Raw genomic sequence first — 57,671 nt, 5'->3', positions numbered from 1 at the left:
GGATGATGTCTTTCGGGTAACCGACACCGGCAAAGCAGCCATTACTGAACACAGCCCGAAGCCGCCAAAGCTCACCCGCTCGCAGCAGGCCTATCAGGACTGGCTGAGTTACGACGGCTCCATGTCCTTCATCGAGTACGCGAAATGGAAATCGCGTCGGCGCGCCGTGGAGGCTGGACGGATATGAGTAGGTTATTCGGAACCGACTTCATCACGCAGAAGTATCTGCGCCGATTTCCGAACAGCGAGCGCACCCGGTCATGGGCTGGTGTCTTGGTCCACATCGAGACCGAAAACGGCGTTTGGCGCACTGGCGGCTCCGGCTACACCTGGGCTGGAAAGCCGGATGCGTGGATCCTGTCGTTCGAGGACGCGGTCAAGAAGATCGACCACTGCGGACCGGAGAAGATGGGAAAGCTCCTGCGCGCTTCGCTGCCCCCACCCCAGCCGAGGGAGGCAGCCAATGCTGATGCGGTCAATCATCCCGCTCACTACGGTGGCGCCGATAACCCCTATGAAGCCATCAAGGTTATCGAGGCATGGAACCTTGGCTTCAACCTGGGAAACACCGTCAAATACATCTCGCGAGCCGGCAAGAAAGACGCCCTTCCTCAGGAGCTCAAAAAGGCACGCTGGTATCTCGACCGCGAAATCTCGAACTTGGAGAAAGAGGCCCAACGATGAGCGCCTCCGACCTCCAGCCTTTCCGCGTTCACTTCCACGATCCGGACCTCGCACCCATCGACATTGACGCCCTTTGCGCCGCCGACGCTCGTGAGATCGCCATCGAGCGCCGTGGCGTTTCGCCCGGTGCCATCCGAAAAACCAAACTCATCAGGGAGACAAGCTAATGGCCGTATTCCGCCCCGAATTCGAGCGCTCCGACGTGGAGCGCATCTATCGAGCCATAGCCGATAGAGAGCCAACGATGGAGCTGCTCCAGCTCGTCTACGACACATTCGGTGAGACGTGTGATCTACGCCCCCCCGTCAACGAGCTGCGGCTGGCCGGCCTCTGCGAGACTGGAGTGCGCGCCCGTGGCTGACGTCTGGTTCACCATCCACCGCTCCAATCTCCACCAGGCGTTTGCACGCGTGATGGGGGCGATCGAAGTGCGCAACACCATCCCGATACTGTCGCATGTCCTGCTGGAGCCGACCGGCGATAGCATTCTGCTGCGCGGCTCAAACCTCGACCTGCAGATTGACGCGGAATGCGAGGCGATCTCGATCGTCGAGCCTATCCCGTTCACCATCCCGGCAGCGCGGTTTAAGGATATTCTGGCGACACTGCCGGAAAGCGCCGAGATCAGCTTTGGCCCCGGACGGAGCAAGGACAGTATCACGATCTCGACCGGCCATTCCCGGCTGTCGGTTCCGTTCCTGCCTGCGCATGATTTCCCGGTCATCCCAACAAAGGCCGCGCTTAGCTGGACACCGATATCCGGCAAGCCCTTGGCCGATGCCATCGAGAAGGCATCCTTCGCCCTGAATAAGAATGACGATCGCGTCTATCTCACAGGCTATTGCCTGCACGGGGAGAAGGGCGGCGATGGCCTCGTTGTGGCAACGACCGATGGATTGAGCCTCGCCAAGGTCACGGCCGCAACGGGCGGATGCCCTGCATTTCCTGCGGTCGGTGTAACCTTCCCGCACATCATCGTGCCGCCGCGCGCCGCCGACAGCATTCGCAAGCTGCTTGAGGGCGCAGTACAGGGCGCATCGATTGCAGCCACCGACGCGATCCTCGCCGTGCGCTTCGATGGCGTGACGATTACGTCAAAGCTGATCGACGGCAAGTATCCCGAGTATGATCGGGTCATCCCCGCCCCCGCAGGCGCAACCATCGGCGTCAAGCTCGACGCCCTGTCGTCGTCGATCAGACGCGTCTGCGTGATGATCGACGACGCTTCGCGGGATGCCCTCTTCATCCGCACGCTCGACGGACTGGTGAACGTCGACCTGGTCGGCCGGGATGGCGGCGCAGCGCATGATGCGTTCTCTGGCGAGATCGATGCGCCGGAAGACCTTGAGATCAGCCTGAACGGCGAGCAGCTCAAGAAGATGCTGGCGAGCATCGACAGCTCCGACATCGTCATCCACACCACGGCAGACGGCGCTCGCATCATTGTGCGCCCCGTCGGCATTCCTGGCGAGACGTACCTGCTCAGCACCATGAAGCCGCGCTTCTCCGCAGCAGCGGAGCAGGCGGCATGACGACACGCGATATGAAACGCCGCATGCAGGCCTACCGCAAAGGCGTGTCCGACATGCGCGAGCGCGCCATCGCCGCCGCCAGCCAGGCGCTCAACGGCATCGAATGCGAGTGCGGCAGTACCGACCCTGAGACCGGGACGCACGAATGCAGCCTCATGGTCCGGGGCCAAGACTGCCTTTGCAGCGAGCGCGCCGAGGAGGCCGAGGCCATCGTCGAGCGCATCCGGCAGATCACTATCGAGGTCGATCGATGAACTTGGATGTTGCCAAATCGGACTATCAGAAAGTCTGCGAGCTGCTGGACCTCGCCAGCCCGGAATGGTGCGAATCCTATGACACCAAGAACCAGCGTGCCGAGATCTGCACCAAGGATGCGCGGACCGGTGAGGTGATGCCCATCGCTCACATCCTTCCCGATTGCGGCTATGACGATCGCCGGCTGATGATGCGCAGCCCGACCTACATGCGATCGCTCGTCTTCCTGTTGCGCCACGCCTTCACCGAGATCCGCGACCTTCGCCAGCAGCTCGCCGCTCGCCAACCCGAGGCAAAGAAGTTCGCCGCGGAATGCGCCATGAAGTGCGAGGAGCCGGCCTTCCTGAAATTCCTTGAGGAACGCCACGGCCTTGAGCGCCCGCTGACCAAGGATCGCGCCGCCACAAAGGTGCGCTCGATCCTGAGTATTTCATCTCGCAGGCAACTCGATGAGGAACCGGCAGCCGCAGAACGCTGGAAGCACCTGCGACGGGACTTTGATGCATGGAGGCGGAGCTAATGATAGCGCAATCCGACGGCCCGCTCGGTAAAATCTACACGCTCGATGAGGCCTGCGCGTACCTGCGGATGACCGTCCGCGCGGTCACCAAGGTTGCCAAGCGAGATGGCCTATGCACTATCTCGGGTCGAGATCTGCTCTTTAGCGAGAGTGACCTGTTGGCAATTTGGGATGCGATGCGATGCCACTCAAGCTCGTCGAGCGCAAAGGCTCGGACTTCTACTACATCCGGGGCACCGTCCGCGGACAAAGCATATTCGAATCTACTGGCACTCGCGACCGAGAAGTCGCGGAGGCGATCCGCATCCAAACGGAAAGCCGCCTGCTGAACGAAAGCGTTCACGGCAAGAAAGCGCTCATCACATTCGAAGAGGCCGCGCAGTCCTATATTGCGTCAGGAGGCTCCGAGAGGTTTCTCATCAAGGTCTCTCCCGCCACAGGTAAAGTTTCCGGCATCGTCACGTACTTTCGCGGAAAACTGCTGAAAGACTTGACCCAGTCCGACCTGGACGCAGCCGCCCGCATCCTCTTTCCAACAGCATCGGCCGAGACGAGAAACCGGCAGTGCTACACACCATTCATCGCCGTCTGGAACCATGCTGCCGGCAATCAATGGGCGGAAGTGCGTCAGTGGAAGAGGCCGAGAAAGGCCAAAGGCACGAACGTCGTCAAACTCAAGGTGCGCGCAGGCACCAAGCCGACGTCCTATGACCGCGCAGCTGAGTTTGTCGCCGCCATGTCTCCCGCCCCGGCCCAACTGATGACGGCGCTGTTTTACACTGGTATGCGGCCGATCGAGATATTCACTCTGGAGGCTCCAGAGGTGAACGTGCAAGGCCGTTGGATCACCCTAGACAGAAGCAAGACGGGTGAGGCGCGCGGCGTTCCTATCCACGAGTTTCTGGTGCCGCTCTTTGAGGCGCTGGTGGCGCGTGGAGGCATTCTGTTCCGTTCACATAAGGGAGAGCCCTACCCGCCGACAGAGGAATTTGGCGGCCAGCTTTCCAGCGCCATCAAAGGCGCTCGCAACCGCCTCAAAAAAGCCGGCGTCACGATCTTCGACATAGCGCCCTACACCGGGCGCCACACGGTCTCGACACAGCTCGTGGTCAACGGAATACACCCATACATCAAGGATCAGATCCTCGGCCACGCCGCCGACGATATGAGCCGGCACTACACCCACGTGCCGCAGCAGCCATTGATCGAGGCAATCAACACCCTTCCTGTTCCCCAGCTCTGGCGTGAACAGGAATGGTGGAGCGATCCTGTCTATTGGTCGCGGAAGCTGGTGAAGTGGGGAGATCCGGCGAAGCGTCGCGAGCAGAAAGCGGGATAATCGAACCTGTGCAAAATCTGTGCACTGCAATTGCGTAAGTCGAATTTATTCATTATCGCCATTATCTTACAAGGTGTCGCCTCTGGCCTTGGTAAGGGAGAGGCCGAGAGTTCAAATCTCTCTAGCAGCACCAGTTTTCCTTCTATTTTGCCTCAAAACCATGGCGCTATTCGCCACCATTGCACCGCGATGAACACGCACATGTGCATAGCCGCTCAACCCGTCCAGACATGGGCGAACAAAGCCTTGCAATCGTCACATTCAGCTCCTATTTGGCGGAAATCGATATTGCTGACGAACTTTGTGTCGGCGCCCTAAGCGCGTGAGAGACGGACTTCCCTCTTCAAAATCGGTTATCCTGATCCGGAGGTTTTTTCCGGAAATGTCTATTACGAGCGATTGAAAGGGAATCGTCATGGCTACAGGCACAGTAAAGTGGTTCAACAGCACCAAGGGTTTCGGCTTCATCCAGCCTGACGACGGCAGCCCGGACGTGTTCGTTCACATTTCGGCCGTTCAGCGCGCAGGCCTTTCCGGCCTCAACGAAGGTCAGCAGATCAGCTACGAGCTGACGCGCGACCGCAAGACCGGCAAGTCTTCTGCAGACAACCTGCAGGCCAAGTAATTAGGCCAAGTCATTTTCGCGCGTCGTCGCCGGACGCAGATTTGCGGGCAGCGGCAGTGCAGCGAATGGGAAGGTCGGGTTCGCCCGGCCTTTTTTATTGCCCTGTTGTCACCGGCGACTGGATAATTCCACCTCAAACCGGCGACGCATCGAGGTGGAATTATGAAGCGATTTCTCGATGTTACGGCGTCGTCAGACGACCCTGTTTGATATTCCGCGCGGCAACGCTTCAATCCCAAAATGCGGGCGCGATCTCCAAGATCAGCTCGTCGCAATTTAAAGTCCAGTTGCCTCTCAGCGGTTATCGCCAACCGCTGGGCACTCTTGCGTGACCTGCTTGAGACAGGGAACGTTTCCCGCCAGCCTGCGTTACCAATTCAACGGCAACGACGTGGAGGTCTTGAAATGAAAGGCATCGTTCTCTGGCTCATGGGCGTACCCCTGATCGTCATCGTTCTGCTTTACATGTTCGTGTTCTGATGGGTCGCTCAGGAAACCTGAGGAGATCGCTCGATCGAAACGCTCAAGCGGAAGATTTAATTTGTAGTTGCAGACATCGAAAGATGCGCCTTAACGCAACCTTAAGATTCTGTCCCTAGATTTGACATCGCGATGATGGACAATCGCAACGCTTAAATCCCCTTTTGAAACCGGCTCGCGCCGGTTTCTTTTTGTCCAAACGACCGCCGTCAGACCTTGACGGCCTGCTCGACGAAATCCTCGCTCCCGAAGAACTTCAGATAGCGCTGCACCTCGGCCGCGTCGCCGGTCGCCTTGCGGGGGTTGTCCGACAGCTTGACCGCCGGCCGGCCATCAGCGTCGCTGACCTTGCAGACGATCGATATCGGATTGAGGCCCTTGATCTCCGTCGGCGCGCAATCGGCAAAGTCATTGGTGAGGTTCGTTCCCCAACCAAAGCTCATGCGCACGCGTCCCTCGAAATGCCTGTAGGTTTCGATGATCGTTTCGACATCGAGACCATCGGAGAAGATGAGCAGTTTTTCACGCGGGTCGCGCCCCATCTTCTTCCACCAGGCGAGAATTTTCTCGCCGCCTTCGATCGGCGGGGCGCTGTCCGGACGAAAGCCGGTCCAGTCCGCCACCCATGCCGGCGCATCGCGCAGGAACGCGGCCGTGCCGAAGGCATCGGGAAGCACGATCAAGAGATTGCCGCCGTAGAGCTGATTCCAGTCCTGCAGCACCTTATAGGGTGCGGCGGCGAGTTCGGCATCGGTGCGGGCAAGTGCAGCTGCCACCATCGGCAATTCATGCGCGTTGGTGCCGAGCGCCTCCAGGTCCGTATCCATCGCCAGAAGCACGTTGCTGGAGCCGGAGAAGGATGCACCGATGCCTTCCTTCAATGCCTCGACGCACCAGCGCTGCCACAGGAAGCTGTGGCGCCTTCGCGTGCCGAAATCCGAAATCCGCAGGTTGGGATACTGCCTGAGGCGCTCGACCTTCGACCACATCTTCGCCTTGGCACGGGCATAGAGCACATCGAGCGTGAAGGGGCCGAGCCCTTTCATGGCCGAGCGCGAGCGCAGCTCGTTGATGATCGCCAGCGCCGGGATCTCCCACATGGTGGTCTCGGCCCAGCGCCCACGGAAGGTCAGCTCGAACTGGCCGTCGCGTCGCGACAGCTCGTAATCCGGCAGGCGGAATTTTGCGAGCCAGGCGAGGAACTCCGGCGAGAAAATCTGCTTGCGACCGTAGAACGAGTTACCGGCAAGCCAGATCATCTCCTTCTTGGAGAACCGCAACTCGCGCGCATGATCGAGTTGCTCGCGCAGTTCATTTTCGTCGATCTCGTCGGCCAGGCGCACGGTCTTGGTCCGGTTGATCAGCGAGAAGGTCGCGTCTACATCCGGATAGAGCTGCCAGATCATCTGCAGCATCAAAAGCTTGTAGAAATCCGTGTCGAGCAGGCTGCGCACGATCGGGTCGAGCTTCCAGGCATGATTGTAGACGCGCCTGGCGATATCGGTCTTGGTCATCTTAGGAATTGCTCCTCTTACAGCGCAGCGCGTCTTATGAGACGCGCAAAGGTCGCTGTAGCACTTTGAATTGCTGCATGGCTAAAGCATACGCACGCCGGCTTGCCGCATGCGCGTGATCATGGCGGAGAGCGAACCGTTGAGATCGATACCCCTGGAGGCATCAAGCACGACGGAGGTTGAAAACCCCTGGGCCACGGCGTCGAGCGCGGAAAAGGCGACGCAGAAATCGGTCGCCAGGCCGCACAAGGTAACGCTGCCGATACCGCGATCCCTGAGGTAGCCAGTCAGCCCGGTCGGCGTCCGGCGATCATTCTCGAAGAAGGCGGAATAGCTGTCGATGCCGGTGCGAAAGCCCTTGCGGATCACCAGTTCGGCGCGTGTCCATTTCAGCGATGGGTGAAAGTCGGCGCCGGTACTGCCCTGAACACAATGGTCCGGCCAAAGCGTTTGCTCGCCATAGGACATCGTTACCGTCTCGAACGGCGCTTTTCCCGAATGGACGGATGCGAAGCTCGAATGGCCGACCGGATGCCAATCCTGCGTCAGCACCACATGCTCGAACCTCCCGATCAGATCGTTGACCGCAGGCACGATCTCATCGCCGCCGGAAACGGCAAGCGCTCCGCCCGGGCAAAAATCGTTTTGCACGTCGACGACGATCAACGCCTCACCAGCCATCGCTTTCCCCTTGAGCGGACCAATCCCTATCGATCACCAAAATCGATTTAAGTCCAAGATCAATCACAGAATTTGAGCGACGGCAACCCGCTTCGACACCCCACGGCACGATCCTTGACGCACATAGAAAAAGGGCGCTGACCACGGTCGGCGCCCTCTCAAGAACTGCAGCCTGAATTGGATCAGTTGCCGTTGAGGTTGTCGGCGATGGAGAAGCCGGAATTGGCAATGCCGACCGGCTGCGCCACGAAGTTCAGGAACTTCGAGAAGTCCACCGACGGATGACGCGAGGCATAGATCACGTCGCGATTCTTGATCGGGAAGGTCTGGCCGACGATCAGGCTGTCCGGCTTGCTCATGTCGAAGCGGTAGACGATCGGATAGCGCCCCTGGCTGTCCGTCTGCATGCCCTTGCGCAACATCTCGTTGAAGCGCTGCTGGCCGAGAAGGCTCATGACGACATCCGGCTCTTCGTAGCGGAAGATGAAGTAGCCCTTCATGTCGAGCGCATAGTCGGAACCGCCGCCGGCAAGTCCCATGGCTTCCAGCAGGTTGAGGTCGTTGGCGCCGAACTCGACGCGCTGGTTGGCCTTGACGGCGCCAAGGATAGTGAAGCGGCGCGGATCGCGCGCAACGAAGATCTGGTCTCCCGGCTTCACATGGATGTTTTCAGACGGGTTCTCGATGATCGACTTCAGGAGAACCGTGCCGGTCTTCTTGCCGCGCACCAGCGTGACATAGGTCTCGTAGGGCTGCGCCACGGGGCCGCCCGCCTTGGCGATGACCTCGTTGATCGTCTCGTCGACGAGGCTGAGCGGGACGACTGCGGACTTGCCGACAGCGCCCGAAACGGTGACGTTGCGCGAGGCGGTGCTCATGCTCGTGACGATGACATCAGGCTCGACCGCCTTCTGCTTCAGCGCTTCCAGGATTTCCTGGCGCGCCTGTTCCAGCGTCAGGCCGGCAAATCGGACCGAGCCGACATAGGGGATGGCTGCCTTGCCGTCCGGCTGGACGACGAGGTCGATGCTTGTCTGTTTGGAGTCCTGCGTCGAGAACAGACCGTCGCTGCCGGCCTCGAAGATCGATACTTTCAGAGCGTCGCCAACACCGATGACGACCCGGCCCACACCGCCGCCGATACCGAACCGGCGGTTGAGCGTCGACGACACGTAGTCGGAAACAAGGCGTGCGGACTGACCGGTCACATCGACGATATCAAATACGGTGGCGTTCTTTCGACCGATTTCGGCGCCGGATTGGCCGGCATCCGCAACAATGGCCCCGGCCAGCGGCCCCTCGCCCGGAACAGCCTGACATCCCGCAAGCGCGGTAGAAAGCAGAAGGGCAGCTACACGTTTCAACTAAGACACTCCGAATTCGGCACAGCCATGATTCTGTTCATAGTTCTGCACCGCATGATCTCCCGGTCGGGAATCCGCCGGTCTCTGAAAAGCACAATAGCCGTCTCACAACAAGTCACTTGCAGACGAAGACGAGCAAAATAATTGGCCCTGCGCCTTTCCGGTCATACCTCCTACACCTTGACGGGTTTGCGGCCCGATTTGTCTTGGATGAAGGTTCTGGGCATGTATATGTTAGGCCATTGGACTTGAAAGCTAGGTACTTTAAGTTAAAAGCTGACTAATGAGGCGGAACGAATATACGTGGGGATAACCCTGGGGCGGAATGATTGGCAGTTGCGTTTTCCGCTTGGAAGCGCAATCGCAGATGCAACTTTAACGTCAGTTTAGAGCGTTCGATCATATATGGCTGTTGAAATTATTGGGCGTGCATGCCTCGCCCCTGGAGCAGAATCGCCTTCGGCGTTGTTCAAACTTCTTCGTCAGGGCAAGTGCACAGTCACCAGCATCCCGTCCGATCGCTGGGACGTTGCGCGTTTCTGGCACCCGGTCATGGGCACGCAGGGCAAGACCTATTCCTTCGCCGCGGGCGTGCTGGATCAGCTCTATGACTTCGACCCGGCCGTCTTCGGCATGTCGCAGCGCGAAGCCATGTATATGGATCCGCAGCAGCGCGTGCTCTTGCAGCTCGCCTGGCGCGCGCTCGAGGACGCCAATATCTCGACGACGTCGCTGCACGGCGAGAATGTCGGCGTCTACATCGGCGCATCGAGCCTCGACCACGCCAACCTGACGGTTGAGGACCCGGCGGCGGCCGGCCCGTATTTCATGACCGGCAACACCCTGTCGATCGTCTCCAACCGCATTTCGCACATCTTCGGGCTGAGCGGTCCGAGCATGACGGTCGATACGGCTTGTTCGTCCTCGCTCGTCGCGCTCGATCAGGCGATGCGCGCACTGAACGCCGGCGAAATCGACACGGCGATCGTCGGCGGCGTCAATATTCTCGCCCATCCGCTGCCGTTCGTCGGCTTTGCGCAGGCGCGCATGCTGTCGCCTGAAGGGCTCTGCCGCGCCTATGACAACGATGGCGCGGGCTATGTGCGCGCCGAAGGTGGCGTCGTGTTCGTGCTGCGCCGCTCGGACCGGGCGCGCCGCGAAAAAGACCGGAGCTATGCCCGGATCGTTGCGACTGGCGTCAATTCGGCCGGCCGCACGAACGGCATCTCCCTGCCCTCGCGCGAAGCCCAGGCAAATCTGCTGCGGGCGATCTACGAAGGCAACGGCATCGATGCCAATCAGGTGGCTTTCGTCGAGGGCCACGGCACCGGCACCAAGGTCGGCGACCCAGCGGAAGTCTGGTCCATCGGCACGGTCATCGGCGCCAATCGCCGGGCACCGGTTCCGATCGGCTCGATCAAGTCGAACATCGGCCACACGGAGCCTGCCTCCGGCCTTTTCGGCATGATGAAGGCGATCCTGGCGCTCGAAAACAACTACCTGCCGGCGTCGCTGCACTTCGACACGCCGAACGAACATATCGATTTCGATGGCCTGAACGTGCGCGTCACGGCAAGCCCGATCGAACTGCTGCGCGGCAAGCGTGCGCGGCTTGCCGGCATCAACTCCTTCGGCTTCGGCGGCGCCAATGCCCACGTGGTCATCAGCGATCCGGAGCCCGTTTCCGAAGACAAGATCAACAATCCGCCGTCGTCCGGTCACGTCTTCCTTGCAAGCGCCCATACCGCGTCGAGCCTCGAAGCACTGCTGAAGGACTACAAGACGCGTTTTGCCAACGCTTCCAAGGGCGAAATCCGCTCGATGGTCGCAGCGTCGGGCGCCAACCGCACCCATATGCGCTATCGGTTCGCGGCCCGCAGCGATCATCCCGAAGATATCGTCCGTGCGATCGCAAGCCATGTGGAAAAGCCGGGCTCCGATATCGGCGAAGTCGGCGAAGCCGTCACCAGAGATGCCAAGGTCGCCTTCGTCTTTTCGGGCAACGGTTCGCAATGGGCCGGCATGGGCGTCGAAGCGTTCCGTGAGAACCTGCATTTCCGCCAGTGTTTCACATCTGTCAGCGCGCTCTTCAAGTTCCATTCGGACATCTCGCTCATCGAGCTTCTGACCGATCCTGACCTCGACAAGAAGCTGTCCGACACGAAGATCGCCCAGCCGTTGCTTTTTGCCGTCCAGGCAGCTCTTTCCGATTCGCTTGTCGCCATGGGCGTCAAGCCAGTCGCCGTGTTCGGTCATTCGGTCGGCGAGATCGCCGCTGCTTATGCAGCCGGCGCGCTGTCGATGGTCGACGCCGTCTCGATCGTTGCAAAGCGGTCGCTGCACCAGGATCTGCTCGCGGGCCACGGCACGATGGCCGCCGTGATGCTGGGCGAAGACGCCGCGCGCGCCTTCGCCGAGGCGCACGGCCTCGATGAGCTTTGCGTCGCTGCCGTCAACGCCCACAATTCGGTGACGATCTCGGGCCCGGCCCATGAGATTTCCGCCTTCCGCGACGCGGCACGCAAGGCGAAGATCCCTGCTCAGATCCTCGACATCAACTATCCCTTCCACCACCCGATCATCGACCGGGCCAAGGACGCATTCCTGTCGGATATTCCCGATATCGCGCCCCGTCGTGCGGACGTTACCTACCTATCGACGGTTACGGGTGCTGCCCTTGATGGCACGCAACTCGACCCCGACTACTGGTGGAAGAATGTTCGTGAGCCGGTTCGCTTCCAGGCGGCGGCAGAGGCGGCGATCGAGCTCGGCTGCCGGCTCTTCATCGAGATTTCTCCGCGCCCGATCCTGTCCTCTTACGTCAAGGAGACGATCAAGCAGGCGGCGGCACCAGGCATGGTCGTGCCGACGCTGCTTCGAGATGTCGGAGAGACCGGTCAGGATCCGATCTCGGCCGCTATGGCGCGTGCTGTCGCCCACGGCGCAATCGTCGACACCGCGCGCGTATTCGGCAAGCGCAATGCGGCGATTTCGCTGCCGAGCCTGCCGTTCGAGCCGGTCGAATTGCGACCGGCGGCCACGACCGACGCCACGGATCTCTTTGGCCGCACCGCCAAACCCTATCGCCTGATCGGATGGCGCAGCGACCCGAACAGCGGCAGCTGGAAGAACCACATCGATGCGCCCCTCTTCCCGGATCTGGCCGAGCACGTTGTCGATGGCAAGGCTATCCTGCCGGGCAGCGGCTTCATCGAGATTGCCGTCGCAGCGGCACAGCAGTTTTACGGGACAGACGAAGTCGAGATCACCAATCTGGAAATCGTCCGGCCGCTGGAGCTCAGCGACAGCCGCATCATGGAACTGTCGACCATCCTGTCGCCGGAAACCGGCGATATCGAGATCCGCTCGCGCGAGCGCCTGTCCGAAGACGACTGGGCCGTTCATGCGGTCGCCCGGTCCCGCAAGCCGTTGCCGAGTGAAGAACGCGCGTTGCCTTCCTTTGCCGGCATGCAGAAGACGGCAACCGTCGCTCCGGCCAAGGCTTATGATACCGCACGGCAATTCGGCCTCGACTACGGTCCGCGTTTCCAGCTGCTGGCAAAGGCGGTTGCCTATAACGACCGGATCGTCGACGTCGAGCTGAAGAGCCCGGACAAACCGGGACATCCGCTCGTCACCTATGCCCTCAATCCGATCTCGGTCGACGCCACGTTCCACGGCCTCGTCGCGCTTTTTGACCGCTTCACCGGCGACAAGAGCGGCGCACCCTATATTCCGGTGCGCTTCGGTTCCGTGCGCGTCGTCAATGCCGGCAAGCCGATCGCGCGCGCCACGATCGAGATCGAACGTGTCAGCGCCAATTCGATCAAGGCCAAGTTCCATTTCTTCGACAAGTCGGGCGACCCGATCGCTCATTTCGAGGATTGCCGTTTCCGACGCACCTATCTGCGCAAGCACAAGGCGCTGGACGCTCTCTCTTTCCACTACGAAACAGTCCTTTCCGAAACGTTCCTGCCGACAGTTGAGGCCGACGTCCGCACGCCGGTAACCCTCGGCGTCAAGACGGCGGCCGATGCCGGCGTCGACAACACGACGTTGCTGTTCAACGCGGCGATCTACCGCGCCTGCCAGGAGATTGCGCTGAAGCTCGGCAAGGGCCGATCGATCGTGCGCAGCGATAGCCTGCCCGGTGATTTCGCCTTCCAGTGTTTCCTGGCGAGCTGCCTTTACGTGCTTGAGGATGCCGGCCTCTGCGAGCACAAGGATGGAGTCTGGGTCGTCGCCCAGGAATTCAGCCTGCCGAGCGTTCCAGAAATCCTGCGCGAACTCTATGGCGAACGTCCTGATCGTGCCGTCGAGGCGGTGCTGATCAACAACGCCTATGCGGAAGCGCTCGCACGCCTCGACGTCCTGCTGGCGGCCCCAGCCGGTGGCGATGCCGAAATCGTTGCCAATGCCGGCTTCATCAGCGATGCGACGCTCGATCATCAGGCCGTGCATTCTGAAGTAAGCCGCCAGCGTATGGCGCTCGTGCTTGATGCGGTCGAAAGCGCGCTACGGGCGCAGCCGACGGGAACACGTCTGCGCGTTCTCGAGCTTGGCAGCGTGTCTGCCGGGTTCACGCGCCGCATCGCGACGCTTGCAGCCAAACACGGCGCGAGCCTCGGTGTGGTCGAGCCGCGTGACAATGCCCAACGCGGCCTTGAACTCGCCTTCGAAAACGATGCCCATGTGCGCATTCTCAAGAAGGGTGAGCTTGCGACACAGGCGCCGTTCGATCTCGCCATCAGTGCCTCCGACCGGCTCTACGGCCTGATCGAAGACGACATCGATGTACGCACGGCACTCCGCTCGACGCTGCGCCGGACGGGTGGTCTCGTCGCTGGCGTCGGCGCGCCATCCCTTTTCAACGATTTTGCGCTTGGACTGTCGGATGGCTGGTTTGCCCGCAGCCAGGCGGCCGAGTTCCCGATCGGCAACCTCGCCGCCGTTCCTCACTGGCAGAAATGTCTGGCCGACCTCGATCTTCGCGAGATTGACGTCACCGACCGTGAATGCGCGTCCGGCAATGTCATCGTTCTTGAAGCACGCGGCGTGGAAGCGCCGGCGGCTGTCGAGACCGGTGCGAATGCTGCTGCCTCAGCGGCGGGCTCCTACCTTCTGTTGCAGATCGGCGCGCCCAAGACAAAGCAGTCGTCCACCGGCGCCATCCCCGTCGACCTGACGGGTGATGCGGCGACGGATGCGGCCTTGCTTCGCGATGCACTTGAGGCCTTCCGCGATCGCCCCGTTCGCGCCGTCTTCCTTTCGTCGCCTGCGCCGAAGAGCCGGACGGACGATTCTGCCTCGCTGCAAAACCAGGTTCTGGCGTTTAGCGCCGTAGCCGAAGTATTGCGGCGGCATGTCGGCGATACCGATCCAAGTGGCGACGCACGTCCGAGGCTCGTTCTTGTCGCGCCTGGCGGGGCGCCGGTCGCCAGCCGTGTCTCAGGCACGACGGCCGCAAGCTCCGGCACCAATGCCGGCCTTTGGGCTTTCGCCCGGGTGCTGCAGAACGAATATGAGTTCCTGGACGTTCATGCTCTGGATCTGGCCGCAGACGCCTCGACGTCTGACGAGCAGATTGCCGCATCGCTTCCATTGCTCACCGTTTCCGGCAGCAATCGCGAATGGCTGCTGGAAGGACCGAACGGATCGCTTTCGGAAATCCGTGCGGTTCCCGGTCCGACCGACAACGCCCATGGCTCGACGGCCTCCTTCGAGGCCGCCACCATCCGCCAGCGTGTCGCCTCTCAGGTCGGCAGCATCGTTTGGGAAGAAAGCAACGTGCCGTCCGCGGGCCCCGGCGACGTCGTCGTCAAGGTTGCGGCCACCGGCCTCAACTTCCGCGACGTGATGTGGGCGATGGGTCTTCTGCCTGAAGAAGCCCTCGAGGACGGCTTTGCCGGTGCGACGATCGGCATGGAACTGTCCGGTCACGTGGTTGCCGTCGGTCAAGGCGTGGACGACCTTTCGGTCGGCGATGCGGTCATGGCGATCGCGTCTGCGGCCTTCTCCACCCATGCCGTCGTTTCGCGCGCCGGCGTCGCCAGGCTGCCGCAATCGGTCAGCCCGGTTGCCGCGGCCACCGTGCCTGTTGCGTTCCTCACGGCCTACTACGCCATGGTCGAGCTCGGCCGCATCCAGGCCGGTGAAACGATCCTCATCCATGGTGCGGCCGGCGGGGTCGGCCTCGCAGCGCTGCAGGTTGCCAAGCTCAAGGGCGCGAAAGTCATCGCCACGGCCGGCACCCGCGAGAAGCGCCGCTTCCTTTCGATGCTCGGTGCCGATCATGTGTTCGATTCGCGCTCGCTCGGTTTCGTCAACGACGTGCGCGCCGTGACTGATGGAGAGGGCGTCGACCTCGTGCTGAACTCACTCTTCGCCGAGGCGATGGAGCAGAGCCTGGCACTGGTCAAACCGTTCGGCCGCTTCCTCGAACTCGGCAAGCGTGACTACTACGCAGACAGCAAGATCGGCCTCAGGCCGTTCCGCCGCAATGTCAGCTACTTCGGCATCGACGCGGACCAGTTGCTGGTCAACGCGCCGGCCCTGACCAAGCGCATCTTCACCGAGATCGGCGCCCTGTTCGAGGACGGCAAGCTTACGCCGCTGCCGTACCGTGCTTTCGATTTCGACGAGATCGGCAATGCGTTCCGCCTGATGCAGAACGCGGGTCACATCGGCAAGATCGTCGTGCTGCCGCCGGTGGCCGGCAAACACCAGGTCGCGACCCGGCCGCACGGTGGCGTCAAGGTCGACCCCGAAGGCATGCACCTGGTCGTCGGTGGCATCGGTGGCTTCGGCCTGGCCGCCGCCAACTGGCTTGCGGAAAAGGGCGCCAAGACGATCGCGCTCTGCTCGCGGCGCGGCCTTGCCGACGCGGAAACGACGGCGATGATCGAGCTTTGGGCCAAGGCCGGCATTTCGGCCACGGTTCACGCCTGCGATATCACCGATGCAACCGCTGCGGATCTCCTGCTCACCGAATTGCGAGCCATCGCACCGCTACGCTCCATCGTTCATGCAGCGATGGTGCTGGATGACGCGCTGATCAGCAATCTCAATCGCGAGCGCAACCGGCCGGTTATCGACACGAAGGCAAAGGGTGCCGCTGTTCTCGATCAGCTGACCCGCAACGATGCGCTCGACAACTTCATCCTGTTCTCGTCGGCAACGACGCTGGTGGGCAATCCCGGCCAGGCAAACTACGTTGCGGCCAACGGCTACCTCGAAGGTCTTGCCCGCGCCCGGCGCGCGGAAGGTCTTGCCGGTTTGGCGGTCGGTTTCGGCGCGATCGCCGACAAGGGCTATCTCGTGCAGAACACCGACGTCAACGATCTGCTGGCCAAGCGCATCGGCAAGACGGCACTGAAGGCGCAGACGGCGCTGGACATGGTCGAGAGCCATCTCGCCAGCGATCCCGGCACAGTCGACGCCGCCGTCGTGATGATATCGGAGATCGATTGGTCGGCCGCCCGCAACTTGCCGGTCGCGCGCAACGCGCTCTTCGAAGTCATCCTGCGTAGCGCCGATCAGCATTCGTCCGGCGGCGAAGGCACCAAGATGGACCTCGTCGCGATGATCGAGGGCAAGTCGGCGCAGGAAGCCGAGGATATTCTCTTCGAACTGGTCGCAGGCGAAATTGCCGCCATCCTTCGGGTCTCGAAGGATACGGTCACGCGCAGCAAGGTCCTGAAGGAAATCGGCCTCGACAGCCTGATGGCCGTGGAACTCGGCATGAGCTTCCAGCAGAATACCGGTTTCGACATGCCGCTCAGTGGTGTCGCAGACAACACGACGGTTGGCGACGTCGCCCGCAAGCTCTATGACAAGGTCAGCAAGCGCGACCAGGGCGAAGAGAGCGACGGTGCGGACGACAAGTTGGTCACAGAACTGGCGCAACGGCATGTCGGCACGGCAAAGGAAAAAGCACAGAGCCAATGAGCACGAACGGAAATGGTCCCGGCTCATCCAAGATGACCAGCAGCCTCAAGGAGAACCTGCTGGACCGGATGAGAAACACGCATCAATCCTCCGAGCGCAACCGCATGGCGCGTTCGGAGCGGGAGATGCCGCCGCCGGCCCGCCGGCAACAGGCCCGTTTCGAGGACCTGCCGGAGTACAAGCAGGTTCTGACCCAGAAGTTTGCCAGCGAACAGCTGGGGATCGCCAATCCGTTCTACCGCGCGCATCAGACCGCAGCCGGCGCCACCACCGTCATCGACGGGCGCAAGCTGATCAACTTCGCCTCCTATGATTATCTCGGCCTCAACCGGCACGCGGAAGTGCTGGCAAGGGCAAAGGAAACCGTCGACGCCTTCGGGATCTCGGCTTCTGCCAGCCGGCTTGTCGCTGGCGAGCGCCCTGTTCATGTGGAGCTCGAAGAAAAGATCGCGCGCTTCTACGGCGTCGATGCCGCGGTCTGCTTCGTCAGTGGCTATCTCACCAATGTCGCGGCCATCAGCTGCCTGATGGGCCCGAAGGATCTGGTTGTCCACGACGAGTTCATTCACAATAGCGCGCTTGCGGGCATCAAGCTCTCCGGCGCCACGCGCCGGCTGTTCAAGCACAATGACGCGAGCGACCTGGAACACGTGCTGCGCACGGTCTCGGGCGACTATCGTCGTATCCTTGTCATCGTCGAGGGCATCTACTCGATGGACGGCGACATCGCCGACCTGCCGGCCCTCCTGAAGCTCAAGGCCGAATACGGCTTCTGGCTGATGGTCGACGAGGCCCATTCCTTGGGGGTCGTCGGCAAGCATGGTCGTGGTCTTGCCGAGCACTTCGGCGTCGATCCGCATGAGATCGACATCTGGATGGGAACGCTTTCGAAGACGACGTCCAGCTGCGGCGGCTACATTGCCGGCAGCGAGGCGCTTGTTGCCGTGCTCAAGGCCTCTGCCGGCGGCTTCGTCTACAGCGTCGGCCTGGCGCCGGTTCTGGCCGCCTCGGCGGCCGCCAGCCTCGACGTGCTTGCGCGCGAGCCGTCGCGCACTGCCGCCCTCCGGCGCAATGGCGCGCTCTTCCTCAAGCTTGCCAAGGAAGCGGGTCTGGACACCGGCCTCAGCAGCGGCTTTTCGGTTGTGCCGGTGCTGGTCGGGGATTCCCTGCGCGCGGTTCAGCTGTCCAACGATCTGCTTGCGGCCGGCGTCAATGCGCTGCCGATCATCCACCCCGCCGTTCCCGAAGGACTGGCGCGGTTGCGCTTCTTCATCACCAGCGACCATACCGAAGAGCAGATCCGCAAGACGGTGGCCCTGACGGCGGAACGCCTGAAGGACCTGACCGAACGCAACTTCGGCCTCGGCGGCATCGATATCGATCAGATGATGAAGGCGCTCTCGGCGCGCTGAGGATGACGTGCAGGCGCCCTTCACGGGCCGGATGCCGCAGGCGGAAACCAGCATGACCCATGTGATCATCACCGGCGGCTCGAGCGGCATAGGGCTGGCGATCGCATCGATCTATGCGGGTCGTGGCGCGCGCCTTTCGCTGATCGCCCGTTCGGCCGAGATCCTGAAGCGTGCCCAGGATGAACTCTCCTCCAAGTCGGCAACAGCCGGCGACATCCGGATCGAGACGGCGGATGTCGCGCGGGAAGAGGAAATCATCGCCGCCATCCATCGCTGCGAAGCGGCATTCGGGCCCTGCGACATCCTGGTGACCTCTGCCGGCGTCGTCGAGCCGGGCCGGTTCGACGAACTCGGCAGCGCCGCCTTCCGGCGTCAGATGGAAACGAATTTTTCCGGTACCGTCCATGCGGTTCGCGCCGTCTACGCCGGCATGAAGCAGCGTGGGCACGGAAAGATCATGATGATCTCCTCCGGTGCCGGCCTTCTCGGCATCTATGGCTATTCGGCCTATTGCGCCTCGAAGTTCGCACTGCACGGCTTTGCCCAGGCACTCCGCTCCGAGGCGCGCGCGCATGGGATAGACGTCTCGATCTGCTTCCCGCCGGACACCCAGACGCCGCAGTTCCAGCGCGAGCTTGCCTTCCGTCCCCCTGAAGCCGCCGCCGTCATGGGTACGGTCAGCCCCTGGCCGGCGGAAGCAGTTGCCCGCAAGATCGTCTACGGCATCGAGCGCGGACGGTTCGAAGTCTATTTTGGAATGACGCTTTTTCTTCTCGGTCGGTTCGGCCCCACCGTCAGACCACTCCTCAACTGGTGGTTCGACCGCGCAATCGCCCGCAGTAGCGGTGGAGTATCAAAGGGCGGCAGGTGACGGCGCTTGTGCGCGCCGGCGATAGGATCTAAGTGTCAGGCGGATGCCGTGCTGCATGAGGCGGCGCCGGTGTGCAAGAAAGCATGAAGGTTTCCGCTTGGCGTTGCTCCCCTTTCAATTGCACGACTATCCGATAACGCTGACGATCTGTTGTTTCATCTTGTCCTGTGCGGTGATCTTCTTCACCGACCGCTTCGCTCTGCCGAAACGGGAACGCCGGAAAAACCCGTCTCCCTTTGGCCGCAAGCAGGACATCATCGATGTTATTGCCCGCCTGCCGGTCATCGCGCTGGTGTTCGCCGGCTTTTTCGCTGGCTCCTGGCGGCCACTTTATGCCGCCGCCGGCACGATGAGCTTCTTCATCATCTTCACCGGGATTTCTAGGGCCAAGTTCAAGTTCATCCGCGAGCCGCTGATCTTTTCCGACATCGCCCTCGTCGTCGACGTCTTCAAATACAAGACGATCTTCTATGCCAGTTCGCTGAACATCGTGTTCTGGACCGTTGCATTTCTCTATGTCTTCGGCGTTTCCGGGCTCTACCTCTATTTCGAACCGTCTGTTCTGCCCAACAGCGGCAAGGCCTTCTGGATCCTGGTGATGGTGGCAGTCGCCGCAGGCCCATGGCTCCTGCTGTTCTACGGCCCGGTGAACCGACCCACGGCGGCCCTCGTTCAGAGGCTCGTCAAAGTGCTCGACGTCAAAATGAATACGGTGCGCTTCGGCACCTTCGGGTCGGTGATCTTCCGCTTCATCATCTGGCTCGGCGTCAAGCGGGAGAAGATCGTCGCCGAACTCTCACAAATCGTTCGGGCGGCCGTCCAGGACCTGATCGGTGACGACGGTTCGCCGCTCATCGTCGTCTGGCAGTCGGAGTCCTTCATCGACATGCGCCATTTCGGTGTCGACACGCTGAAGATGCCGACACTCGACCGGTTGCGGCGTCAGGCCGCCCAGTGGGGACGCCTCAGCAGCGTCTTCGAAGGCGGCTATACGCTGCGCACCGAGTTTGCCGTCATCAGCGGGCTCGTGCCCGACGATATCCACGTGGATGCAAGCTACCCTTATCTGCGCGCGTCCCACTATTCCGACGTCGTCTGGCCGGGAAAGATGAAACGCGCCGGCTGGCACACCCATTTCATGCATCCTTACGACCGCACGTTCTTCCTGCGCCACAAGGCGATGCCGCAGCTCGGCTTTGCCGAGCTGACGATGCTCGATGGATTCGACCACGTGCCGGCGCGCGACGGGCCTTACGTCTCCGACGAGAAGCTCGCCGCCAGGGTCATCGATGCCTGCGAGAACCTGCCGGAAGACAAGAGCGGTTTCGTTTTCGTCGCCTCGATGGCAAACCACGGACCTTGGGAACCGGGTCGCGTTGGCGATCTTGCCAACCCGGTGGACATCTATCTGGCGATCCTTGAGCAATCCGACGCAGCACTGAAGCAGCTGACCGATCGGCTCGACAGGCTCGACCGGCCTGTCTGGTTCGTCTTTTATGGCGATCATGCGCCGCTGCTGAAATCGTTCGCAGACCCCTTCCCCGACCCACGCACGGATTATCTCATCGTGCCTTTTTCCAAGGCGAAATCGACGCATCATCGACCGGTCGAACCACGGGATGTCGCTGCCTGGGATCTGATCGAGGCGCTGCTCAACCACGCCAACCTCAAGAAGGACACGCTGCGTTAGCGGCGGCGAGACGATGGAAAACGCAGCGTTGAACACCCGTGTGTCAGCCGATCGGCCAAGCCGACGGGTCTTCCTGTTCCTGCAAGGCCCGTCATCGCCGATCTTCCGCAAGATCGCCGATCGGCTTGAGAGCTACGGCCACACCTGCCTGCGGATAAACCTCAATGTCGGCGACGAGATCATCTGGCGTCGCAAAGGCGCATCCAACTACCGCGGGAGAGCGGAGGATTGGCCGGACTATCTGGCACGCTTCATCGGCCTGCACCAGGTCACCGACATGATCCTGCTTGGCGAAGAGCGCCCCTATCATCAGGCTGCCACTGCGGTCGCCCGGCGGACCGGGGTCGCGATCGCCATCGTCGAGATGGGCTATCTCCGACCCGACTGGCTAACACTCGAGCGCGACGGCATGTCGTCGAACTCCCACTTTCCCGCCGACGCCGCCCATATCGTCGAAGCCGCGAAGACCCTGCCGGAGCCGGATTGGCGCAAGCACTACAGCCAGACCTTTCTCGCCGATGCCAGCTACGACCTTCTCTACAACCTGCCCAACGTCTTCCTGTGGTTCCTCTTTCCGCATTATCGCCGTCACGCGATCTTTCATCCACTTGCCGAATATGCCGGCTGGATCCGCCGCCTTTTCACCGGCAAAAGACGCAGTGCCGAGGCCGAGGAAACGGTCCGCATCCTGCTTTCGGAACGCGTGCCCTTTTTCGTCTATCCGCTGCAGCTCGAAACCGATTTCCAGCTGCGCGCCCACTCGCCGTTCCACAGCCAGAAGGACGCGATCGACGAGGTCATGCACTCGTTTGCAGCCGATGCGGCTAGGGAAACCAGACTGGTCTTCAAGGTTCATCCGCTCGACAACGATCTGATCGCCTGGCGCAAATTCATCGACGACAAGGCAGCGGAACTCGGGCTGACCGGTCGCGTGTTCTATCTCGATGGCGGCAATCTCGATGTGCTGGCAGAGGCCAGCGCCGGCATGGTCACGGTCAACTCGACCGCCGGTCTGCACGCGCTAAAGCAGGGACGCCCGGTCAGGGTGCTGGGCACGGCTGTGTTCGACATTGCCGGTTTGACGGACCAGCAGCCGCTGGAGGATTTCTGGCAAAGGCCGACAGCACCCGACGCCGAGGTGAGCAGCGCCATGTTCCGGCTGCTTGCGGCTTCGATCCAGGTGCGGGGCAATCTCTATTCAAGAACAGGAACCGACGCAGGCGCCCGGGCAATCGCCGAGCGCCTGCACGAGAACACGGTCAACCAGCCCGGCGCGTTCATCGATCCGCCACCGCGCCGGAAGCCGCAGAAAAGACAACGGCCAGCCTCGCGATCGGCATAGGCTGGCCGTAAAAATTCCAAGACGGCTTAACTCAGGCAACGCCGGCGCGAAGCAGATCGTGAATGTGCAGGATGCCGACGGGAAGCCCGTCGTCGTCGACGAGAAACAGCACGGTCACCTTGTGATCCTGCATGAACTCCATTGCACCGCTTGCCAGAACATCTCCCCTGATGACACGGGGGTTACGCGACATGACCGCCTCGACGGTCTGCGCAAGCAGATCGCCCGACATGTGGCGACGGAGGTCGCCGTCGGTGATGACGCCGGTCAGCTTGCCATCCTCGTCGACGATGCCGACGACACCAAAGCCCTTGGAAGACATCTCGATGACGGCTTCGCTCATCGGGCGACCGACGCTCAAGAGCGGCACCTGTTCCCCGGCATGCGCCAGTTCGCGCACGAGACGCAGTTGAGCGCCGAGCTTGCCGCCGGGATGGAAGGTCTTGAAATCTTCGGCGGAGAAACCGCGGCGCTCGAGCAGGGCGATGGCAAGCGCGTCGCCGACCGCAAGCTGCAGCATCGCCGACGTCGTCGGCGCCAGCCCATGCGGACAGGCTTCCTGAACCTTCGGCAGCACGATCGGCACTTCGGAGTTGCGAGCGAGAACGCTGTCGCGGTTGGACGAAATCGAAACGACCGGCACCTTGAAGCGCTTGGCATAGGTGAGCATGTTGGCGAGTTCCGCCGTTTCGCCCGACCAGGACAACAGGATCAGCACGTCCTGCGACGTGACCATGCCGAGATCGCCGTGGCTCGCCTCGGTCGGATGGACAAAATAGGCGGACGTGCCTGTTGATGCCATGGTCGCCGCCATCTTGCGGCCGATATGGCCACTCTTGCCGACGCCGGAAACGACAACGCGCCCCTGGCTTTCGCCAATGAGTTCGATCGCTTCGACCATGCTTTGCGCAAACGCCGTATCGGCACCGAGATGATCGGCCAGCGCCTTGATGCCTGCCATCGCCGTCGTCAGCGTCCTGCCGACCGACTCCAATGCGGCAGAACCGCGTCGCTCATCCGCTGATGCGTGTCTCAAACCCATGATGTTTCCATTCCCGCGAAGACGTTTGCGCCGGTTAGAAGCGGCGTTTCTCAGACCCATTGCAGGCAGATAGGCGCTTTTTCTTGGCAAACCAAGCCAAAGCCATCGAGTTTCGGCAGGAAATCCCACAAAGACGACGGTTTCGTCAGCCGACGCGCTGTTCTTCCGGCGCTTCGAGCGGCATCGACTTGTCGGCCGCAAACTCTTCGAGCGTCATGGAGTCCAGGATCGCGGCAACCGCGTCGCGCACGGTCGTCATCGACACACGGACCTGACAGGTCTCGGGATCATTGCAGTCCTCGCAGACCTCGTAAGCCGTGCGGCTGGCGCAGCGGATCGGCGCAAGCGGACCGTCAAGCGTCCGGATGACATGGCCGATGCGGATTTCCGCCGCCGGGCGCGACAGCGAATAGCCGCCGCCTGGCCCCTTCTTCGAACGCAGCATGCCGGCGTTGCGCAGTTCGAGCAGGATCGTATCCAGGAATTTTTTCGGGATATTGTTGCGCTGGGCGATTTCGGTAATGAAAGCCGTCTCTCCCGGCTCCAGTCGAGCGAGGTCGACAAGAGCCTTCAATCCGTACTTTCCCTTCTTCGTCAGCATTCCGGCAAGCTTTCCCTACGGTTCCCTTGAGAACGGGAATCATCCGCGCAAACGCAATCTTGTTTTGGCATAGCACAAGAATCGTGCGGCAAACACACAATTGTGGCACAGAATCAATGCAAAGCTTGGTCTGGGATTATACTCGGAATAAGGGGGCGGCCGCCCCAGACATTATGCTGCGGCCGCATCGCCATGGCGTTCGGCAGGCACTGCCTGACGCGCGAGCAGATGGCGAATTGCCGCGCGTGCTTCGTCAGCCGACCGGAACCGCTGAGCGTCCAGATCCCAGACATGGTACTTGACTGCCAGGAACTTGAACCGGCCGTCGTCCGGGACGACGACCCCGACGGCTTCGCCGCCATATTCGATAACCTGCTTGCTCATGCAAATAACGCTCCTTCCACACCCGGAGGCGCGGACATTTCAATTTCGGCAAAGGATGAATTTCGAGAGTTCGAGGATCACATTCGGCAGAGGCGAATGAGACGTTTCTTCACTGTTGCACGACAATGGGAACGCGTGCCGAAGAAGGCGGCGGTCGAGACGGTTTCGGACATGTCACACTCCTTTGGCTTGGTCCGGCATCGCAATGCCGGAGCGGTTCATGAACAACTGTGAGGCGGACTCGCCCGCGTCACAGAGCTGCAAACTAGAATAATCTACCAATTCCGTCAATTAAAAACATGATGACGCGAAAAATATTTCTCAACCCATCAAATTTTAGGGGTCCCGGATGCAATATCCGTTCTCCCGATCCGAAACCGGAGACCCTCGCTATCTAGGAAGCGACGAATCAACCTGCAAGGTACGGGGGCGATAAAGACAGCACTTTCTGACAAAAAAGGGGCGGCCCATAGGACCGCCCCTTCACATTTTATAACCTCAGCCCTGATATCAGGCGGCCGGTGCGCCCGGCTGCGTGGTTCCGGTGCCGGTGCGGGTCGCTTCGCGATCCTTCCACCAACGATTGAGGAAGAGCAGGATCGGGCCGCCGATGTAGATCGACGACGTCGTCGCGACGATAACACCGAAGATCATCGGCCAGGCGAAGCTCTTGACGGCATCGCCGCCCCAGATTGCCATCGGCACCAGTGACAGCGCCGTGGCCATCGAGGTGAAGATGCATCGCGCGATCACCTGGTTGATGCTCATGTCGATGAGGTCGGAGAACGGCATCGACTTGTACTTGCGCAGGTTCTCGCGCATGCGGTCGTAGACCACGACCTTGTCGTTGACGGAGTAACCGATCATCGTCAGCAGTGCGGCGATGGCCGTCAGGTTGAAGTCGATGCCGGTGAGCGCGAAGAAGCCGATCGTCTTGGTGATGTCGAGCAGCAGGACCGCGATCGCGCCGACGGCGAAGTGCCATTCGAAGCGGAACCAGATGTAGAACAGGATCGCCACCATCGCGAGACCGACGGCAAGGAAGCCCGAACGCGCGAGTTCCGTGCTGATCGTCGGGCCGACGACTTCCGTCCGCTCGAAGGTCACGTCGGGAATGGTCTGAACGGCTGCATCCTTGATCTTGTTCAGGGCAACCGTCTGCTCCTGCTCACCGCCGGGCTGGCGCTGAACGCGGATCAGGACCGACTTGTCCTGGCCGAATTCCTGAAGGGCGACTTCACCGATGTTGAGCGACTCCAGACCATGGCGCAGCGCCGGCAGATCGAGCTTCTGCTTGGATGTCGCTTCCACCTGGATACCGCCGACGAAGTCGATGCCGTAGTTGAGGCCGGGCGTGAAGAACAACACGACCGAGCTGATCGACAGGAAGGCGGACATGCCGATGGCAACGAAACGGCCCTTCATGAAGGAGAAGGACGGCAGATGCGGAACACGTCCGAAGAGCGAGGGGATCTCGAGCTTCTTCATCTTCCGGCGGATGACGACTTCACGCATCATCAGGCGCACGACGGTCACCGACGTGAACATCGAGATGACGATGCCGAGCATCATGGTCACCGCAAAGCCCTTGACCGGTCCGGAGCCGAACGCAAACAGCAGCACGGTGCCCGAAAGCGTGGTGACGTTGGAGTCGATGATCGTCGCATAGGCTTTGTTGAAGCCGATATCGAGCGCCTTCATGGCGCCGGCGCCGCCCTCGGTTTCTTCTCGAATACGGGCATTGATGAGAATGTTGGCGTCCACCGCCATGCCGATGCCGAGGATGATACCGGCGATGCCGGGAAGCGTAAGGGTCGAGCCGAGCATTGCGAGCACGCCGATCGTCAGAATGGTGTGCAGTACCAAGCCGACGTTAGCGATCATGCCCCATGCGCCGTAGAGCACGACCATGAGGGCAACCACGAGGCCGAAACCGGCAAGGCCGGTGAAGATGCCCATGCGGATGGAATCGCTGCCGAGGTTCGGGCCAACGGAACGCTCTTCGATCACGGTCAACGGTGCGGGCAGTGCGCCCGAGCGCAGCAGTGCCGAAAGAACGGTTGCTTCCTGTGCGGTGAAATTACCGCTGATCTGACCGTTACCGCCGATGATCGGTTCGCGGATGACGGGCGCGGTCAGGACTTTGCCGTCAAGCACGATGGCGAAGGGCCGGCCGACATTGTCACGGGTGATTTCGGCGAACTGCCGGGCGCCGAGCGAATCGAAGGTGAACGAGACAATCGGCTCATTGGTGCGCTGGTCGAAGCCGGCCTTGGAATCGGCCAGACGCTCGCCTGAAATGGCGATGCGGCTTTCGACCGGATATCTGTTGCCGTCGTTGGCACCGGGCAGGATGTCGACGCCACGGGGCGCCGGCTGCGTCACGTCGACGGTCTGATCCAGCATGTGGAAGCTCATCTGGGCGGTCGAGCCCAGGAGTTGGCGGAGCCCGGTCGGATCCTGCAGGCCCGGAAGCTGGACGAGAATACGGTTGGAACCGACGCGCTGGATCAACGGCTCGGCGACGCCGACCGTGTCGACGCGCCGGCGAATGATCTCGAGGCTCTGTTCGACCGCCTTGGTCATCCGGTCGTTGAGGCCGGCTTCGGTCATTGCCAGGCTAATGTTGCCACCGTTCTCGGTGACTTCGATATCCGAGGCCGAACCACCGAAACCGAGCGTGCCGACAGGGGCTGCGAGCTCCTTGAGCTTCGGCAGCGCCTTTTCGAGGTCGGCCGGATCGTCGATCTTGACGGTGACGGCATCGCCGCTGATGCGCGCCGACGAGGCGGGAATGCGCTCGCCGCGAAGCGCCCTGCGCGTATCGTCGAGCAGGGTTTCAAGCCGCGCCTTGCGCAGGCCGGCGGCGTCGACCTCGAGGACGAGGTGAGAGCCGCCCTTCAGGTCGAGGCCGAGGGTAACGGGCTTCACCGGCAGCCAGGCGCCGAATTGCTCGCGTTGTGCCGGCGAGAGAACGTTTGGCAGCGCTGCTATGCATCCGAAGATGATAACGACGACATAGGCGAAAATCGCCCATTTGGATGTACGCATGTTGTGGTTCCAAGAGAGCCTGTACGGGCGAAAGCCGCGTGATCAGGACTTTGTTTCATCAAGGGCATGAACACGATCGCAGCGATCATCGTGCCCGAATATCAGCAATCACCAGAGGCGCGCGGAGGCGCACGGATTTGCGGGCCGCGGTTCGACAAACCATCGGCGAAGGGGGTACGGCCGAAAGCGAGGTCTTCGCCGGACGGCTCGAAAGCAAGAAACTGGACCGACGCAAGCAGCATCGGCACCGCGCCGTCGCCGGTCGCGGATTTGCCATCCTTGCGTTCGGCGGTAAAGCGCAGATCCGAAACCGGGGTGGCGCGCGAAATCTGGCGCGCGGCGGGGTGATCCGAAGGAACGGTGCCAGGCGCGGAGAAATTGCCCGCCTGCTGTTCGGCTGAAAGACGCGAGGAGAAGCCCTGCCCGACGACGATCAGCTGCATGGCGAGCGAGGCACAGAAGAGCCACAGCACGGCGATTAGCCGGCCGGCAAACTTGCCTCTGTTGCCACCACACACTGGGTCCATTCGGGACGCCGCCCCTTCCTCGGCGCTTGGCGCCTGAAAGTTCAATTCAGCCGGAATGCAACAAATCTAGCCGAAGAACATGGCCGGAATCGAGCACGAGGCGCTCTTAACACCATTGCGGGCGCGAAATGTCAAATTTCGCGCCGCTCAAACGGTGACATGATTTGCAGGTTACGCGGTTGCGCCGCTGGTTTTCACCTGATGAATCTCGATCAGCGACGGCCCGCTGCGCGCGACGGCATCCGCAAGTGCCCGCGAAAGGTCAGTGACCGACGTCAGCCTTTCCGCCTCGATGCCATAGGCCTTGGCGGCGAGGATAAAGTCCGGCGCAGACGGCCTCACACCCTCCGGCGTCACACCGGAATCGATCATGTAGGACTCGATCTCCTGATAGCCGTCGTTGTTCCAGACGAGGAAGATCACCCGCGCTTGGACATCGACGGCAGAACCAATCTCGGCAAGCGAAAACTGGAAACCACCATCGCCGACAAGGCAGACGACCGGCCGCGACGGGTCGGCCACGGCAGCACCGACGGCTGCCGGCGGCGCGTAGCCCAATGCCCCGTACCCCGTCGCCGAGTTGAACCAGCTGCGCTGGCGCGGCGCGTCGCAATAAAGGTTGCCGGCGTAGACGGCCTGAGTGGAGTCACCGACGATGGTGCAGTCCGGCAGCGCCTTGTAGACCGCATCGATCACGGCAATCTCGGCCCGCATCTTCGCCGTCAGCTCCTTCAGCGCCGCCTTACGCGCTACCTCGGCGCGGGCCGCTCCATCCTTCGGCGCATGTCCCGGCAGGAAAGCCAGAATGCTCGCCGTCGCCGTCTTGGCGCCGGAGAGGATCGAAAGTGCGGCATGCGGACCGCGGGCCAGCTGTGCTGCATCGATGTCGGTACGGATCAGGTTGCGCAGCACCGGGAACCCGCCATCGGCATACATGTCGTAGTCGGTCTGGCCCATCTCAGTGCCAAGCGCCAGCACGAGATCAGCCTCCTTGAGCAGCGATCGCACCGCCTTGAGGCTGGGGCTTGCCGGAACGCGCAGCGGGCTGCCGGCCAGCATGCCGCGCGCATTCACCGTCGTGACGACGGGCGCGCCGATCTGCTCGGCAAGTGCCCTGACCTCCGCCTCGGCAGTCAGAGCGCCGCCGCCGCAGATGATCACCGGGCGGGTCGCGTCGGCGCAGAGGATCGCGGCGCGTTGTAGCGTCTCGCTGTCGGAGCGCGGACGGGTCGCGGCGGCCGAGCGGATCGTCTTCGGCTCGATCCGTGCCGTCATGACGTCGGTCGGGATCTCGATATGCACCGGCCCTGGCCGGCCGGACAGCAGCACAGAGAAAGCCCGGTCGACGACAAAAGGCAGGTCGTCGGGATTGAGCAAGGTGTGCGAATAGAGCGCCAGCGTCTTGATCATGCCGTGCTGGTCGGGAAGCTCATGCAGCAGCCCGCGACCGTGCCCAAGCGAATCGCGACGATTGACGCCTGAAATTACCAGCATCGGGATCGAATCCTGCCGGGCCTGCGCCATGGCGGTGATGGTGTTGGTCAAGCCCGGTCCGGTGATGACAAGGGCGACGCCCGGCTTGCCGCTGACGCGGGCATAGCCATCGGCCATGAAGCCGGCGCCCTGCTCGTGACGGGGGGTGACGTGGCGGATCTTCGATGCCGCCAGGCCGCGATAGAGCTCGACCGTATGAACGCCCGGAATACCGAACACCACCTCGACGCCATTGGCCTCGAGCAGATCGACCAGGGCTTCGCCTACTGTTTTCGTGGTCATGCGCGGCGCTCCTGACGCAGTGTGGCGCGCTCGGCAAGCACGGTGATGCGACGGCAAGCCTCGTCGATGTCCTTGTCGGGCACGGTCAGGCTGACGCGCAGAAAGTTCTGCGCCTCGTCACCGAAGGAGGATCCCGGCATCACCGCGACCCCCTCTTCCTCCAAAAGCGCCCAGGCGAAGGCTTCGCCGGTCATGCCGGTGGCCGACACGTCGATCAGCGTGAACATGCCAGCCTCCGGTGGCAAGATCAGGATGCCTGGCGCATTGGCGAGGCCCTCGACGATGCGGCGCGAGCGAGACTTGTAGGTCTCGCGCATCCGCCGCGCCGTATCGATGTCATGCGTCAGCGCGTAAGCCGTCATATCGGCAATGAACGGCTGCACGCCGAACAGCATGGTTTCCGACACCGGCAGAAGCCTATTGGTAAACTCCTCCGGCCCGACGGCCCAGCCGCTGCGGAAGCCTGGCGCTGCATGCGACTTGGAGATCGACGACACGACGATAGTGCGCTCGGCCAGATCCGGATTGTCGAACGGAGAGGCAAACACGGCGTCGAACACCAATTCCTCGTAGACCTCGTCGCAGACGATCCAGAGATCGTGGCGGCGCGCGACCTCGCCGATCTCGGCGATTTCAGCCGCGGTCAGTACGGCCCCGGTCGGATTGTGCGGCGTGTTGAGCAGCAGCACCCGGCATTCCGGCGTGATCGCCTTCTCGATATCGGCGGCCTGCATGTGAAAACCAAACTCCGGCTTCAGCGGCACCAGCACGTGATGGGCGCCCGTCGACTGGATGACGCCCTCATAGGTGGCGTAGAGCGGATCGCCGACGAGAACGGCATCGCCGGCCTCGACCAGGCCCAGCATGACGCCGAAGAGCGCCGTCTGCGTGCCCGGGAAGCACATGACGTTTTCGGTGGTGACATCGGCGCGGCGACGGCGGTACTTCTCGACGAGCGCCGCCACGACCGCATGCTCGCCGCGGCCGTTGGAATAACGATAGCGACCGGCATTCATGGCACGCTGGCATTCATCGAGCAGAGCGCGGTCCGGCGGCACGTCCGGCTCGCCGATCGTCAGCTCGATGATATCGGCACCACTCGCCTTCAGTTGCCGCGCACGGATGTGCAGCGACCATTTTCCCGAACCGAGGTCGGCGAGGCGTTCGGTGATCGATGCATAGCGCATGGTGTTTTCTCCCGTTTTCATTGTTTGTCACTGCCAATCGAGGTGCCGAGCAGCGCCTCGACCGAGGCCATGGCGATGGCGACCAGTTCGCCTTCCCGAAACAGATCTCCCGCCAGGCACCCTTCGATCCACAGGCCGTCGACGAGGCCGTTGATCGCGATCGCGTAGGCGCGGCAGGTTTCCGCGTCGGCCGGTTTGTTCTTCACCGCCAAGAAATCGGCAAGCAGGTCCTGCAGCGTGTTGCGAAAGGTCAGGTAGCCGTCCCGGTGGATTTCGGCGAGGATCGGGTCGACGCGGACCTGGCTGATGAAAGCCGCCCAGAGCGAGATGCTGCGGCTGTCGGCGACCGGCTCGGTCAGGTTGATGGCGATGAAGTCCCTCAGCCGCGTTTCCGGGTCGCCTTCGACATGGGCGGCCTTGTCGGTCAGCGACGCGATCACCGCACGGTAGGCCTCGGCGACCATCTGGTCCTTCGATTCGAAATAGTGCCGGACCAGCCCAGCCGTCACCCCGGCGCGGATAGCGATCTGGCGCACTGTCGCACCCTTCAGGCCGAATTCGGCGATGCAATCGAGCGTCGCTTCGATCAGCTCCTGGCGGCGTTCTCCTTCAGGGGCCCGGTGAAACGCGCGACGATTCATGCCGTCATCCGTGCCATCATCCGCGCACGGGGGTCGGCGAACGGGTTCGTCAAATCCTTCGAGCGGAACGGATGCATGGGAGCTCCTTCAGGGAAAATCGGGCACGCGGCGGGCGATAAAAAAACGACGATACGTGTTATTATACGCTTGAACAATAGCGGCACAAGTGCAACCATGCCTGCCAACAAAGACCGTGACAAGCCAAAGATGCTGCACGGAAAGACGACAGGGGAACTGTTTCATGCCTTCACGGAAAGCTCGCAGAGCCATTGGATCGGCGCGTCGATGACGGATGCGGCCCAGGCAATCGCGGTCACTGACCTGCACAAGCGTTTCGGGCCATTGGAAGTGCTGAAGGGAGTTTCGCTCACAGCGAAACAGGGCGACGTCATCGCCATCATCGGCGGCAGCGGCTCCGGCAAGTCCACCTTCCTGCGCTGTATCAACATGCTGGAACTGCCGTCCGCCGGCACTGTCAGCGTACACGGCGAAAAGATCCGGATGAAACCGGACGGCCGCGGCGGACTTGTCCCGGAAGACCGAAAACAGGTCCAGCGCATCCGCAGCCAGCTCGGCATGGTCTTCCAGAGCTTCAATCTCTGGCAACACATGACAATCCTCGAAAACGTCATCGAGGCGCCGATCCATGTGCTCGGCAAACCGAAGGCCGAGGTGATCGCCACCGCCGAATCGCTGCTCAAGCGCGTCGGGCTCTATGAAAAACGCGATGCCTATCCGGCTTTCCTGTCGGGCGGTCAGCAGCAGCGTGCCGCCATCGCCCGCGCGCTCGCCATCCAGCCGCTGGTCATGCTCTTCGACGAACCGACCTCGGCGCTCGATCCTGAACTGGTCGGCGAAGTGCTCTCGGTGATCGGCGATCTCGCTCGCGAGAAGCGCACGATGATCCTCGTCACCCACGAGATGAAGTTCGCGCGCGACGTCGCCAATCACATCATCTTTCTGCACAACGGCGTCATCGAGGAACAGGGCTCGCCTGAGGCCATCTTCGGCGCGCCTAGATCCGAAAGGCTCAAGAAGTTCATCAGCTCCATTCACTGAATTCAACAATGCTCAACAACCAAAAAAGGGGAACAGCATGAAGAAGACATTGAAAGTCCTGGCGGTTGCGGCCGCCATCGCCGTCAGTGGCGGCATCGCCGCTTCGGCGGAAGCATTGAAGGTCGGCGTCGCCGCCGAGCCTTACCCGCCCTTCACTGCGCCGGATGCGAACGGCAACTGGGAAGGCTGGGAAGTCGAGTTCATGAAGGCCGTCTGTGCCGAGGCGAAGCTCGAATGCGTGCTGACCCCCGTCGCCTGGGACGGCATCATCCCGGCGCTGACCTCGAAGAAGATCGACATGATCATGAGTTCGATGTCGATCACCGACGAGCGGCTGAAGACGATCGACTTCTCCGACAAGTACTACAACACACCGACCGGCGTCATCGGCACCAAGGGCGTCGACTTCAAGCCGACGCCTGAAGGCCTTGCTGGCAAGACGATCGGTGTCCAGGTCTCGACCGTGCACCAGGCCTATGCCGCCAAGCATTTCGCCTCGGCCGGCATCGAGGTCAAGGAATACCAGACGCAGGACGAGGCCAACAACGATCTGGCCGCCGGACGCGTGGACGCGGTCCAGGCGGACGCGATCGCGCTCAAGGCCTTCCTTGCGACGGACCAGGGCAAGGAGTGCTGCGACTACAAGGGTGATGTGGCCGAGGACGTGGCCGTGATCGGCCCGGGCGTCGGCGTCGGCCTGCGCAAGGGCGAGACCGAACTCAAGGACAAGCTCAACACCGCGATCAAGGCGATCCGCGACAACGGCACCTACGACACGTTCTCGAAGACGTACTTCGACTTCGACATCTACGGCAAATAAGGCGCAACCGGCCGGCAGCCCTCGGGCTGCCGGCCGGTGCCTTCGGAGGTCGAAGACGCATGGCATCGGATTCTATCGTCAACTGGAGCCTGCTCGCACTGTCCGCACCCGGTTGGGGCGGCGTGCTGCTGCAGGGTTTCTTCAACTCGATCCAGATCGCCGTCGGCGGTTTTGCGCTCGGCATGGCGCTCGGCGTCGGCGGCGCCTTCGGCAAACTCTATGGCGGTCCGATCCTGCGTGACCTGCTCGAATGCTACACCACGGTCGTCAGGGCCGTGCCCGAGCTGGTGCTCATCCTTCTGCTCTACTACGCCGGCACCGATCTGTTGAACCAGTTGCTGGCGCTGTTCGGCATCGGCCCGGTCGACATCAGCGGCCTGATGGCCGGCATCTTCGTCATCGGCGTGGTTCAGGGCGCCTATTCGACCGAGGTGCTTCGCGGCGCGATCAAGGCGGTTCCGGCCGGGCAGATCGAAGCCGCCCGCGCCTATGGCATGTCGCCCCTGAAGGTGCTGCGGCGTGTCACCTTGCCGGCCATGCTGCCCTACGCCATCCCGGGCCTTTCCAATCTGTGGCTGATCGCCACCAAGGACACGGCGCTTCTGGCCGTCGTCGGCTTCAGCGAACTGACGCTCGTCACGCGCCAGGCGGCGGGCACGACCAAGGCCTATCTGTTGTTCTTCCTTGCGGCCGGCGCGCTCTATCTGGCGCTGACGCTCATCTCCAACATCTTCATCGGCATGCTGGAACGACATGCGAGGCGCGGTTTCGCGGAGCAGCGATGACGGATCAAACCACCCACGCCATCGCCTTCACGCCCGAGGACCTGCCGACCGCGCGCAGTTTCTTCCAGCCGCATCGCATCGTGATGATGCTGGTCTTTGCCGCGTTCGTCGTCACCGTCGCCGTCTTCATGCGCTGGGACTGGTTGCCGCGCTACCTGCCGCGTCTCGGCTGGGGCATTCTCATCAGCCTGGTGATGCTGTTCAGCACATCGATCCTCGGCTTCCTGCTCGCCGTACCGATCGGCCTGGCGCAGGTGACCGGCCCGTGGTTCTTCAAGTTGCCGGCAAAGGTGTTCTGCACCGTCATTCGCGGCACGCCGCTGCTCCTCCAGCTTTGGCTTCTCTATTACGGGCTCGGCTCGCTGTTCCCGCAGTTTCCTGCCATCCGCCAATCCTTTCTCTGGCCGTATCTGCGCGAAGCATGGCCCTATGGCGTCGCGGCGCTGACGATATCCTTCGCAGCCTACGAGGGCGAAGTGATGCGCGGCGCTTTTGCAGGCGTTCCCGCCGGCGAACTGGAAGCTGCCAAGGCCTATGGCATGAGCCGCTGGACGATGTTCCGCCGCATCTGGCTGCCGCGCGCCATCCACCGTGCCCTGCCGACGCTCAATGGCGAGGCAGTGCTGCAGCTGAAATCAACGCCGCTGGTGGCGACGATCACCGTCGTTGACGTCTACGCGGTGATTTCGAAGGTCCGCCAGGAAACGTTCCTGACCTACGAGCCGCTGCTGCTGCTCGCGCTCATCTACATGTGCCTCACCGGCATTCTGGTGGTGGCCTTCCGCACGTTCGAGAATCGCATACCAACCCGTGGTGCATGACATGAAGCTTTCCTCCTCCATCGACAACGCCATGCCGGACCTCGTCGCCATCCGGCACGATCTGCATGCCCACCCCGAACTCGGCCTGGAGGAGACGCGCACCTCCGCCTTCATCGCCCGGCACCTCGCCGAACTCGGCTACGAGGTGACGACGGGGCTTGCCAAGACCGGCGTCGTCGGGACGTTGCGCAATGGCAGCGGGTTACGTTCGATCGGCATTCGCGCCGATATCGATGCGCTTCCGATCCTTGAGGAAACCGGCCTCGGCTACGCCAGCAAGACACCGGGGCTGATGCATGCCTGCGGCCACGACGGCCACACGACGATGCTGCTCGGCGCGGCGCCCTTGCCGAACGCCGCAATTTCGATGGCACCATTCACCTGATCTTCCAGCCGGCCGAGGAGAATTTCGGCGGCGCCAAGATCATGATGGACGAAGGGCTGTTTGAAAAATTCCCCTGCGACGCGGTCTTTGCGCTTCACAACGAACCGGGCCTGCCCTTCGGGCAGTTCGCTTTGCGCGAAGGGCCGATCATGGCGGCGGTCGACGAAGCGCGGATCACCGTGCACGGACGCGGCGGCCATGGTGCCGAACCGCAGGACACCGCCGACCCGATCGTCTGCGGCGCTTCGATCATCATGGCGCTGCAGTCGATCGTCTCGCGCAACATTCACCCGATGGATCCGTCCGTCGTCACCGTCGGCGCCTTCCATGCCGGCTCCGCCAGCAACATCATCCCGGAGCGCGCCGAGATCGTCGTCGGCATCCGGTCCTTCGACCCCGCCGTGCGCGACGAGCTGGAGCGCCGTATCCGCATGATCGCAGAGGCGCAAGCCGCAAGCTTCGGCATGCGCGCAACGGTCGACTATCTGCGCAGCTACGACGCGACCATCAACCACAAGGCAGAGACGGATTTTGTCCGCGATCTTGCCGTCCGCTTTGCCGGTGCCGACAAGGTGATCGATCTCGCCCGCCCGTTCATGGGCAGCGAGGACTTCGCCTACATGCTGCAGGAGCGGCCGGGGACTTACTTCTTCCTCGGCTCGAAAGTGAGCGGCGAGGAGAAGCCGCTCCATCATCCCGCCTACAACTTCAACGACGATCTTCTGCCCGTCGGCGCCGCCTTCTGGACGGAGCTTGCGGAAGCCTATCTGCCGACGCGCTGAAAACGGCGACACAACACCAAGCGCCCCCATGTGCTCGTGCCATCGATGACCGGCGCGCCCGCTCCCTTTTGCCGCAAGCGCGACATTGCCGCAGTGTGACAACGTGGCGGCCGGCCCATCATTGACCTTTGGCAATTTTGGCTCAGATTCAATCACATGCTGAAATTCGGGTGCAACCACAGGATTGGCCCGGCCCGAAAGGCACCGCGTAACGCCTTAGGTCGGAAACGATCCGAGGCCGAAAGTGCGCAGCAGACCAGAGAGCTGCAGTGAGCCTTGCGCGTCCAAATGGACACGCGGCGCTGCACGTCTGAAAGGATTGTGCCGTGTTTGAAAATTTCGATGCGACGATACTTGCCCGCATCCAGTTCGCCTTCACCGTCTCGTTCCACATCATCTTCCCCGCCTTTTCGATCGGGCTTGCGAGCTACCTTGCGGTGCTCGAAGCGTTGTGGCTGTGGAAGAAGGACGAGGTCTATCTCGAGCTCTTCAATTTCTGGAAGACGATCTTTGCCGTCGCCTTCGGCATGGGCGTCGTCTCCGGCATCGTCATGTCCTACCAGTTCGGCACCAACTGGAGCGTCTTTTCCGACAAGGCAGGGCCGATCATCGGGCCGCTGATGGGCTACGAGGTGTTGACCGCCTTCTTCCTCGAGGCGGGGTTCCTGGGCGTCATGCTCTTCGGCCTCAACCGCGTCGGCCCGAAACTGCATTTTCTGGCGACTGCCATGGTCGCGATCGGCACGCTGATCTCGGCCACCTGGATCCTTTCGGCAAATTCGTGGATGCAGACGCCGAGGGGCTTCGAGATCAATGCGGTCGGCCAGTTTGTGCCGGTCGATTGGTGGGCTATCGTCTTCAACCCGTCCTTTCCCTATCGCCTGGTGCACATGGTGCTTGCCGCCTATCTGACGACCGCCTTCGTCGTCGGCGCCTGCGGCGCCTGGCACCTCATCCGCAAGACGGCGCCGCGCCGGGCGCGAAAGATGTTCTCGATGGCGATGTGGATGGCGGCGATCGTTGCGCCGATCCAGATCTTTGCCGGCGACATGCACGGCCTCAACACGCTGGAACATCAACCGGCCAAGGTGATGGCGATGGAAGGCCACTACCAGAGCCACCCGGACGGCGCGCCGCTCATCCTCTTCGGCATTCCCAATTCCGCCGAAAAGCGCGTCGACTACGCCATCGACGTGCCGAAGCTGTCGAGCCTCATCCTCAAGCACGATCTCAATGCGCCGCTTGCCGGCCTCGACACCATTCCCGACGAACTGCATCCGCCTGTTGGTATCATCTTCTGGTCGTTCCGCGTCATGGTCGGCCTCGGCTTCGCCATGCTCGGTATCGGGCTGTGGAGCCTGTGGTGTCGGTATCGCGGCACGCTTGACAGCAATGCCTGGCTACACCGTGCAGCAGTCCTCATGGGCCCGGCCGGCTTCGTCGCCGTGCTTGCCGGTTGGATCACCACGGAGGTCGGCCGCCAGCCCTATACGGTCTACGGCCATCTGCTGACGGCAGACTCGGTCGCACCGATTGCGGCCCCTGCCGTCGGCGCTTCGCTGCTGGCCTTCATCATCGTCTACTTCTTCGTTTTCGGCGCAGGCACTTTCTACATCCTGCGGCTGATGGCGCGGCTGCCGCGTGATCCGACGCCGGATCTCGACGAGGGGCCGATCCGCACGGCCGGTGCCGCCCTCGCCAACCCCCATGGAGGTCATCATGGACATTGATCTGCCGCTGATTTGGGCCGGCATCATCGCGTTTGCGGTGCTCGCCTATGTCATCCTCGACGGGTTCGACCTCGGTGTCGGCATCCTTTTCCCGTTCTTTCCGCAAAAGCATGATCGCGACGTGATGATGAACTCGGTCGCACCCGTCTGGGACGGCAACGAGACCTGGCTCGTGCTGGGCGGTGGCGGCCTGATGGCGGTGTTCCCGCTCGCCTACGCCACCATCCTGCCGGCACTTTACGCGCCCATCATCGCCATGGTCATCGGCCTTATCTTCCGTGGCGTTGCCTTCGAATATCGCTGGCGCACCAAGCGGGCCGAGTATCTCTGGAACTGGGCCTTTGCCGGCGGCTCGATGCTCGCCGCATTTGCCCAAGGCATCACGCTGGGGGCGCTGGTTCAGGGTATTCCGGTTGAGAACCGGGCCTATACCGGCGGCTGGTGGGACTGGTTGACGCCATTCTCGATCATGACCGGCATCGCCGTCGTCGTCGGCTATGCACTGCTCGGCGCCACCTGGCTTGTCATGAAGACCCATGGGGATCTGGCGGAGCGGGCTCGCAGCCTTGCCCTCAAATGCTCGTTCGGCACAATCGCCGCCATGGGCATCGTCAGCCTGTGGACGCCCTTCCTCGAACCGCTCTATCTGCAGCGCTGGTTCGGCTGGCCGACGGCAATCTTCAGCATCATCGTGCCACTGCTGGTGCTCGGTTGCCTCTATCTTCTGATAACCGGCATCAGGACCCGTCATGACACCCGGCCGTTCCTTGCCGCGCTGGGGCTGTTCGTGCTCGGCTATGCCGGCATCGGCATCAGCTTCTTTCCCTATATCGTGCCGCCATCGCTGACGATCTGGGATGCGGCGGCACCTGACGCCAGCCTGTCGTTCCTGCTTGCCGGCGCGCTGGTGCTGGTGCCGATCATCCTTGCCTATACCGGCTACGCCTATTGGGTCTTCCGCGGCAAGATCGACCCGGAGGAGGGCTACCATTGAAAAGCGAAACGGGAACCGGTCGCAAGCTTCTGTGGTTTGTCGGCCTCTGGTGTGCGGGCGTGGTGACCGTCACCGTCGTCGGCCTGATAATCAAGCTGATGATCGGCACCTGATCATGATGGTTCGGTGACAGGGCATAAAGCCTCGCTCAAGCTTGGCGGGTTAGCTTTTCCCAACACGTCAGCAGGCGATCGCCGCGGACGGAGACAGGACCGCACCCTCCTCCCTCGCCAAGCGATCGCCTGCTGAGGTGACCACCAACCCGGTGGCACCTGGTGATTACGGTCCCGGTGTCACCTCGTGATCACCGTTCCGCTGACACTGGGACCGTGCGACCCTGTTGCCTCTTCTCAGATCCCCCGCCGTTTGTTAGCAGTGCGCCGCAAGAGCGCCGCGTGCCCCTGCGGGCGCAAGGCATCCCTGCCGCAACCGGACGAGACAGATGCAAAAGACCCCAGCCGAATGCACTGATATGGCCGATGTGCGCGCCGAGATCGATCGGCTCGATCAGGCGCTGATGGCGCTTTTCGCCGAGCGCTGGGGCTATATCGACCGCGCCGCAGAGATCAAGCGGCCGCTGAAGCTGAAGGCCGATATCCCGGCGCGGGTCATGGAAGTGCGCGAGAATGCCCGCAAGAATGCCGAGAGCCAGAACCTGGACCCGGATTTCTACGAGGAGATCTGGGCACGGCTGATCAACCACGCGATCGCGCATGAACAAAAGATACTGGGCGAAACGAGCGACGATCAAACGCCCTGATCGAGGGCCTCAGACCAATCGCATCTGCGGGCGTGGCAGGTCGTAGCTGTTCTTGCGTGAAAGATGCTCTTCCCAGGCGAAGGCGCTCTCTACGATCTGGTCAAGACTTGCATGGGCCGGCACCCATCCAAGCTTCAGCCGTGCGAGCGCGGGATCGGCAACGATGCGAGCGATATCGCCCGGTCGCCGCGGCCCATGCTTAACCGCAATGTCACGGCCAGAGATGCGCCTGATGGTGTCGATGACCTGCAACACCGAAAAACCCTCGCCGTAGCCGCAATTGCTGATCAACGGCTCGCCACCGGCCCTGAGATAGGCAAGCGCACGCATGTGGGCTTCGACGAGGTCGGCCACGTGGATGTAATCGCGGATGCCGGTGCCGTCGGGCGTGGAATAATCCGTGCCGTAGATATCGACCTTCGGCCGCTTGCCGAGCGCGGCTTCACAGGCGACCTTGATCAGATGGGTTGCGCCGGTCGTCGACTGACCTGTCCTACCCAGGGGATCGGCGCCGGCGACGTTGAAATAGCGCAGCGCCACATAGCTGAAATCGTGGGCTGCAGCGGCATCCCGCAGGATCAATTCGGCCATCAGCTTCGATAGCCCATAGGGGCTTTCGGGGTGGAGGGCTGTCGTCTCGCGCACGGGTTCCGCGCCGTCCTGGCTGCCATAGACGGCCGCCGTCGACGAGAAAACGAAACCGCCGATCCCCGCTTTCACGCCGGCCTCTATCAGCGTACGCGTGTTGCCGGTGTTGTTTTCGTAATAGGCAAGCGGGTTGGCAACCGATTCAGGAACGATCGCCGAACCGGCGAAATGCACGACCGCATCGATGCTGTTCTCGTCGAAGATGCGTGCCAGCAATACCTTGTCGCCGACATCGCCACGGTAGAAACGCGCCTCTGATGGCACGGCCCAGCGGAAACCGGTCGACAGTCGATCGAGCACGACCACATCCTCGTGGGCGTCGAGCAACGCCCACGTCATGTGGCTGCCGATATAGCCGGCACCGCCCGTTACCAACACAGCCATTTACTGCTTCCCGTTCCCTGGAACATAGGAGACAGCAAAACCCACAGATGCTTTCGGAATAGGTAAGGGCCGCACGTCTGCGCGGCCGCGGGACCACAATTCCTTGGTGTAGAGTTAAGAAATAGTCACGCCGAAAGGTCGGCGGGGCACTTACAGCGCCGCGCGTCAAATCTGACGCGCTAAGGACGCTGTAACATTCTAAACTTGCTGCATAATTTTTGCCTTAAATCTATCCTGATTTAAGGAATTATGCAGGAGCGCACGCCGACCTAAGCGATGGCGACCGTTACCGACCGAGAATGTAATTTTGCAGGCGGTGTGCCGCTTCCGCGACCTGCGCCGGATCACGCAGGAAGCAGGCGCGCATGAACAAGGAGCCGCCATCGCCGAATGCGGTTCCCGGCGCAAGGCCAACGCCTGTCTTGTCGACGATGTCGATCGCCGCAGCGCGCGAATCCGTGACGCCGTCGATCTTGAGGAACGTATAGATCGCACCGTCCGGCTTCAGCGTTTCGACCCGATTGGTGGCGATCAGCGCGTCGCACAAGAGGTCACGGCTCTGTGCGGCCTTGGCAATGTTGGCGTCGACGAAAGCATCGCCCTCTTCCAACGCCACGACGGCGCCGCGCTGCATGAACTGCGCCACGCCTGAGGTTGCATATTGCACCAGGTTTTCAAGCACCTGGCCGATTGCCGGCGGGGCGACGATCCAGCCGACGCGCCAACCGGTCATCGACCAGTTCTTGGAGAAGGAGTTGACGAAGATGATGCGCTCGTCGTCGTCCATCACATCAAGGAAAGAAGGCGCCCGGCCGCCTGCGTAGTGATAAAGCGCATAGATCTCGTCGGCGACGATCCAGAGGCCGTGCTTGCGCGCCAGCGCCAGAATGGCGCGAAGATCGTCATGGCTGGCGGTCCAGCCGGTCGGGTTGGACGGCGTGTTGATGAAGAGAGCCTTGGTCTTCGGACCGATTGCCGCTTCGAGCCGCTCGTGATCGAGCTGCCACGTGCCGTTTTCGAAGCGGAGCTCAACGGAGACGGGCTTGACGCCCGACAGCTCGGCAGCCGCGGCAAAATTCGGCCAAGCCGGGGTCAAAAGCACCATCTCGTCGCCCGGCGAGGTGATCGCCTCGATCGAAAGCTTGATTGCCTGCATGCCGGAGCCGGTGACATAGAAATGCTCCGGTGACAGGGTCTTCTGGAACCGGCGCTGGTAATAGCGCGACAGCGCTTCGCGCAGTGGCGGGATGCCGCGCTGCCAGGTGTAGAAGGTTTCTCCGGCGAGCAACGCTTCGCTGGCGGCCTCGGAAATGAAGGTCGGGGTCGAAAGATCGCCTTCGCCGACCCAGAGCGGGATCAGACCGTCGCGCCCACGGGCATAGTTCACGACCTCGACGATGCCGCTTTCCGGCGCCGAGAGTGCACGGGGACTGAGGGTGGTGATGATGGTCATCGACGGGCTCCTGGATCACGTTTTTGATTTGGTCGGGTTGGCTCGACCCAAATCAAAAACGTGATCGATTTTCATGAGTTAGAGCGGGATGCGGGCGGAAAACCGCCCACACTTTTCCTGATCCCGCTCCGGATCGCCCGTCGCTTCTAGCCGCTTTCGCAGCGGCGATCACGCGACTTTATCTGACCGGTTTATTGATTTCTGTGATGTTTCGCGGGCTTCGGTCGACGACGCCGGAGCCCGCGGGAAGAGGAAACTCAGGCGCGCTGCTTCAAGAGATCGCGGATTTCCGAAAGCAGCCGGACATCTTCCGGCGGCGGAGCGGCCGGCTCGGATTCCTTCTGCTTTTCGACCGATGCACGCACGCGGTTTACCGCTTTGATCATCAGGAAGATGATCCAAGCGAGGATCAGAAAGTTGATGAGGACAGTGATGAAGTTGCCATAGGCGAAGACGGCGCCCTGTTCACGGGCAGCGGCAAGAGACGTCGCCGTCACGTTGGCCGAGAGCGGCAGGAAGTAGTTGGAGAAGTCGAAACCGCCACCGGTGAGCGCACCGACAACGGGCATCACCAGGTCTTCGACGATCGACGTGACGATCTTGCTGAAAGCGGCGCCGATGATCACACCCACCGCGAGATCCATCACGTTCCCGCGGGCAACAAACTCTTTGAACTCATTCAGCATACGTCTCTCCGTATTATCCCCGTTGAAAGCGACCGCTGGCGCTGTCCCGCGCTGCAACCGTTTACGGAAACTAAACCAAAGCGGGCAGGGGGGAAACCATTCTTTGCCTTTGATCAAATCGTATGCAAGCGAGTTGCCCGATTGCGATCGCCCGCTGACGACACCGGCGGGCCGCGCGCTTTCTTCAACGCCGCCTTGAACTTAAGACTGATGCCGAGGCAATTCTCAACCTCTTGCAGTTGGCCTATGCTTGCCCCCGGAGGAATGAGGCATGCTCTCGGGTTCGGTCATCTTCGCCTCGGCCTTCGCCTATCTGCTGCTGCTTTTCGCAGTCGCAAGCTACGGCGACCGGCGGGCCAGGAAAAAAAGCACTGCGGTCAACGGCAGGCCGCTGGTCTATGCGCTGAGCCTTGCGATCTATTGCACGTCCTGGACCTATTTCGGCGGCATCGGCCTTGCGGCCGAGCGTGGCCTCGAGTTCACCGGCATCTATATCGGCCCGATCCTGATGTTCACGCTTGGCATGCCGCTGATCCGCAAGATCATCCGGCTTGCCAAGACCGAGAAGCTGACATCGGTCGCCGACTTCATCGCCGCCCGCCATGGCAAGAACCCGGCGGTGGCGGCGATCGTTGCGCTGATTTCGCTGGTGGGCGCCGTGCCCTATATTGCGCTGCAGCTGAAGGCGATCTCGAGCTCGGTCGCGGCGATGATCAACACCAGCGACTATGGCATCGGCGCCGGGCAAAGCTTCATCGACCTGCCGCTCCTCGTCACCCTGTTCCTCGCCTGCTTCGCCATCGTCTTCGGCACCCGCCATACGGATGCAACCGAACACCAGGACGGCCTGATCCTCGCGATCGCGATGGAATCGGTGGTCAAGCTGGTGGCGCTGATCACCGCCGGCCTCTACATCGTATTCGTGATTTTCGACGGGCCGACGCATCTGTGGACCCTCGCCCAGCAAAGCCCGGCGGTCGAAAAGGCGCTCTCCTACGAAACGCCGATCGCGCGCTGGATCCTGCTGATCGTCACCTCGGCCTTTGCGATCATCATGCTGCCGCGGCAGTTTCATGTCACTGTCGTCGAGAACCGCACCGAAGGCGAGTTGCGCACCGCCGGCATTCTCTTTCCGCTCTACCTCGTCGCCATCAACCTTTTCGTTCTGCCGATCGCCATTGCCGGCATCCTGACCTTCTCGGGATCCGGCGACGCCGACCTCTACCTGCTGACGCTGCCGCTCGCCAACGGCCTGCCGCTATTGACGCTGATTACCTTCATCGGCGGTTTTTCGGCAGCGACGGCCATGGTCATCGTTGCCTCCGTGGCGCTGTCGATCATGATTTCCAACGACATCGTCATGCCAGTCTTCCTGCGCCGCAATCTCGGCCAGCGCGGCGGGCTGCAGGAAAATCTCGCGGGCACACTGCTCAATATTCGCCGCACGGCGATCTTCGTCGTGCTTTTGCTCGGCTATGCCTATTACCGTTCGGCCGATATCAGCGCCGGCCTCGCCTCGCTCGGGCTTCTCTCCTTCGTTGCCATTTCGCAGATGGCACCTTCTCTGCTCGGCGGCCTGGTCTGGCGTCAGGCCAATGCCCGCGGCGCCATCTGCGGCATGGTCTCGGGCTTCTTCGTCTGGGCCTATCTCCTGTTCCTGCCGAGCCTCGGCGGACCGGATAATTCGCATGTCGCAACGACGGTCCTCAGTTTCCTGCTACCCTTCACCGAGGTCTTTTCCGGCACTGACGCCGATCCTCTGGTCAACGCCACCGCGCTCAGCCTGCTCGTCAATCTGACCATGTACGTGCTCGCCTCGCTGACCCGGGCACCCAAGCCGCTCGAACGTTTTCAGGCGGGGGTCTTCATCACCCGGCGCTCGCGCAGCGAGAGGGCGTTTCGCGGCCGAAAGACCAAGATCACCGTCCGCGACCTCAAGGCGACGATCGCCCGCTATATGGGCGACGAGCGCATGCAGCGTTCGTTCCATACCTATGAGCGCCAGTCCGGCCGCTGGCACGACGACAATGCGCCCGCCGACATGGCGCTGGTGCATTTTTCCGAGCAGCTGCTCGGCAGCGCCATCGGCTCGTCCTCGGCCCGCCTCGTGTTTTCGCTGGTGTTGCAACGGGTCGACGACACCTCGTCGGATACGGCCTGGCTGCTGGACCAGGCAAGCGAAGCGCTGCAGTACAATCAGGACATGCTGCAGACCGCGCTTTCGCAGATGGACCAGGGCATCGCCGTCTTCGACAACGCCAACAACTTGATCATCTGGAACCGGCGTTTCCGCCAGCTGCTCGACCTGCCGGAAGCCGCCGGCCAGGTGGGTTTCCCGCTTGCCGACATCGTCGCGATCCTCACCAAGCGGGGCGATATCCGCAAGGAGGACGAGAAGCGGCTGATCGCCAACTTCCTGACGCTCGACAAGCCATTCCTGATGGAGCTTGGAAACGGCCAGCAGATCATTGAAGTGCGCACCAACGCAATGCCCGACAAGGGTATCGTCACGACCTACACCGACATCACCCAGCGGGTCGCCGCCGACATGGCGCTGAAGCAGGCAAACGAGACGCTCGAGCTTCGGGTGGCCGAGCGCACCGGCGAACTGACCCGGGTGAACCACGAACTCGCCGAGGCTCGCGCCGCCGCCGAAGAGGCCAATATCGGCAAGACGCGCTTCTTTGCCGCCGCCGGCCACGACATCCTGCAGCCGCTCAACGCCGCCCGGCTCTACTCCTCCTCGCTGGTCGAACGCCTCGGGGAATCGGACAACAGCACGCTGGTGGAAAACATCGATTCCTCGCTGGAATCGGTAGAAGCCATTCTTGGTGCCGTTCTTGACATATCCCGCTTGGACACCGGCGCGATGAAGGCGCGCCTGCAGTCGGTCCCGCTCAACGACCTCTTGCGCCGGGTCGAGACGGATTTCGCGCCGATGGCACGGGCGAAAGACCTCGAGCTGGTGGTGATGCCGACGTCGCTGGTGGTGCGCACGGATCCGAACCTGCTCCGGCGCGTCGTGCAGAACCTGGTCTCGAACGCCGTCAAATACACGCTCCGAGGCAAGGTGCTCGTCGGCGTGCGCCGGCGCGGCAAGATGGCGACGATCGAAGTGCTGGATTCCGGCATCGGCATCCCGTCATCGAAGTTCCGCACCGTCTTCAAGGAGTTTGCGCGCCTCGACGAGGGCGCCCGCACCGCATCCGGGCTCGGCCTCGGGCTTTCGATCGTCGACCGGATTTCGCGGGTGCTTAACCATCCCGTCAGCCTGCAGTCCAAGCCCGGCAAGGGCACCGGTTTCAAGGTCACGGTGCCGCTCGATCCAACGGCGGGAGAACGGGTCGCCGTCCCGCCCGTGCCGACGACCAAGGCCAGCGAGGCGCTCAACGGCCTGCGCGTGCTCTGCATCGACAACGAGCCGCGCATCATCGAAGGCATGCGGGTGCTGCTATCGGGCTGGGGCTGCGTCGTCACGACGGCGGAATCGCTTAACGCCTGCACCGAGATGTCGACGTCCACGCAGGAGCGTCCGCACGCCATCATCGCCGACTACCATCTCGACGACGGCACCGGCATCGAGGCGATCGCGCGCATCCGGGCGCTGTTCGGCGACAACATACCGGCTTTGCTCGTCACCGCCGACCGGTCGCCGGAAGTGCGCGGCGCGGCGGAGCGCGACGGCGTCGGCCTGCAGAACAAGCCGGTGCGGCCAGCCGCCATGCGGGCATGGCTGACCCAGCTCTCGACGGCGGCAAAGACGGCTGCGGAATAGTCGCTAATGCGGTGTCGCGCATAAAGCGCGCTGCGTTCTTTTAGGAACGCTTTTCGAACTCAAAGCGCTGGTTCCGTCGCATGTCGCGATCGCAAAACCGGGTGCCCACTTTTGCGCGGGATGCTCTAGGCCGCCGCCACAGTACCGATCTTCGAAAGCTGGATGACGGCCTGCGTGCGGCTGTCGACGTTGAGCTTCAACAGGATCGCCGAGACATGCGCCTTGATGGTCGCCTCGGAAACCCCGAGCTCATAGGCGATCTGTTTGTTGAGCAGGCCCTCGCCGAGCATGCTCAGAACGCGCGATTGCTGCGGCGTCAAGGTTTGCAGCCGCTGCAGGAGATCGGCGACCTCCGGCTCGTATTCCTGCCCCTGCTCGTAGCCGGCCGGCACGAAGACTTCGCCGGCCATGACTTTCTCGATGCCATCGCGGATTTCCTCGATCCCCGCCGATTTCGACAGGAAGCCGGAGGCGCCGAGATCGAGCGCCCGGTGGATCGTCGCCGGGTCGTCATGTGCGGAAACCACCATGACCGGCAGGCTTGGAAATTCGGCGCGAAGGGCGATCAGGCCCGACAGGCCGCTGACGCCGGGCATGGTGAGGTCGAGCAGCATCAGGTCTGCGTCGGGACAATCGGCGGCGGCCTTGCGCGCGGTAGCGAAGTCGCCGGCTTCGACGATGGCAGGCGCGCCGGCCATGCCGCTCAATGCCTGCCGCATGGCGCCGCGAAAGAGCGGGTGGTCGTCTGCGATGATGATGGTCATGTCCGGCGTCATGTCGCTCCCTCCCAAGAGCTTCGGCTGCAGCCCGCGTCCCCACGCCGGTTGTAGCCGCACAGTCCGTCCGACCCGTCAGGTCTTCTGCGGCGACGTTCCGTCGCTGCTGCCTTCAAGATCCTTCACGATATCCATGAACTTGCGCATCATTCTTTCCATGATGCCCATTGTCCGGTCAATCTCTTCGTCGGTCGGAAGGTCCGGTTTTGCGACGGCCCCACCGGATTTAGCGGCCTTTTCCAACGCTTCCACCCGCTTGGTAAGGAGATCGATCTCCAATTCGAAAGCCGTGCGCTCATCGGCAGCCATGCGGCAAACGAGCTGACCGTCTTTCTCCTGGCAGAGCGAGACCTCGCCGGTCTGGGTGTCGAGCCGGGCAATGCCGGTGTCCGACTTCTGCATGGCGTAGCGACCGGGCGCCGGTTCCTGGGCGCGTGCGCCTGCGGCAAGGCCGAGGCTGCCGCCTATAAGCATGACTGCAATTGCTCTTCTCATGATTTCCTCTCCGTTGCGGACATACGGGCGGAAATCCGCCGGTGAAAGATCTTCAGCAATGGACAATCGCCGATATTTGCGGCAAGGCCACGACAGGATATCACGACGGACAAGCGGGCATCATGAGCTCAATCATATACAAGATCGTTCCGGCCGCACTATGGCAGGAAGCCAAACGCACCGGCCGTTTTGATGGCGCGCCCATCGACCTCGCGGACGGCTTCATCCACTTTTCGACCGGCGAGCAGGCGATCGAAACCGCCGCCCGCCACTTCGAAGGGCAGGAAGGCCTGCTGCTGGTGGCGATCGATGGCGATGCGCTCGGCGAAGAGCTGGTCTATGAGCCGTCACGCGGCGGTGCCCTTTTCCCGCATCTCTACGCACCGCTGTTCCTTTCGGCCGTCCTGTGGGAAAAGCCGCTGCCGCTCGGCGCCGATGGCCTTCACGTCTTCCCGGAACTCGAGGCATGACCAATCCCTTTGCCAATCTTGCCCGCCGCGGCCTTTTCCTCTTCGATCCGGAGGCAGCCCACGGACTGTCGATCAAGGCACTGAAGACCGGCCTCGTGCCGAGCTGTCCGTCCAGACAGGACAAGCGGCTTGCCCAGACCGTTGCCGGTATTGCCTTCCCCAATCCGCTCGGCATGGCAGCTGGATACGACAAGAATGCCGAGGTGCCGGAAGCGCTTTTGAAGATCGGCTTCGGCTTTACCGAAATCGGAACGGTGACGCCGCGTCCGCAATCGGGCAACGACAAGCCGCGCATCTTCCGCCTGGTGGAAGACGAAGCGGTGATCAATCGCCTCGGCTTCAACAATGAGGGCCACGGCGCAGCCCTGGCCCGCCTCAAGGCCTGCTCGCGCGACGCGCTGATCGGCGTCAATATCGGCGCCAACAAGGACAGTGCCGATCGCATCGGCGACTATGTCAGCGGCATCCACACCTTCTACTCCGTCGCCAGATATTTCACCGCCAACATCTCCTCGCCGAACACGCCCGGTCTTCGCGACCTGCAGGCGCGCGAAAGTTTGGCGACGCTGCTTTCGGCCGTGCTTGCCGCGCGCGACGAGGAAGCCTCGCGCAGCAACAGGCGCGTGCCGGTCTTCCTCAAGATCGCTCCCGATCTGACCGAGGAAGGCCTGGATGACATCGCGGCCGAAGTGCTCGCCCAAGATCTCGACGGGCTGATCGTCTCGAACACGACGCTTTCGCGCGATGGCCTCAAAGACCAGGCCCAGGCGAAGGAAGCCGGCGGCCTTTCCGGCAAGCCGCTGTTCGAGAAATCGACGGCCGTTCTTGCCCGGATGCGCAAGCGCGTCGGCCCGGCCCTGCCGATCATCGGTGTCGGCGGCGTCAGTTCGGCCGAAACGGCTGCAGAGAAGATCCGCGCCGGCGCCGACCTGGTCCAGCTCTATTCCTGCATGGTCTATGAAGGTCCGGCGCTGCCCGGCCGGATCGTGCGCGGGCTTTCCGAGCTCTGCGATCGCCAGGGCCTGACATCGATCCGCGACCTTCGTGACAGCCGCCTCGACTACTGGACCGAACGAAAGGTCTGACCGGCCTTTGCCGGAATTCTGGCGAGCAGGAACAGGCCACGCATCAGCAGGAACAGGTTGAGCCCCGCCCATAGGCCGTGATTGCCGAAGGCGGGGACAAGGATCCCCAGGGCGGCTATGTATCCGACCAGGGCTGCCAGCATCATGTTGCGCATGTCGCGCGACCAGGTAGCGCCGATGAAGACCCCATCCATCAGGAAGGCGAGCGCGCCGGTCATCGCCGTCAGGGCCGCCCAGGGCAGATATTCGTAAGCGACCATGCGAACGTCTTGCGCCGTGGTCAAGAGATCGACCATCCCGCGGCCGAAAAGCAGGAGCGCCATCGTCGTCAAGGCGGCGAGACCGAGCGACCATGCCATCGTCAGCTTCAGTGCCCGATCGAAAGCCGGACGGTAATGGGCACCGATCGAACGGCCGATCAGTTGCTCGGCCGCATTGGCAAGCCCGTCGAGATAATAGCCGGCAACGAGAAAAATGGTCATCAGCACCGCGTTCGCCGCCAGCGTCACCGGGCCGAAAGCTGTGCCGATCCGCGTTATCAGCGCGAAGGCCGCGACGAGAACGAAGGACCGGATCATGATGTCGCGGTTGAGCCCGAACAGCGGCCGGAGCCGTTCGCGGTCGAAGATCATCGCCCAGCTCGGCGCGTCCGTCCTGTCGAAGCGGCCATAGACGATGGCAAAGCCGACCAGAGCGCCGATGACCTCGCCGGTCACGGTTGCGATCGCGACACCGGCGACACCCCAGCCCAGGATCAATCCGAGTAGGATCGACAGCACAATGTTGACCCCGTTGATCAAAGCCTGCAGCAACAGCCCGGTCGTGCCCTGGCCGCGCCCGAGCACAAAGCCGAGGATAGCATAATTGGCAAGTGCCGCCGGGGACGAGAGGATGCGACAGAGGAAATAGGTGCGCGTAACAGCTTCCACTTCTGCCGGTGGGTCCATCAGCCAGAGACCACCGGCGAGCAAAAGCGGCGACAGGGCGACAACCGTAACACCGGCCGCAAGCGCGATCACCAGCGAGCGCCAGAACACGGCCTGCTGTTCGCGCCGGTCACCCCGACCATAGGCCTGCGCGACAAGGCCCGTCGTGGCGGCGCGCAGGAAATTGAAGGTGGTGAAGATCAGGTCGAAGATTATCGCCCCGACAGCAAGTCCGGCCAGCAGCGTCGCCTGGCCCATGCGGCCGACCACCGCGGTATCGACGAGGCCGAGCAACGGCGTGGTCAGAAAGCCCAGCGTCATCGGCAGCGCAATCGCCAGGATCAGCCGGTGGGTGACCTCAAAGGGGCCGGCGGTTTCGGTCTGCGCGGCGGGAGAAATGGCGGTCATCGAACGGTCCAGGGGAATGAGTGCGTGACGACCGTTTTAGGGAAAGATCATAGGCGGGCGCAAGAGACTGCGGTTGGTGACAGCAGTCGATACCTCAGCGCCACGATGGCCCCTCACCCTAACTCTCTCTCCGCTTGCGGGGAGAGAGGACGCACACGGGCGACAGATGCCGAATGCCTCGTAGGTTTGCAGGCAAGATTGGAGCTGCCGGCAAGCCCGCGGGAAAACGCAACGTCCCGATGGAAGGCAAAACGGTAGAGCGTCGTCCCTTCTCCCCGCCCGCGGGGAGAAGGTCCGGGGGATGAGGGGCGGCCTCGAACGCGGTGACAGAGAAACGAGCGATCAGCCCGCCAGCACCATGGCCCAATAGGGCCGGTTGCCCGAAGCGGCGTTTTGCGCCACGGCCACGCCGAGACCACGATAGTTGCCAAGCATGTTTTCCAGATGCTTCGGCGATTTGTACCAGGCGTCATAGGCGCGTTCGGCGTCGTCCTGGCCGACAGCGATGTTCTCGGCAGCCGGAAGGACCACGCCCTGGCTCTTCATCCTGTCGTAGAAACTGTCGTTCCAGCCGATCAGGTGCTGCATCTTGCCGACCTTGGCCATTCTCGCCGCCTGGCTCATGGCCGCAGCGGAAGCCGCCTTGTCCGCCACCAGCGGCGACAGGCCCTTGTTCTTGCGCAGGACGTTGACATAGCCGAGGCTCGCCGCGGTCTGGTCGCTGCCGGTGCCAGTTGCCGGCGACAGCACGTTGGATGTGGTGCAGCCGGCGAGAGCGCCAAGCGAAAGCACGGCACCGGCGCGCAGAAAGCCGCGGCGCTCGATGAGGAAAAGCTGATCCTTCATGCTCAACGCCGGTAGCTCATGACACGCAGGATGACGAAGGCGGGAATGACGATCGCAGCGCCCAGCAGCAGATAGTCGCCGACCCGGCCAAGGGCGGAGAAGCCCGTGTGCCAGAGGTCGAGCAGGAAGTTGCGGATGCCGAAATAGATGTCGGCGGGATACCAGCCGAAAACGGTCATGACGAACCCGACCAGGATCGACACCACGACGAGCTTGACGAGGACGCGCAGCGGCGAATCCCCCAAGAATTTGTTCACTCCGTCCGACATCGGCGAAATACTCCTGTTTCCCTTCACATAAGCTGCCATTCGCACCCTCGCAAGTCACCGGAAAAGGCGGGCTTATACCAACCTGCGCTGATATTGACCTATTGCGCCGGAGCGATTTTGGTTTCCGGCAAGGAGAAAACCGGAACCGGACCAAGTGGTCCGGTGAGGATTATCGACGCTATCCGGAGGCCAAAAGCGCCCGGCCCTTCGGGTGGGCCGTCTGTCGGCCAGCGGCAGCGTCGCAATCCTCGACCGATGCCAAGGCATCGCTCTTGCGGTATGCTCCTCGCCGGATGACCGCAGACGGTCCCACGCAATAGGTCAATATCAGCGCAGGTTGGTATTATGCCCGGTTTTCAGATTCCGCTTGTGTTTTGCCCGGTCCGGCGTCAGAAGCGCTGATCGCAACCAACATCTCACATTGATGACGCTCAACCAGCTCTCCTCCGGCGACCTGATCGCCGATCGCCGCGCCGACTACGCAAAAATGCTTGCCGAGGCCGGCGAGCCCGAGAGCGCGGCCGATCTCATGGCCCAGGCGCTCGAGCGTGTCCCGGAATGGGCTGCCGGCTGGTTCCGGCTGGCGGACTATGAGGAAAAATCGGGCCGGAAAGAGGCGGCGATCGACGCGCTGCGCAAAACCTTGCGCCTCAATCCGAAAGACATTTTTGGCGCGGGGCTGAAGCTGGCGCTGCTCGGCGCGACCGAGATGCCGGAACAACCGCCGAGCCTTTATGTCGAGCGGCTTTTCGATGACTACGCCGACCGGTTCGACCAGGCGCTCGTCGAGAAGCTCGATTACAGCGTGCCGGAAAAGCTCGCTGCGCTGATCGAGACGTCAACGGCCGGCGGGCATTTCGAGCATGTCGTCGACCTCGGTTGCGGCACCGGGCTCTTCGGCGAGCGCATCCGCGAGCGGGCGGCATTTCTCGAAGGCTTCGACATTTCCGCCAACATGCTGTCGAAGGCAGAGACGAAAGCCGTCTATGACCGGCTGGCGCGGGCCGACCTATCGCTGCCTCCGGAACAATCTGATGTCTTCGGGAATTTCGCGGCAGCCCGCGCCGATCTCGTCAGTGCCGCGGACGTGCTGATGTATCTCGGCAGCCTCGATGGCGTCGCCGAGATCGTCGGCAAGCTGCTTTCCGATGGAGGCCTGTTTGCCTTCTCGGTGGAGGATGCCGGCACGGACGATGGTTTCGTCCTGCGCCCGTCGCTGCGCTACGCCCATAGCGAGGCTTATATCCGCGAGCTTCTCCAATCCCACGGCTTGGAAATGGTGGCTGTCGAGCGCACGATCATCCGCATGGATGCTGGCCAGCCGATCTCGGGCATCCTGTTTTTGGCCCGCAAGCCTGCATAAAACGCAGGGCTGGTTCGCAAAATTACGTCAGCATTGCTGACATATTTTTCTTGATTGTTTTTGTGCGTTGCAGCATTGCTTGGCGCATCGCAATCGAGGTTTTTGCCATGGCTCTGAGCAGCAGCGTTTTCGGTCTTTGGAACACCAGCCCGACCCGGCACACGCCGATCGAGGACCTGCAGGGCATCTTCTCCGGCAGCCTGATCGCCGCGCTCGGCCTGTATTTCCTGGCAAGCGCCGGGTTGCTCACCGGCAGCACCGCCGGCGTCGCCTTCCTGCTGCATTACGCGACCGGCGTGAACTTCGGCCTCGCGTTCTTCCTGCTCAACCTGCCGTTCTTCTATCTCTCGCTGAAGAGGCTTGGGCCGGCCTTCACGGTCAAGACCTTCATCGCCATCGGCGTGACCTCGTTCCTGACTGACATCCAGTCGCGCCTGTTCCACATCGGCGATATCCACCCGGCCTGGGCGGCGCTGATCGGCGGCCTGCTTCTCGGCTATGGCCTGCTGGCGCTCTATCGCCACCGCGCGAGCCTCGGTGGCGTCGGCATTCTCGGCATCTACCTGCAGGAGCGTTTCGGCGTTCGCGCCGGGCTGGTGCAGCTTGCCATCGACATGGTCGTGCTGGTCGCCGCCTTCGGCGTGACGTCCCCCGCAGTGGTTGCCTGGTCGGTGCTCGGCGCTGTGGTCCTGAACCTGTTCGTGGCCATCAACCACCGCGCCGATCGTTACATCGCCCTGTAGAACATCACTTGCCGATAGCCCCGAATAGACTTCGGGGCTGTGCTTTCGGCCCGCCTCGAAGGTATCAGGCGGCCTTTGCCGGCGCATCGACCGGATGCTGCGAACGCAGGCCGACGGCGACGCGATTCCAGACATTGATGACGCCGATGGCCATGGTGATCTTGGTGATCTCGGCTTCGTCAAAATGCTCTCTCAGCGGCTCGAAGTCCGCGTCGGGCGCACCGGTCTGGGCAAGGTTGGTGAGCGCTTCGGTCCAGGCGAGCACCGCGCGTTCGCGGGCATCATAGATCGGCGATTCGCGCCAGGCGCAGATCAGGTGGATCCATTGCTCGCTCATGCCGGTATGACGCGCCTCCTTCACATGCATATCGATGCAATAGGCGCAGCCGTTGATCTGCGAGGCACGCAACTTGATCAGGTGGATCAGGCGCGGCTCCAGTTCGGATTCCTTGATGATGTAGCTGTCGAAGGCTGCCGCAGCCTTGTAAGCGTCGGGAGCGGCTTTGACGAAGTTCAAACGCGGATGCATGTCTTCTCCTTCAGGTGGTTGGGATCGTTGTTTCAGGCGCCGGCGGTCGACTTGCGTTCGTTGACCGCCAGGAATGTGTTGGTCCGCGCCGAGATGCTGCCGTCATCTATGGCGTTGAGATCGGCGATGATGTCACCAATGGTCACGCGCCGAAGCTCGGCGCGGTAGGCCTGCTCGGCTTTCAGCATCGCGACGTTGATCGTGCACGCCGCCTTCGGCTTGCAGGCATAGGGATGGGGGCCGCGCAACCGGATTTCGTTGCAACGAAACGCCGGCTCCGGCCCTTCGACCGCAAGCACGATATCGAGCAGGCTGATCTTTTCCGGCAGGCGGGCGAGCCGGTAGCCACCCTTCGGGCCGGGAACCGCTTCGAGCAGCCCTGCCCCGGACATGGCCTGGAGATGCTTCAGGAGATAGCTGGTTGAAACCCCGTGAAATTCGGCGAGCGCTGCCGCCGACAGCGTGCTGCCGGGCTGAAGACAGCTCAGCATCGTCATGCTGTGGATCGCCTGCTCGACACCGTCCCCGAGTTTCATTCGCCGCCTCCATATCGTGGATATTCTTTATCCACGATTTACCGAAGAGTCAATCGCCCTGGGATCGCCGAGGCCGCGGGCTTCTCTTTTGCCGGATTTGATCTACCTTTGTTCTCCGTGAACAGGATCGATTCCCCGCGCCCGCAAGGCGACGCGTTGGCCTTGCCCGCCCCCTTCCTTCGCTGGTTCGGCGAGAAGGGCTGGCAGCCGCGCGCCCACCAGCTGGAACTTCTGGCGCGGGCGGAGGCCGGCGAATGCACGCTGCTGATCGCGCCGACCGGGGCCGGCAAGACGCTCGCCGGCTTTCTCCCCTCTCTCGTCGATCTCACCCGGCGCGGAAAAATCCCTCCGGGCTCCGCCTTTACCGGCATTCACACGCTCTACCTCTCGCCGTTGAAAGCCCTTGCCGTCGACATCGAGCGCAATCTGATGAAGCCGGTCGACGAAATGGGCCTGCCGCTTCGCGTTGAAAACCGCACCGGCGACACGCCGCAGGGAAAGCGCCAGCGCCAGAAGCTCAACCCGCCCGACATCCTGCTGACGACGCCGGAGCAATTGGCGCTGCTGCTTGCCAACGGCGAGGCAGAGCGCTTTTTCCGGGATTTGCGCTACGTCGTCTTCGACGAATTGCATTCGCTGGTCACCTCGAAGCGCGGGCACCTGCTGTCGCTCGGCCTTGCCCGGCTGCGCAGACTGGCGCCCAGGCTGCAGACGATCGGGCTGTCGGCGACGGTCGCCGACCCGATGGACCTGCAGCGCTGGCTGGCGCCGCAGTCACCCGATCGAAGCGACCATGCCGGCCTCGTGACCGTTAAGGGTGGGGCCAAGCCTGATATCTCCATCCTGCGCACCGACGAACACGTCCCCTGGGCTGGACATTCGGCACGCTACGCCATCGCCGACGTCTACGCCGCGATCAAGGAGCACGGCACCACCCTGCTCTTCGTCAACACCCGCAGCCAGGCGGAGCTGCTGTTCCAGGAACTCTGGACCATCAATGACGACAACCTGCCGATCGCACTTCACCATGGCTCGCTCGATGTCGCACAGCGGCGCAAGGTCGAGGCGGCTATGTCGGAGAACCGGCTGCGCGCCGTCGTCGCCACCTCGACGCTCGACCTCGGTATCGACTGGGGCGATGTCGACCTCGTCGTGCATGTCGGCGCGCCCAAGGGGGCAAGCCGGCTCGCTCAGCGCATCGGCCGCGCCAACCACCGCATGGACGAGCCTTCGAAGGCGATCCTGGTGCCGGCCAACCGCTTCGAGGTGATGGAGTGCCAGGCGGCGCTCGACGCCAATTACATCGGTGCGCAGGATACGCCGCCGGTCGGCAAGGGCGCGCTCGACGTGCTTGCCCAGCATGTGCTCGGCATGGCTTGTGCCGCACCGTTCGGTCCCCTGTCGCTCTACGAGGAAATCACCAGCGCGTCGCCCTATGCGTCGCTCACCTGGGAAACCTTCGAGCGCGTCGTCGATTTCGTCGCGACCGGCGGTTATGCGCTGAAGACCTACGAGCGCTATGCCCGCATCCGCAAGACCAAGGAGGGGCTCTTTCGTGTTTCCAATCCGCTGGTCGCGCAGCAATACCGCCTCAATGTCGGCACCATCGTCGAATCGCCGATGCTGAACGTGCGCATGGTCAAGCGCAACCAGCGCGGTTCGCTCGGCCGCGGCGGCATGTCGCTCGGCAAGGTCGAGGAATATTTCCTCGAAATGCTGTCGCAGGGCGACACCTTCCTGTTTTCCGGCAAGGTGCTGCGTTTCGAAGGCATCCGCGAAAGCGAATGCCTCGTCAGCCAGGCGCTTTCCTTCGACCCGAAGGTACCAAGCTATGCCGGCGGCAAGTTTCCGCTGTCGACCTACCTCGCCGAACAGGTGCGCAAGATGCTGGCCGACCCGGCCCGGCGGGCGGCACTGCCCGAACAGGTCCGTGACTGGCTGTCGCTGCAGAAGGACGTATCGATGCTGCCGCGCGAGGACGAACTTTTGATCGAGACCTTTCCACGCGGCAGCCGGCACTACATGGTGATCTACGCCTTCGAGGGGCGGCTTGCACACCAGACGCTTGGCATGCTGCTCACCCGCCGGCTCGACCGTGCCGGCCTGAAACCGCTCGGTTTCGTCGCCACCGACTACTCGCTGGCGGTCTGGGCGCTGGACGATCTCGGCGCGACATTCCAACTGCGCCGCAAGGCGCTCGCCGATCTCTTCGACGAGGACATGCTTGGCGACGACCTTGAGGCCTGGCTGAACGAATCCTTTCTGCTGAAGCGGACCTTTCGCAACTGCGCGGTCATTGCCGGGCTGATCGACCAGCGACACCCTGGCAAGGAAAAGACCGGCCGCCAGGTGACCGTATCGGCCGACCTCATTTACGACGTATTGCGCGCGCACGAGCCGGACCACCTGCTGCTGGAGGCCACGCGCAACGATGCGGCAACCGGGCTTTTGGACATCGGCCGTCTTGGGGATATGCTGAAGCGAATCAAGGGCCACATCACCCATCGCCGGCTCGACCGGATCTCGCCGCTTGCCGTTCCCGTCATGCTGGAGATCGGCAAGGAGGCGATCCAGGGCGAGGCGCAGGATTTCCTGCTTTCCGAAGCCGCAGACGACCTGATCAACGAAGCGATGGGCGGCGAGCCGCTATAGAATAGCCCCGTGTTCATGCGAACACG

The 57,671-nt window shown here is 62.3% G+C and carries 48 protein-coding genes and 1 pseudogene (1 of these 49 cut by a window edge); 28 read left to right on the top strand and 21 right to left on the bottom strand.

Annotated elements, in window-relative coordinates; all coding sequences use genetic code 11:
- From ASD52_RS14105 to ASD52_RS14070, 9 genes are all read left to right on the top strand, one after another.
- Positions 1-187 carry the 3' portion of a hypothetical protein gene (locus ASD52_RS14105; protein WP_057224662.1) on the top strand. Its footprint begins 179 nt before the window's first position, so the window shows 187 of its 366 coding nt (coding positions 180-366); the start codon falls outside the window, past its left edge; its stop codon occupies positions 185-187.
- On the top strand, positions 145-684 hold the full coding sequence (locus ASD52_RS39310) for a DUF3310 domain-containing protein (protein ID WP_200954040.1): 540 nt from the start codon (positions 145-147) through the stop codon (positions 682-684). The genes ASD52_RS14105 and ASD52_RS39310 overlap by 43 nt, the downstream gene beginning before the upstream one ends.
- Positions 681-851, top strand: coding sequence for a hypothetical protein (locus tag ASD52_RS39305; protein ID WP_200954038.1), 171 nt, complete (start codon positions 681-683; stop codon positions 849-851). Before ASD52_RS39310 ends, ASD52_RS39305 begins: the two co-directional genes overlap by 4 nt.
- Positions 851-1,045 carry a hypothetical protein gene (locus ASD52_RS14095; protein ID WP_057224660.1) on the top strand — a complete coding sequence of 65 codons (195 nt, stop codon included), beginning with the start codon at positions 851-853 and terminating at the stop codon, positions 1,043-1,045. The genes ASD52_RS39305 and ASD52_RS14095 overlap by 1 nt, the downstream gene beginning before the upstream one ends.
- The gene (gene dnaN / locus ASD52_RS14090) at positions 1,038-2,216 is read left to right on the top strand and encodes a DNA polymerase III subunit beta (RefSeq protein ID WP_057224658.1); all 1,179 of its coding nucleotides are present in this window, start codon (positions 1,038-1,040) and stop codon (positions 2,214-2,216) included. Before ASD52_RS14095 ends, dnaN begins: the two co-directional genes overlap by 8 nt.
- Positions 2,213-2,470 carry a hypothetical protein gene (locus tag ASD52_RS14085; RefSeq protein WP_057224656.1) on the top strand — a complete coding sequence of 86 codons (258 nt, stop codon included), beginning with the start codon at positions 2,213-2,215 and terminating at the stop codon, positions 2,468-2,470. The genes dnaN and ASD52_RS14085 overlap by 4 nt, the downstream gene beginning before the upstream one ends.
- Entirely contained in the window at positions 2,467-2,991 is a 525-nt protein-coding gene (locus ASD52_RS39985; RefSeq protein ID WP_244497467.1) for a hypothetical protein, read from the top strand. The genes ASD52_RS14085 and ASD52_RS39985 overlap by 4 nt, the downstream gene beginning before the upstream one ends.
- Positions 2,992-3,172: 181 nt before the next feature.
- Positions 3,173-4,330: a site-specific integrase gene (locus tag ASD52_RS14075; RefSeq protein ID WP_057224655.1), complete on the top strand. Its 1,158-nt coding sequence runs from the start codon at positions 3,173-3,175 to the stop codon at positions 4,328-4,330.
- 415 nt (positions 4,331-4,745) lie between these two features.
- Positions 4,746-4,955: a cold-shock protein gene (locus tag ASD52_RS14070; protein WP_025425871.1), complete on the top strand. Its 210-nt coding sequence runs from the start codon at positions 4,746-4,748 to the stop codon at positions 4,953-4,955.
- A gap of 689 nt (positions 4,956-5,644) precedes the next feature.
- On the opposite strand, the gene pncB is transcribed toward ASD52_RS14070, so the two are convergent.
- The 3 genes from pncB to ASD52_RS14055 form a co-directional block, all read right to left on the bottom strand.
- Positions 5,645-6,949, bottom strand: coding sequence for a nicotinate phosphoribosyltransferase (pncB, locus tag ASD52_RS14065; protein WP_025425870.1), 1,305 nt, complete (start codon positions 6,947-6,949; stop codon positions 5,645-5,647).
- An 81-nt stretch (positions 6,950-7,030) separates the two neighbouring features.
- Positions 7,031-7,630: a bifunctional nicotinamidase/pyrazinamidase gene (gene pncA, locus ASD52_RS14060; RefSeq protein ID WP_025425869.1), complete on the bottom strand. Its 600-nt coding sequence runs from the start codon at positions 7,628-7,630 to the stop codon at positions 7,031-7,033.
- Between the two features lie 182 nt (positions 7,631-7,812).
- On the bottom strand, positions 7,813-8,994 hold the full coding sequence (locus ASD52_RS14055; RefSeq protein ID WP_025425868.1) for a polysaccharide biosynthesis/export family protein: 1,182 nt from the start codon (positions 8,992-8,994) through the stop codon (positions 7,813-7,815).
- Between the two features lie 405 nt (positions 8,995-9,399).
- Here ASD52_RS14055 and ASD52_RS14050 point away from each other — a divergent pair, with 405 nt between their 5' ends.
- From ASD52_RS14050 to ASD52_RS14030, 5 genes are read left to right on the top strand one after another with little or no spacing between them, the layout of a single operon-like run.
- Positions 9,400-16,941 carry a type I polyketide synthase gene (locus ASD52_RS14050; RefSeq protein ID WP_057204238.1) on the top strand — a complete coding sequence of 2,514 codons (7,542 nt, stop codon included), beginning with the start codon at positions 9,400-9,402 and terminating at the stop codon, positions 16,939-16,941.
- The gene (locus tag ASD52_RS14045; protein WP_057204242.1) at positions 16,938-18,353 is read left to right on the top strand and encodes an aminotransferase class I/II-fold pyridoxal phosphate-dependent enzyme; all 1,416 of its coding nucleotides are present in this window, start codon (positions 16,938-16,940) and stop codon (positions 18,351-18,353) included. The genes ASD52_RS14050 and ASD52_RS14045 overlap by 4 nt, the downstream gene beginning before the upstream one ends.
- 52 nt (positions 18,354-18,405) lie before the next feature.
- On the top strand, positions 18,406-19,224 hold the full coding sequence (locus tag ASD52_RS14040; RefSeq protein WP_025425865.1) for an SDR family oxidoreductase: 819 nt from the start codon (positions 18,406-18,408) through the stop codon (positions 19,222-19,224).
- A 55-nt stretch (positions 19,225-19,279) separates the two neighbouring features.
- Entirely contained in the window at positions 19,280-20,914 is a 1,635-nt protein-coding gene (locus tag ASD52_RS14035; protein ID WP_038575873.1) for an LTA synthase family protein, read from the top strand.
- A gap of 13 nt (positions 20,915-20,927) precedes the next feature.
- On the top strand, positions 20,928-22,256 hold the full coding sequence (locus tag ASD52_RS14030; RefSeq protein WP_038575869.1) for a capsule biosynthesis protein: 1,329 nt from the start codon (positions 20,928-20,930) through the stop codon (positions 22,254-22,256).
- Between the two features lie 31 nt (positions 22,257-22,287).
- Here ASD52_RS14030 and ASD52_RS14025 read toward each other — a convergent pair whose 3' ends face one another.
- The 8 genes from ASD52_RS14025 to ASD52_RS13990 all read right to left on the bottom strand — a co-directional run bounded on the left by ASD52_RS14025 (position 22,288) and on the right by ASD52_RS13990 (position 31,465).
- The gene (locus ASD52_RS14025) at positions 22,288-23,298 is read right to left on the bottom strand and encodes a KpsF/GutQ family sugar-phosphate isomerase (protein WP_038575867.1); all 1,011 of its coding nucleotides are present in this window, start codon (positions 23,296-23,298) and stop codon (positions 22,288-22,290) included.
- Between the two features lie 145 nt (positions 23,299-23,443).
- Positions 23,444-23,899 (bottom strand): Rrf2 family transcriptional regulator, encoded by a 456-nt coding sequence (locus tag ASD52_RS14020; RefSeq protein WP_025425861.1) that lies wholly within the window; start codon positions 23,897-23,899, stop codon positions 23,444-23,446.
- Between the two features lie 171 nt (positions 23,900-24,070).
- Positions 24,071-24,283, bottom strand: a complete 213-nt coding sequence (locus ASD52_RS14015; protein ID WP_025425860.1) for a hypothetical protein — start codon at positions 24,281-24,283, stop codon at positions 24,071-24,073.
- Positions 24,284-24,793: 510 nt separating this feature from the next.
- Complete coding sequence (gene secD, locus ASD52_RS14010; RefSeq protein WP_057204246.1) at positions 24,794-27,334, bottom strand: protein translocase subunit SecD; 2,541 nt, start codon at positions 27,332-27,334, stop codon at positions 24,794-24,796.
- A gap of 101 nt (positions 27,335-27,435) precedes the next feature.
- Positions 27,436-27,777: a hypothetical protein gene (locus tag ASD52_RS14005; protein WP_156612972.1), complete on the bottom strand. Its 342-nt coding sequence runs from the start codon at positions 27,775-27,777 to the stop codon at positions 27,436-27,438.
- Between the two features lie 255 nt (positions 27,778-28,032).
- Complete coding sequence (locus ASD52_RS14000; RefSeq protein WP_057204248.1) at positions 28,033-29,637, bottom strand: 5-guanidino-2-oxopentanoate decarboxylase; 1,605 nt, start codon at positions 29,635-29,637, stop codon at positions 28,033-28,035.
- A complete protein-coding gene (locus ASD52_RS13995) occupies positions 29,634-30,824 on the bottom strand; it encodes a pyridoxal phosphate-dependent aminotransferase (RefSeq protein WP_057224652.1) in 1,191 nt (396 codons plus the stop codon). The genes ASD52_RS14000 and ASD52_RS13995 overlap by 4 nt, the downstream gene beginning before the upstream one ends.
- Positions 30,825-30,841: 17 nt before the next feature.
- Entirely contained in the window at positions 30,842-31,465 is a 624-nt protein-coding gene (locus tag ASD52_RS13990; RefSeq protein WP_025425855.1) for a TetR family transcriptional regulator C-terminal domain-containing protein, read from the bottom strand.
- Between the two features lie 285 nt (positions 31,466-31,750).
- On the opposite strand from ASD52_RS13990, the gene ASD52_RS13985 reads away from it, so the two are divergent.
- From ASD52_RS13985 to ASD52_RS13950, 8 genes and pseudogenes are all read left to right on the top strand, one after another.
- Positions 31,751-32,524 carry an ATP-binding cassette domain-containing protein gene (locus tag ASD52_RS13985; protein WP_025425854.1) on the top strand — a complete coding sequence of 258 codons (774 nt, stop codon included), beginning with the start codon at positions 31,751-31,753 and terminating at the stop codon, positions 32,522-32,524.
- Between the two features lie 37 nt (positions 32,525-32,561).
- Positions 32,562-33,344: a transporter substrate-binding domain-containing protein gene (locus ASD52_RS13980; protein ID WP_025425853.1), complete on the top strand. Its 783-nt coding sequence runs from the start codon at positions 32,562-32,564 to the stop codon at positions 33,342-33,344.
- A gap of 59 nt (positions 33,345-33,403) precedes the next feature.
- Positions 33,404-34,129 carry an ABC transporter permease gene (locus tag ASD52_RS13975; RefSeq protein WP_025425852.1) on the top strand — a complete coding sequence of 242 codons (726 nt, stop codon included), beginning with the start codon at positions 33,404-33,406 and terminating at the stop codon, positions 34,127-34,129.
- Positions 34,126-34,950 (top strand): ABC transporter permease, encoded by an 825-nt coding sequence (locus ASD52_RS13970; protein ID WP_057204250.1) that lies wholly within the window; start codon positions 34,126-34,128, stop codon positions 34,948-34,950. Before ASD52_RS13975 ends, ASD52_RS13970 begins: the two co-directional genes overlap by 4 nt.
- A 1-nt stretch (position 34,951) precedes the next feature.
- Positions 34,952-36,117, top strand: a pseudogene (locus ASD52_RS13965) (M20 aminoacylase family protein).
- 326 nt (positions 36,118-36,443) lie between these two features.
- Positions 36,444-37,847, top strand: coding sequence for a cytochrome ubiquinol oxidase subunit I (locus ASD52_RS13960; protein ID WP_025425849.1), 1,404 nt, complete (start codon positions 36,444-36,446; stop codon positions 37,845-37,847).
- Positions 37,837-38,841 carry a cytochrome d ubiquinol oxidase subunit II gene (gene cydB, locus ASD52_RS13955; protein WP_025425848.1) on the top strand — a complete coding sequence of 335 codons (1,005 nt, stop codon included), beginning with the start codon at positions 37,837-37,839 and terminating at the stop codon, positions 38,839-38,841. The genes ASD52_RS13960 and cydB overlap by 11 nt, the downstream gene beginning before the upstream one ends.
- A gap of 442 nt (positions 38,842-39,283) precedes the next feature.
- Complete coding sequence (locus tag ASD52_RS13950) at positions 39,284-39,601, top strand: chorismate mutase family protein (protein WP_025425846.1); 318 nt, start codon at positions 39,284-39,286, stop codon at positions 39,599-39,601.
- Between the two features lie 9 nt (positions 39,602-39,610).
- On the opposite strand, the gene galE is transcribed toward ASD52_RS13950, so the two are convergent.
- From galE to mscL, 3 genes are all read right to left on the bottom strand, one after another.
- A complete protein-coding gene (galE, locus tag ASD52_RS13945; RefSeq protein WP_025425845.1) occupies positions 39,611-40,633 on the bottom strand; it encodes a UDP-glucose 4-epimerase GalE in 1,023 nt (340 codons plus the stop codon).
- A gap of 286 nt (positions 40,634-40,919) precedes the next feature.
- Positions 40,920-42,086, bottom strand: coding sequence for a pyridoxal phosphate-dependent aminotransferase (locus ASD52_RS13940; protein ID WP_025425844.1), 1,167 nt, complete (start codon positions 42,084-42,086; stop codon positions 40,920-40,922).
- A gap of 257 nt (positions 42,087-42,343) precedes the next feature.
- Positions 42,344-42,772, bottom strand: coding sequence for a large conductance mechanosensitive channel protein MscL (gene mscL / locus ASD52_RS13935; protein ID WP_025425843.1), 429 nt, complete (start codon positions 42,770-42,772; stop codon positions 42,344-42,346).
- 271 nt (positions 42,773-43,043) lie between these two features.
- Between mscL and ASD52_RS13930 the strand changes: the two genes are divergently transcribed.
- A complete protein-coding gene (locus ASD52_RS13930; protein ID WP_057224650.1) occupies positions 43,044-46,547 on the top strand; it encodes a PAS domain-containing hybrid sensor histidine kinase/response regulator in 3,504 nt (1,167 codons plus the stop codon).
- A gap of 125 nt (positions 46,548-46,672) precedes the next feature.
- On the opposite strand, the gene ASD52_RS13925 is transcribed toward ASD52_RS13930, so the two are convergent.
- Together ASD52_RS13925 and ASD52_RS13920 are read right to left on the bottom strand one after the other, a co-directional pair.
- On the bottom strand, positions 46,673-47,323 hold the full coding sequence (locus ASD52_RS13925) for a response regulator transcription factor (protein WP_057224647.1): 651 nt from the start codon (positions 47,321-47,323) through the stop codon (positions 46,673-46,675).
- Between the two features lie 75 nt (positions 47,324-47,398).
- Positions 47,399-47,818 carry a hypothetical protein gene (locus tag ASD52_RS13920; protein WP_025425840.1) on the bottom strand — a complete coding sequence of 140 codons (420 nt, stop codon included), beginning with the start codon at positions 47,816-47,818 and terminating at the stop codon, positions 47,399-47,401.
- 122 nt (positions 47,819-47,940) lie between these two features.
- Between ASD52_RS13920 and ASD52_RS13915 the strand changes: the two genes are divergently transcribed.
- Positions 47,941-48,288: a DUF952 domain-containing protein gene (locus ASD52_RS13915; RefSeq protein ID WP_025425839.1), complete on the top strand. Its 348-nt coding sequence runs from the start codon at positions 47,941-47,943 to the stop codon at positions 48,286-48,288.
- Positions 48,285-49,373, top strand: a complete 1,089-nt coding sequence (locus ASD52_RS13910; protein WP_025425838.1) for a quinone-dependent dihydroorotate dehydrogenase — start codon at positions 48,285-48,287, stop codon at positions 49,371-49,373. The genes ASD52_RS13915 and ASD52_RS13910 overlap by 4 nt, the downstream gene beginning before the upstream one ends.
- Here ASD52_RS13910 and ASD52_RS13905 read toward each other — a convergent pair.
- From ASD52_RS13905 to ASD52_RS13895, 3 genes are all read right to left on the bottom strand, one after another.
- On the bottom strand, positions 49,349-50,707 hold the full coding sequence (locus ASD52_RS13905; RefSeq protein WP_025425837.1) for an MATE family efflux transporter: 1,359 nt from the start codon (positions 50,705-50,707) through the stop codon (positions 49,349-49,351). The genes ASD52_RS13910 and ASD52_RS13905 overlap by 25 nt on opposite strands.
- A 342-nt stretch (positions 50,708-51,049) precedes the next feature.
- On the bottom strand, positions 51,050-51,553 hold the full coding sequence (locus ASD52_RS13900; RefSeq protein ID WP_025425836.1) for a CAP domain-containing protein: 504 nt from the start codon (positions 51,551-51,553) through the stop codon (positions 51,050-51,052).
- Positions 51,554-51,555: 2 nt separating this feature from the next.
- Positions 51,556-51,822 (bottom strand): DUF6460 domain-containing protein, encoded by a 267-nt coding sequence (locus tag ASD52_RS13895; RefSeq protein WP_057204256.1) that lies wholly within the window; start codon positions 51,820-51,822, stop codon positions 51,556-51,558.
- Between the two features lie 424 nt (positions 51,823-52,246).
- Here ASD52_RS13895 and ASD52_RS13890 point away from each other — a divergent pair, with 424 nt between their 5' ends.
- Both ASD52_RS13890 and ASD52_RS13885 read left to right on the top strand, forming a co-directional pair.
- The gene (locus ASD52_RS13890) at positions 52,247-53,185 is read left to right on the top strand and encodes a class I SAM-dependent methyltransferase (RefSeq protein ID WP_025425834.1); all 939 of its coding nucleotides are present in this window, start codon (positions 52,247-52,249) and stop codon (positions 53,183-53,185) included.
- Positions 53,186-53,292: 107 nt separating this feature from the next.
- Positions 53,293-53,928, top strand: a complete 636-nt coding sequence (locus tag ASD52_RS13885; protein WP_025425833.1) for a YitT family protein — start codon at positions 53,293-53,295, stop codon at positions 53,926-53,928.
- A gap of 64 nt (positions 53,929-53,992) precedes the next feature.
- On the opposite strand, the gene ASD52_RS13880 is transcribed toward ASD52_RS13885, so the two are convergent.
- Both ASD52_RS13880 and ASD52_RS13875 read right to left on the bottom strand, forming a co-directional pair.
- Complete coding sequence (locus tag ASD52_RS13880; RefSeq protein ID WP_025425832.1) at positions 53,993-54,457, bottom strand: carboxymuconolactone decarboxylase family protein; 465 nt, start codon at positions 54,455-54,457, stop codon at positions 53,993-53,995.
- A gap of 32 nt (positions 54,458-54,489) precedes the next feature.
- On the bottom strand, positions 54,490-54,993 hold the full coding sequence (locus tag ASD52_RS13875; RefSeq protein WP_025425831.1) for an Rrf2 family transcriptional regulator: 504 nt from the start codon (positions 54,991-54,993) through the stop codon (positions 54,490-54,492).
- A gap of 108 nt (positions 54,994-55,101) precedes the next feature.
- Here ASD52_RS13875 and ASD52_RS13870 point away from each other — a divergent pair, with 108 nt between their 5' ends.
- Positions 55,102-57,645 carry a ligase-associated DNA damage response DEXH box helicase gene (locus tag ASD52_RS13870; RefSeq protein WP_025425830.1) on the top strand — a complete coding sequence of 848 codons (2,544 nt, stop codon included), beginning with the start codon at positions 55,102-55,104 and terminating at the stop codon, positions 57,643-57,645.
- Positions 57,646-57,671: the final 26 nt, after the last annotated feature.

The sequence above is a fragment of the Ensifer sp. Root142 genome, from assembly GCF_001426785.1.
Classification (GTDB): domain Bacteria; phylum Pseudomonadota; class Alphaproteobacteria; order Rhizobiales; family Rhizobiaceae; genus Ensifer; species Ensifer canadensis.
Note: the sequence above shows the minus strand (reverse complement) of the source record. Positions and strands in the feature narration are given on the sequence as shown.

What these genes read in the sequence shown, in the direction of transcription:
- ASD52_RS39310 (WP_200954040.1), top strand. Translation starts at nt 145, where the DNA reads ATGGAAATCGCGTCGGCGCGCCGTGGAGGCTGGACGGATATGAGTAGG.
- ASD52_RS39305 (WP_200954038.1), top strand. Translation starts at nt 681, where the DNA reads ATGAGCGCCTCCGACCTCCAGCCTTTCCGCGTTCACTTCCACGATCCG.
- ASD52_RS14095 (WP_057224660.1), top strand. Translation starts at nt 851, where the DNA reads ATGGCCGTATTCCGCCCCGAATTCGAGCGCTCCGACGTGGAGCGCATC.
- ASD52_RS14085 (WP_057224656.1), top strand. Translation starts at nt 2,213, where the DNA reads ATGACGACACGCGATATGAAACGCCGCATGCAGGCCTACCGCAAAGGC.
- ASD52_RS39985 (WP_244497467.1), top strand. Translation starts at nt 2,467, where the DNA reads ATGAACTTGGATGTTGCCAAATCGGACTATCAGAAAGTCTGCGAGCTG.
- ASD52_RS14075 (WP_057224655.1), top strand. Translation starts at nt 3,173, where the DNA reads ATGCCACTCAAGCTCGTCGAGCGCAAAGGCTCGGACTTCTACTACATC.
- ASD52_RS14070 (WP_025425871.1), top strand. Translation starts at nt 4,746, where the DNA reads ATGGCTACAGGCACAGTAAAGTGGTTCAACAGCACCAAGGGTTTCGGC.
- pncB (WP_025425870.1), bottom strand. Translation starts at nt 6,949, where the DNA reads ATGACCAAGACCGATATCGCCAGGCGCGTCTACAATCATGCCTGGAAG.
- pncA (WP_025425869.1), bottom strand. Translation starts at nt 7,630, where the DNA reads ATGGCTGGTGAGGCGTTGATCGTCGTCGACGTGCAAAACGATTTTTGC.
- ASD52_RS14050 (WP_057204238.1), top strand. Translation starts at nt 9,400, where the DNA reads ATGGCTGTTGAAATTATTGGGCGTGCATGCCTCGCCCCTGGAGCAGAA.
- ASD52_RS14045 (WP_057204242.1), top strand. Translation starts at nt 16,938, where the DNA reads ATGAGCACGAACGGAAATGGTCCCGGCTCATCCAAGATGACCAGCAGC.
- ASD52_RS14040 (WP_025425865.1), top strand. Translation starts at nt 18,406, where the DNA reads ATGACCCATGTGATCATCACCGGCGGCTCGAGCGGCATAGGGCTGGCG.
- ASD52_RS14035 (WP_038575873.1), top strand. Translation starts at nt 19,280, where the DNA reads ATGAGGCGGCGCCGGTGTGCAAGAAAGCATGAAGGTTTCCGCTTGGCG.
- ASD52_RS14030 (WP_038575869.1), top strand. Translation starts at nt 20,928, where the DNA reads ATGGAAAACGCAGCGTTGAACACCCGTGTGTCAGCCGATCGGCCAAGC.
- ASD52_RS14025 (WP_038575867.1), bottom strand. Translation starts at nt 23,298, where the DNA reads ATGGGTTTGAGACACGCATCAGCGGATGAGCGACGCGGTTCTGCCGCA.
- ASD52_RS14020 (WP_025425861.1), bottom strand. Translation starts at nt 23,899, where the DNA reads ATGCTGACGAAGAAGGGAAAGTACGGATTGAAGGCTCTTGTCGACCTC.
- ASD52_RS14015 (WP_025425860.1), bottom strand. Translation starts at nt 24,283, where the DNA reads ATGAGCAAGCAGGTTATCGAATATGGCGGCGAAGCCGTCGGGGTCGTC.
- secD (WP_057204246.1), bottom strand. Translation starts at nt 27,334, where the DNA reads ATGCGTACATCCAAATGGGCGATTTTCGCCTATGTCGTCGTTATCATC.
- ASD52_RS14005 (WP_156612972.1), bottom strand. Translation starts at nt 27,777, where the DNA reads ATGCAGCTGATCGTCGTCGGGCAGGGCTTCTCCTCGCGTCTTTCAGCC.
- ASD52_RS14000 (WP_057204248.1), bottom strand. Translation starts at nt 29,637, where the DNA reads ATGACCACGAAAACAGTAGGCGAAGCCCTGGTCGATCTGCTCGAGGCC.
- ASD52_RS13995 (WP_057224652.1), bottom strand. Translation starts at nt 30,824, where the DNA reads ATGCGCTATGCATCGATCACCGAACGCCTCGCCGACCTCGGTTCGGGA.
- ASD52_RS13990 (WP_025425855.1), bottom strand. Translation starts at nt 31,465, where the DNA reads ATGAATCGTCGCGCGTTTCACCGGGCCCCTGAAGGAGAACGCCGCCAG.
- ASD52_RS13985 (WP_025425854.1), top strand. Translation starts at nt 31,751, where the DNA reads ATGACGGATGCGGCCCAGGCAATCGCGGTCACTGACCTGCACAAGCGT.
- ASD52_RS13980 (WP_025425853.1), top strand. Translation starts at nt 32,562, where the DNA reads ATGAAGAAGACATTGAAAGTCCTGGCGGTTGCGGCCGCCATCGCCGTC.
- ASD52_RS13975 (WP_025425852.1), top strand. Translation starts at nt 33,404, where the DNA reads ATGGCATCGGATTCTATCGTCAACTGGAGCCTGCTCGCACTGTCCGCA.
- ASD52_RS13970 (WP_057204250.1), top strand. Translation starts at nt 34,126, where the DNA reads ATGACGGATCAAACCACCCACGCCATCGCCTTCACGCCCGAGGACCTG.
- cydB (WP_025425848.1), top strand. Translation starts at nt 37,837, where the DNA reads ATGGACATTGATCTGCCGCTGATTTGGGCCGGCATCATCGCGTTTGCG.
- ASD52_RS13950 (WP_025425846.1), top strand. Translation starts at nt 39,284, where the DNA reads ATGCAAAAGACCCCAGCCGAATGCACTGATATGGCCGATGTGCGCGCC.
- galE (WP_025425845.1), bottom strand. Translation starts at nt 40,633, where the DNA reads ATGGCTGTGTTGGTAACGGGCGGTGCCGGCTATATCGGCAGCCACATG.
- ASD52_RS13940 (WP_025425844.1), bottom strand. Translation starts at nt 42,086, where the DNA reads ATGACCATCATCACCACCCTCAGTCCCCGTGCACTCTCGGCGCCGGAA.
- mscL (WP_025425843.1), bottom strand. Translation starts at nt 42,772, where the DNA reads ATGCTGAATGAGTTCAAAGAGTTTGTTGCCCGCGGGAACGTGATGGAT.
- ASD52_RS13930 (WP_057224650.1), top strand. Translation starts at nt 43,044, where the DNA reads ATGCTCTCGGGTTCGGTCATCTTCGCCTCGGCCTTCGCCTATCTGCTG.
- ASD52_RS13925 (WP_057224647.1), bottom strand. Translation starts at nt 47,323, where the DNA reads ATGACGCCGGACATGACCATCATCATCGCAGACGACCACCCGCTCTTT.
- ASD52_RS13920 (WP_025425840.1), bottom strand. Translation starts at nt 47,818, where the DNA reads ATGAGAAGAGCAATTGCAGTCATGCTTATAGGCGGCAGCCTCGGCCTT.
- ASD52_RS13915 (WP_025425839.1), top strand. Translation starts at nt 47,941, where the DNA reads ATGAGCTCAATCATATACAAGATCGTTCCGGCCGCACTATGGCAGGAA.
- ASD52_RS13910 (WP_025425838.1), top strand. Translation starts at nt 48,285, where the DNA reads ATGACCAATCCCTTTGCCAATCTTGCCCGCCGCGGCCTTTTCCTCTTC.
- ASD52_RS13905 (WP_025425837.1), bottom strand. Translation starts at nt 50,707, where the DNA reads ATGACCGCCATTTCTCCCGCCGCGCAGACCGAAACCGCCGGCCCCTTT.
- ASD52_RS13900 (WP_025425836.1), bottom strand. Translation starts at nt 51,553, where the DNA reads ATGAAGGATCAGCTTTTCCTCATCGAGCGCCGCGGCTTTCTGCGCGCC.
- ASD52_RS13895 (WP_057204256.1), bottom strand. Translation starts at nt 51,822, where the DNA reads ATGTCGGACGGAGTGAACAAATTCTTGGGGGATTCGCCGCTGCGCGTC.
- ASD52_RS13890 (WP_025425834.1), top strand. Translation starts at nt 52,247, where the DNA reads ATGACGCTCAACCAGCTCTCCTCCGGCGACCTGATCGCCGATCGCCGC.
- ASD52_RS13885 (WP_025425833.1), top strand. Translation starts at nt 53,293, where the DNA reads ATGGCTCTGAGCAGCAGCGTTTTCGGTCTTTGGAACACCAGCCCGACC.
- ASD52_RS13880 (WP_025425832.1), bottom strand. Translation starts at nt 54,457, where the DNA reads ATGCATCCGCGTTTGAACTTCGTCAAAGCCGCTCCCGACGCTTACAAG.
- ASD52_RS13875 (WP_025425831.1), bottom strand. Translation starts at nt 54,993, where the DNA reads ATGAAACTCGGGGACGGTGTCGAGCAGGCGATCCACAGCATGACGATG.